The organism is Sphingobium aquiterrae, assembly GCF_037154135.1.
GTDB classification, from domain to species: domain Bacteria; phylum Pseudomonadota; class Alphaproteobacteria; order Sphingomonadales; family Sphingomonadaceae; genus Sphingobium; species Sphingobium aquiterrae.
This window is the reverse complement of record NZ_JBANFL010000029.1, coordinates 1-50,735: the sequence shown is the minus strand read 5'-3', so window position 1 is coordinate 50,735 and position 50,735 is coordinate 1. Positions and strand designations below refer to the sequence as shown.

Genomic DNA, 50,735 nt, shown 5'->3' with positions numbered 1-50,735 from the left:
AACCATCGAAATGAGGGGTCCCTTTTAGACGCCGATCACCCCGCTAACGGGGTCCTTTTTGCACGCCGATCCACACCGATGCATTGTCGTGTTCGACCCAAACGAGCGTCTTGGACATCAGGCGAATCCCATTTCCTTGAGCTTGGCAACCAGTGCGTCGACGTCCGGCACCTTGATGCCTGCCTGCCGCGCGGCCGGTTCGCTGACCTTGAGCGTCTTGAGGCGCGGCGCCGTGTCTATGCCGTAGTCGGCTGGGCTCTTGGTGGTGAGCGGCTTCGACTTGGCCTTCATGATGTTTGGCAGCGAGGCATAACGTGGCTCGTTGAGACGCAGGTCGGTCGTGACGATCGCCGGCAGGGCTAGTTTGACCGTCTCGAGGCCGCCATCGACCTCTCGGGTAACGTTGACGCTGTCGACCTCGACTTCAACCTTGCTGGCGAAGGTGCCCTGCGGCCAGCCCAGTAGGGCGGCAAGCATCTGCCCGACCTGGTTCGAATCGTCATCGATCGCCTGCTTGCCCAGGATCACCAGGCCCGGCTGTTCCTCGTAGGCGATGGCCTTCAGCAGCTTGGCAACCGCCAGCGGCTCCACCTCGTCGTCGGTCTGCACCAGAATTGCCCGGTCGGCACCCATCGCCAGCGCCGTGCGCAGCGTCTCCTGTGCCTTCTGCGGCCCGACCGACACAGCTACGATCTCGGTGGCAACGCCCTTTTCCTTGAGGCGGATGGCTTCCTCGACCGCGATCTCATCGAACGGGTTCATGCTCATCTTGACATTGGCCAGATCTACGCTCGTGCCATCCGCCTTCACCCGCGGCTTCACGTTGTAATCAATCACCCGCTTCACAGGGACCAAAATTAGCACGATCGGGTCTCCGTTTGTGCGTTGTCCATGACAGTCATCGTTAGCCATTCGGCGTTCAGTGCAGGTGAGTGTGAATTTTCAACCTCTACAGACACTAACGTCGTCGCAAGCCAGTTGCCGGGTTTGCGTTCACTCAAGTTTTTTAGCGTGAACAGCCCACGAATTCGGCTATCGACCCTCACCGGCGAAATGAAGCGCACAGCGTTGAAACCATAGTTCAGCGATATCCGCGCGCCGACAATATTTGGCATAACTTCATAGCACACCCATCACGCGGTCCGGTTCTGGACTGGCGATCGCATCGGGATGGCGTCGAGCAACGCCTGCCCCGGAGCCTTGGGGCTGCCATCGCCGTTGACGTAGACATAGAGTGTCGTGGTCGTAATCCCGAGCCGCCTGGCGACATCGGCCGCGACGGCACCCCGATCGGACATCGCCGCCATCGCCATCGTCAGCGTCGCCCGGTTCATCTTGCGCGGCCGACCGCCCATACGACCACGCGCACGCGCTGCGGCAAGGCCGGCATGGGTGCGCTCGGCAATCAGCTCGCGCTCGAACTCGGCGAATGCCGCGAAGATGCCGAAGGCGAGACGGCCATTGGCGGACGTCGTGTCGATCTGCGCGCCGGCATCGGCCAGCACCTTCAACCCGATCCCGCGCGACCGGAGATCCTCGGCGGTCGTGACCAGGTGGCGCAGATCGCGGCCGAGCCTGTCGAGCTTCCAGATGACGAGCGTGTTGCCCGGTTGCAGCGCCTTCAGGCAGGCGGTGAGACCTGGCCGCGCATCGTGCCGGCCCGATGCCAGATCCTCGTAAATGCGGGACGGATCGATGCCGACCGCGAGCAGCGCGTCGCGCTGCGGCTCCAGCGTCTGCGTGCCGTCCGACTTCGACACCCGGATATAGCCGATGAGCAATCCACACCTCGCCAGAAAAGATGATCGGCATGGTGCAAGATTGCGCTGGTTTTCACAACGGGTTTCCTTGCCATTGGCGCGAGGTCGAGGCCGGCATCGCGCGACCGCGAGAAAACCGTCCGTTTTTCTTGCGGGGCAGGCGCCGGCTTCCGGCGGTCGGGAGCCGCTACGGGGTTTCCATCCACGTCTGAATCCGTTCCGCCGTCGCCTTGAGCACCTGTTGCACCAAGGCCTGGGACGCGGGCGGTAAATCCGAGGACTGGAAGTCGGATACCAGTCGCGCGAGGTCGTCGGCCCAGAGGTGCATCATTTCCGTCAAGCGCCCGGCATGGTCGGCGTGGCCGCCATCGGCGGCTGCCTGAAGCTCGCGCTCCAGTTCGCCGGCGTCGCGCAGCACATGAACGAGTTTTGACTTCAGCCGCTCCGGCAATTCAGGCAGCTCGCCATGGGGATGGTTGCCGGAGGCCAACATGGCCTGGTTGCGTTCGGACATCTCCTCCATGATCCGGGCATAGCGCTCAAATCCCGGGAAACGCTCGCACAGGTCGCGTAGCGTCCTATCGCTGGTGCTGCCGTAGATGCCGTGCAGGTCCTGCATGTGGCCGATCATATGATTGGCCAGGGCGATCCCGGTGATACCCTGTGCCTCAAGCTGGCGGACACGCAGGTTGATGGCGGCGGCAATCCGGCTCGCATCGATCATCCCGCATCCGTCCCTTCCATTGCAACTCTCGTGAATACATCGCCTTCGATTGCAGGCAGCGCCGGATGATTGCAATCACCACGGTCCTCCAGGGCCGTGCGGACCGCACCGTGCCTGTGGCGACATTGTTGCTGCCGTCTTCGCGATCCTGCGCCGCTCGCTGAACATCTCGCGTCCGTCGCACGCAATGTGATTTGCGTCGCAACCAATGTGAGCCTCGCGACCCTGAACGTCTCATATAATCCGAGCCGGAAACCGCCCTCTATTGCAGTTCCCCATCATTGCGAGCCTATACAGCTATCAACAGATCGCCGGTGGGGAACAGGCGACAGGCAAGCGCAAACCCGGCTTCCCGATCAGCTTGCGAAACCCTTTCTGCGCTCATCTTTCCGGTCTTGTAGTCGCCATTGACAACCCTGATCCGGCAAATTCCGCACCCACCACCCCTGCAGCCAACACCGATGTCATCAGCTCCGCATCGCTCCATCGCGATCAGAACCGGTTCGTCTTGACCGCAGTCAAACTCCGCGCCACCGATAATACGGATCCGATGCAGCTGTCCCAAGGCGTTAATCCGACGTTCCGGCTTTGGCAGCCGCCTTCGCCGCGAAAGACTGACCTCCAACTGCAAAATGACCCGCGGGCATTTCGCGTAAAATGACTCGAACAGATTCACGCGGCGCTCCGATCGAACTGATCGCCGCGTCGGTCAGAGCCTGGATCAACCTCTCCTTGTCGTGGGCCGACCTCCCTTCAAGCATGTTGACCTCAATGATTGGCACTTACGCCTCCACCTGGAACATGACGGTGCCCAAGCCCTGGATCGTCGTGCGAACGGTCTGCCCCGGGGCAAGGTTCGGCGCGGCGGTAATACCGCCCGCCATGACGATATCGCCTGCGTTGATCTGCTCTCCCGCTTCGGCGACCAACCGAGCCGCCGCGACCAGCGAACGCAGCGGATGGCCGAGAATCGCCGCGGTCGAACCAACCTCCGTAACGAAACCGTTTATTTCGAGGATCACGCCCAGATTGGAGAAATCCTTGGCAGGATCATTCCATGGGCCAATCACAAGGCCGGAAGAGGAGGTATTGTCTGCAATCACATCGCAAAGAGAGAATTTGAAATTCTCATATCGGCTGTCGATAATTTCCATTGCCGGGGCGATCGCTTCCACTGCCGCCAAAGCTGCCGCAGCTGTTACTTTGCCCGACAGGGGTGCTTTCATGAGAAAAGCTACCTCCGGCTCGACCCGGGGATGGACGAAGCGCGCGCGCGACATCGTCGAACCCTCTTCGATCAGCATCGCATCAGTGAGGCGACCCCAGGCAACCTCATCAACCCCCACCTGCAGCATCTTGGCCCGACTGGTCAGGCCCATCTTGACGCCGATCCGCAGCTCTCCACGCGCCAGGCGGCGGTCAACAGACAACTTCTGGATCCTGTATGCGTCGGCCACACTCAACTCTGGATCGCTATGGGTCAGCTGTGGAGTCGCACGAGCGTTGAGCGCGGCACCGTCTAGAATTTCAGCGTATCTTTCAAGTCTGTCCATTACCATTTGCCTACGCTGCTCGCTCGGAGATGAGATCAAGAGCTACATCGACGATCATGTCTTCCTGCCCGCCGACCATGCGCCGTTTACCAAGTTCTAGCAGGATTTCGCGGGTATCGAGCCCATATTGCTCGGCTGCTTTTTCTGCGTGCCGAAGGAAGCTCGAGTAAACCCCGGCATAACCTAGACTGAGTGTCTCGCGATCAACCCGCACCGGACGATCCTGCAGCGGGCGAACCAAATCTTCCGCCGCATCCATCAGTGCCATGACATTGCAGCCGTGGTTCCAGCCCTTGCGATCGGCCGCCGCAACGAACACCTCTAGCGGGGCATTACCTGCTCCTGCACCCATGCCGGCAAGGCTGGCATCGATCCGGACTGCCCCTTCCTGGGCAGCGACGATAGAATTGGCGACACCGAGCGAGAGGTTGTGGTGGGCATGCATGCCGCGCTGGGTTTCCGGTTTGAGCACCCGTTCATAGGCGCGCAGGCGATCGCGCACCCCGTCCATGTCGAGCGCACCCCCGCTGTCGGTCACATAGACGCAGTGCGCGCCATAGCTTTCCATCAGCAGCGCCTGCTGCGCCAGCGCCTCCGCATCGATCATATGGCTCATCATCAGGAACCCTGAGACGTCCATGCCAAGATCGCGAGCGATGCCGATATGCTGCCTGGCGACATCGGCTTCAGTACAATGGGTGGCGACCCGCACCGAACGCACTCCCAGCGAGTAAGCCCGCCGCAGTTCCTCGACAGTACCGATCCCCGGTACCAGAAGCGTGGTCAGCACCGCGTTCTTGACGACATCGGCAGCGGCCTCGATCCATTCCCAGTCGGTATGGGCGCCGAACCCGTAGTTGAACGAGGTGCCGTTGAGGCCATCGCCATGCGAAACCTCAATCGCATCGACGCCGGCATCATCGAGCGCCTTCGCGATCGTGCGGACGCTGTCTGTGCCGTACATGTGCAGGATGGCATGCATCCCGTCACGCAGGGTGACATCCTGGATGTAGAGCTTGCTGGTTTCAGGATTGAAAGTCATGCTGCCGCCTTCTCGATTTGCTGTTGGGCGAGACGCTCGCCAGCCGCCTTGGCTGCGGCGGTCATGATGTCGAGGTTTCCGGAATATTTGGGCAGATAATCGCCCGCACCTTCAACCTCTAGAAAGACGCTGGTCTTGAGCCCCTCGAACTCGCCATAGCCCGGAATCTTCAAGGGGTGGTTCGAACCGAACCGCTCGAACTGCACTTCCTGCTTAAGCCGATAGCCAGGCACATAAGATTGGACGGTCTGCACCATGTCCTGGACCGAGGCTCGGATTTTGTCCTCATCGACTTGGTCGGTCAGCGTGAAGATCGTGTCGCGCATGATCATCGGCGGTTCGGCCGGGTTGAGGATAATGATCGCGCGTCCGCGGCCCGCGCCGCCGACCGCCTCGATCGCCTTCGCAGTGGTCCGCGTGAATTCATCGATATTGGCCCTCGTTCCGGGTCCGGCCGAGCGCGAGGACACCGAGGCCACGATTTCGGCATAATGGACCGGAGTAACGCGCGAGACCGCAGCCACGATCGGAATCGTAGCCTGTCCCCCGCAGGTGACCATGTTGACATTGCGGACACCGCTTTTGAGCGCGCCACCCACCGGCGGCACGAAGAACGGACCGATTGCTGCTGGGGTCAGGTCGACCACCAGCTTGCCGTCCTGCTGCAGAGCGGCGTCATGTTCCTTGTGAGCATAGGCCGAGGTAGCGTCAAAGACGACGCCGATCTCGGGATAGACCGGCAGCTTGCGCAGCCCTTCAATCCCTTCATGTGTGGTGGTCACGCCACGTTCACGGGCCATTGCCAGCCCTTCCGAAGCAGGGTCAATTCCGACCACTGCGGCAAGTTCTAGCATGTCAGAACCCTTGAGCAGCTTGATCATCAAGTCGGTGCCGATATTGCCCGAGCCTATGATTGCGCATTTCATCTTGGCCATCTTTTTGTCTTCCTGTTCCGTCGTCAGCCGGCGTTGGCAGCGAAGGCTGCACGCACCGTTCCGACACCATTGATTCTCGCTTCTACGACATCACCGCGATTGACCCCGGCCATCGGCCCCAAGGCGCCCGACAGGATTACGTCGCCTTCGAGCAGCGGCCGTCCTACCCGCGCCATGACCCTCGCCAACCACAGCGCTGCGGTTATCGGGCTGCCCAGACACGCTATCCCCGCACCGACGGAAATCGGCTCGCCCTTCACTTCCATCACCATTCCGCATGTGCGCAGGTCGAGCCCCTCAAGCTTGCGCGGGACCGCGCCAAGCACAAACAGCCCGCTCGAAGCATTATCGGCGACAGTATCCCAGATACGGATATCCCAGTTGGCCACTCGGCTGTCGACGACCTCAATCGCCGGCACAACATACTCGACCGCGCGGATCATCTCTGCCGTGGTGACGTCGGGATGCGGGAGGTCGCGGCCGACAACGATGGCGATCTCTGCCTCGACCTTAGGCTGGATGACCTGGTCGAGCGAGATCGGGATACCTTCGGATACGTCCATGTCAGCAAACAACATGCCGTAATCAGGCTGATCGACACCCAGTTGCCGCTGAACCGCGAGTGAGGTCAGGCCAATCTTGCGCCCGACCAAGCGCCGGCCATTTTCGAGGGAGTGGCGAGTATTGGCGTTTTGCACTTCATAGGCAGCGTCCAGGCCGCCCGCCGCAATGAGGTCGCGCACCGGCGCCACCGGTGTTCCGCTCGCCGCCGCGCCGCGCAGCATCTCAGCTGCCTGCTGGATAATTCTAGGATCAATCCTGGTTTCTATCGTCATGATCTTACAGCTTCACACAAATGTTTTCAGATTCGGTATAAAATTCGAGGCTGTGTCCGCCGCCCTCCCGGCCGATGCCTGAATGTCCAGATCCACCAAAAGCGGTCCGGAGATCACGGAGGAACCAGCAATTGACCCAGCACACGCCAACCTGCATCGCTGCAGCGACACGGTGCGCCCTCGAGAGATTCTCTGTCCAGACTGTCGCACACAAGCCGTAATCGGTGTCATTGGCCAGAGCGATCACCTCGCCTTCGTCATCGAAGGGGATGACCCCGCAGCATGGACCAAAAATCTCCTCGCGCATCACAGAACTCTCGTGTGGCAGACCCGTCCACAGGGTCGGTTCAACATAGAAGCCGCCTGCTTCAGCGCCCTCAATCCGGGGAATCCCGCCGCCGGTGACGACATTAGCACCTTCAGCGACCGCTCGCGCATAGAAGCCAAGGACCTTTTCCTGGTGTTCCGCGCTGATCAGCGGGCCAAGATAGTCTGGGTCGCCGATAGCCCCGGGCTTGAACGCCTTGGCAGCAATCGTCATACGCCTGACAAATTCGTCGAACAAGGGCCGCTCGACATAGACCCTTTCTGTGCCAAGACAGACCTGCCCGGTATTGAGGAACACAGAGCGAGAAATACCCTCGATCGCCTTGTCGAGATCGGCGTCTGCAAAAACGATGGCGGGATTCTTGCCGCCGAGTTCGAAAGAGATATCGCGGACGCCGACTGCTGCTTTTTGCATGATCGCTTGCCCCGTACCGGTCTCACCGGTGAAGGTGATGGCATCAACGTCCTTATTGGAGGTCAGGAATTCCCCGGCCGATCCTGCGCCAAACCCGTGAACGACATTGTAAACACCTTCAGGCATTCCCACAGCATTCATAACTTCGCCCAGCAGTGCTGCGGTCCGCGGTGTCTCCTCCGAGGGCTTGACGACGACCGTGTTGCCGCACGCAAGCGCCGGACCGACCTTCCAGGTCATCAGCAGCAGCGGGAAGTTCCACGGACAGATTACCGCGACAACGCCCTTTGGCTTACGCACCACGTAGTTGATTGCCTGGCTGCCGTCGGGGGTCGGGGTGATGAAGGACTCTGCGGACATGGTTGCAATCACGTCGGCGAACATTCGGAAATTTGCCGCACCCCGTGGAATGTCGATATGCGAGGCTATTTGACGGGGCTTGCCTGTATCGGCAACTTCGGCCTCGAGGAAATCTTCGGCACGCCGCTCTATCTCGAAAGCGACGGCGGTAATCAGCTTGACCCTTTCAACCGTGGTCATCCGGCCCCATGGGCCGCTGAGCGCCGCCTTGGCCGCCGACACCGCATCTGCCACGTCGCTCTCGCTCGCTTCGTGGACGAGGCCTGTCTGCTGCCCGGTGGCAGGGTTGACATTGACGAACGTCTTACCCGCGCTGCCCTTGCGAAAGGAGCCGCCAATAAAGTTCTGGATGGTATCGGTGACGGGAAGGGACATGATGTGATGATCTGCCTTTGTGTTGACTATGCTAATTGGCAGGACTCGGCAGCTAATTGCTGCGTTGCGCGGATGGCGGAGACGCCGGCATTGGCGCAGGCAATATCCTGTTCCTCGGTCGCCCCGGAGACCCCGATCGCTCCGACACATTCACCGCCGATCTCGATCGGCAGCCCCCCGCCGAACATCGCGATCCCCGGCTGTGCGGTAATCCCGCTGCACAGCGCCGGATTACCAGATACCATCCGATAGAGTTCGGGGCCTGGCATCCGGAAACTGGCGACGGTATAGGCCTTGTCCTGGGCGATCTGAGTGGATGGGAACGGGGCTCCGCTGGCACGCAGAAATGCAACCAGTTCGCCCCCAGCACCAATGACCGCGGCGGCGACCGGACAACCAAGTTCCGTGCCTTTTGCGACAGCGGCCGAGACTGCGTCGGCCGCCAAACCATGGCCAATCGTCTTGATCACTGCCAGGCCGTCCATGATCAGGTGTTCACCGTCATGAAGCGATCATGGAGCGCCTTTTCATAATAGAAGATCGCCTTCCCGGCATTCTCGGCCTGCCACATCCGTCGGGGGTTATCGGGATAGTAAATATAGCCGCCACAGAACGTTTCGTTGCGATTGCCAGAGGGATCAAAGAAGTAGATCGTCTGTCCTCGAGTTATCCCGTGGCGCGTCGGGCCGATATCGAGCGAAATATCGTAACGACTGATGATGTCAGCCGCGTGTCCAACGTCGTGCCAAGATTCGAGGTTGAAAGAGACGTGGTGAATCCGACCGTTTTCCGGATAGCCCAGGAACGCGACGTCGTGCGCCTTGTTGCTGCATGACAGGAATATCCCGAGGCGTGCACCCGAGCTTTCGTCAACGAGCTCCTCGGTCACCGAGAAGTCAAGCGCCTCAACAAAGATTTTGGCGCTCGCAGAAATATCTATGCCATTCAGCGCGCAATGGTCAAAACGGGTCGCCCGCATGCCACGTGGCTCAGCAATCCAGACGTCGGGATTACGCACCGCTGGTCCGGTGTCAGACAGTTGCATTTCTGCATATAGGTCGAACACATGACCGGTTGGCGTGTTGAAGCGGATTTTTCGCCCGACCCCGGGATCCTCACCGGCAGGTATGACATCGACATGGACGTCCAGATCGAGAAGACGCTCGGCAAAATGATCGAGATCGCCATCCTTGGCGACCTTGAACGCCATCCGGTCGAACCCGGCCGATTCCGCTTCACGCAGGATTATGCTATGACGGTCAAACTCGTCGAACGCCTGAAAGAAGGCCCGCCCGCCTTCAACGCCCACCAGGTTCAAACCAATCCGGTCACGATAATGCTGGATCGCCTCGTTGAGGTCCAGAACCCGCAGCTGCACATAGCCAGGGCGAATCACTCCGGTCAGAGCCACTTCAGTTCTCCTTGTTTGATCAATTTTGTAACAAAGTTTGGATAAACTCAGGGTCGTCGTGGAGCTTAACACCATTACCACCCTCTGCTCATCATGGGAACTCTCTCATAGCCAAAAGAATTAAAGAATTTGTGCCCGACGTCTAGAAGGTTAGCCTGTAGCCAATAGAAATATTGTTCTGAGAATGCGTGATGCTAATCGGCTGTGAGGTGTTGGGCAAGCCATCGTTCGATACTCTTTCTTTGAAGGCGTGCGAATATGCGAAGTCGATCGCATGGCGTTTGCCAAGTTTATAGGTCATACCAGCAGACGCATGATATTTTGGGATACCTGGAACAATCGCCAAGAGTGTGGCTCCCGGCGTTGCTTGAGAAGCAAATCGGCCACCCGCGCGGAACGTCATAGGTCCCATTTCGTAGGCCCCGCCAATTGCCACAATGTCTTGGTTTCTGTAGTTCTGTGGCAGGAGAACGTTGATATCCCCACCGGCGTCGGCTTCAAATCCGACATCGATATTCTTCATCGCATGTTTCCAGAACGCGCGTTGATACTCAGCCGTGATCAAGAACTGAGGGCCAAATCTCTGGGTGATCCCTATGGAAAGCCGCGCAGGCATCTGAAAGTCGCGGACCCGGATCTTACCGGCGAGCGGGATCTGCCCGGCGACGGTAGACACTGCCGTCAGTGTCGCACGACCTTTCAGATCTGCAACGTTGGTTTCGAAATTATATGCGCCCCCGATCGTAGTGGAAGGCGTGAGCTTGTAAGTAAAGCCGAAACGCCCTCCCAGACCCCAGCCGTCAACGCCGTTAAGCAAGAAACTATTCCGGGTTAAGCCAAAATGCACTGCATCGAGTCCGGGAATTCCACCAAGTACCGGACCGAGGCTACCGGAGACTCTCCCGCCGCCTATCAACGATCCAACCTGATCGGCTTGGAGTTGCTCGTTAAGGTTCAGACCGATCCAAACCGCATCGATCGAGCCGCCAATCGTCAATCGGTCGTTTACTTTGACGCTCACCGCCGCAGGAATATCAAAAGCGAACATGCGGCTCGAGATGTCCAAACCCGTCGGCGCACCCGAAAGTCCGTTGGAAAGAAAGCTGTTCTTGCCATATTCGACGCCAAGCCCACCCTGCGCAAAGGCACCGACCCCGAATGTGAATTTGCCCGAGCGCCTGATATACGCTAGCTGCGGCGCAAAATATGGCCCGCGATTACGTGAATGCGTGCGTGAGGCAGCTTTCGCTCCGGTAATATTATCATAGGCGTTGACATCTGGTGCTATCATGTCGAGGCCGATGAGCAGCTGAGAATTCGAATCGGGATCCTGACTGTCTGTAGAGAGTGATAGAGTTGCTGGATTGCTCATGATACCAGCAGGTCCCACGTCAAGCGAGACAGCAGCTCCGCCCAAACCGCGCGAGATCGCGCCATACCCCTCCAGTGTAAAAGTTTCGGTCGCCCATGCTGGCGATGCTGATCCAGCTGCTATAAGCCCCAGTGCAGTCATAATTTTAAGTTTCATATTCCCTCTCCCATTTTCTCTTTTCTCACCGTAAGACATAAGACTAGGGGCGACTGAGTATTGTCATGTCGACATCAAACTTGTCGTTGAACGTGGGCAACGCCGTCCCAATATCTGCGAACCTGACTCGTGACTGAAGTAAGCTTCAGGTTGCAGGCCGTCTTTCGCGCAACGGTGGCATCCTCCCCTTTGTCCCCGAGGCATATCTGGAAGCTGGCGTTGGGATTGCGGGCCTCCTCTTTGTTGGGGTTTGATGACGGACGCCGGGATCATCCCTGCGGCGGCGTTACCTCCTAAAACTCCGGCTACGCCGGCATTCTCAGAACTGGCTTCAACGTGGCCCCAGCTTCGGAGTCGGCCGCTGCCTGATTGATCTGATCAAACTCGTAAAACGTGATCAACTTATCGAAGGGAAATTTGCCCTGCTCATAGAGGGAAATCAGCCGAGGAATGAAAATCTCGGAGTTTGCTTGGCCTTCGATGATGCCTCTGAGCTTTCGGTTGAACAGCAGGAAGTTGATATCCACCGCAAGCGTGGTGCCCATGGGCGGCGCGCCGACGATGCCGATCTCGCCGCCTATACACGAACTGGCGATCGCCTGACCGAGGACGACGGGAATACCGCTGGTCTCCAGGGCGTAGGCGACTCCGCCTGGGCAGATTTTCGCAATTTCCGCCACCGGATCGCTGTTCCCGGCGTTGATCACGTGAGTAGCACCGAATTCGGTGGCGAGGTTCAGCCGATTCTCCTTCACATCGACCACGATGATCGTAGTGCAGCCGGCGATCACCGCAGCCATCACGGCCGAGAGGCCCACCGCGCCCGCGCCGAAGATCGCGATGGCAGATCCGGCGGTGGGATTGAGCGCGTTCAGCACCGATCCCGCGCCGGTCTGGATGCCGCAGCCCAGCGGCCCTAGAATTTCGAGTGGCACGTCCTTGCTTACTTTAATTGTGTTCCGCTCGTAGGACAGCGCATGGGTGGCGAACGATGACTGCCCGAAAAAGCTTGCGCCCAACTCGCCGTCGTCGTGGTCGTGAATGGTGCATTCGCCCCCCACACCGCGGCCCATGAAGTTCGGCAAGAATGAGTTCGCGCAGCTTGTCGGGTCACCGGATACGCATGCCTCGCATCGACCGCAGGTATAAAACGTCAGCACCACATGGTCGCCCGGCGCGACCTTGGTGACGGAGCTGCCAACTTTCTCGACCACGCCCGCGCCTTCGTGGCCGAACACCATCGGCAGCGGCACGGGATAGTGCTGGTCGCGGCAGATCAGGTCCGTATGGCAGAGTCCGGTGGCGACCAGCTTGACCAGGATCTGGTCGTCGGCCGGTTCGTTCAGCCTGGCGTCTTCGAGCAGGAAGGGTCCGCCCGATTGGCGCACGACAGCGGCTTGGATATCCATGAGAGACTTCCTTGTGTGGTTGTGAGTCTTAGAACGCAGCGGCTTGGCTCTTGTCGAAGAACCTGTCCGCGAAGATTCGCTCGGGCGTCAGCCCGGCTTTCAACAGAGCCGACTCGGCGGCGTCCACCATGGGCGGCGGGCCGCAGAGATAGGCCTGTGCGCGGTCGATGTCCGGGATGGTCTGTATATAGTCGGTTACCAATCCTCGCAGGCCGGTCCAGGAGGACTCAACAGGCTCTGCCGATAGGATCGGGGTGAAGGTCATCTCAGCCTCCCAAGAGTTCCTTAATGCCTCAAAGGCGTCCAGACCGTAAATGTCACGCTCAGTCCGCGCCCCGAAGAGCACGGTGACTGGACGTCGCCGCGCCTCCCCAGCCGCGCCCTCGAGCATGCATTTGATCGGCGCGAGGCCGCTTCCGCCAGCGATACAAACGATAGGCGATGCTCCGGGCTTGAGGCCGAACTGGCCGTAGGGTCCCCTCACTGTTACCGTCTGACCCACTCTCGACGCAGCGAACAGCCAGCCGGTGAATTGTCCCCCGGGCACCAGCCGCACGTGGAAATGCACGCTGGCGTTAGAGGCATGGGCCGGATTGGCGAAGGAATAACTCCGCGCCGTCGCCACGCCATCAACCAGCAGTTCGGCGTACTGGCCGGGCTGAAAGCGGATCGGCTCGTCCAGGTCGACCCTCAACTCGACGATGTCGTGCGTCAGATGGATCTGGCTCGCCACTCTTCCGCCGATCTGGACGATGGGATAGGTCCGCTCCAGCGCCGTGTCGAGCGTGATCGTCAAATTGGTTTTGGGCAGAGTCTGGCAGGCCAGTCGGTATCCGGCCTGAAACTGCTCCTGAGTTAATCCCATCGCCGAAGAGGTCAGCTCCGATATCTTGCCGCCATCGAGACGATAGAGGCATGTTCCGCAAGTCCCGACCTTGCAGTCGTGCGGAAAGCCGAACCCCTGCACCAGTGCCGCCTCGAGTAAGGTTTTTCCCCGCGCGACTTCAATGACCACACCTTGGTCGGTCACAGTTACGGTCATCGGAGGCTTGGATTTGAGAATTCTGAACACGGCGATCCTGACTATCAATCGTTGATGCTACGAGGCTGGCAGCGGCGATCGTTCATGAGTCCACTGTGGCCATCCAGCCTTGGCATTGGCCTGCTGCGCCAGTTCCCTTTCACTCGGGCTTGCGAACCTAGTATCCCAGTCTTTCAGCTTCGGCTTGGCAATCAGGTTGAACCAGAGCGGCGGAATGAGGCCGAGCGCGAAACACAGAAAGAGCGACGGCATCTGGGGCGCCTGGGGCTCGGGGCGGAGCTGGTAGAAGGGGGTATGCCCGTCGAGGTGATGGTTGATGTGGTTGGTAATTTCGCAGCCGAGCGGACGGACCACAGCCCCCAGATGGTTCCAGGCGTGATGGATTTTGATCGGCGCGCCTTCGACCCGGATGAGCCCATAGTGCTGGAAATAGTTGAACCCCTCGACCAGGCCCTTGGCCATGATCATGGCCAGGAGGGTGGCGGCCAGGGCCAGGGGACCCGCTGTCAGGCCGACAACGAGCGGGAGCAGCAGTAGCAAGGCTATCTGTTGATAGGTGCGGTTGCGCAGATCCCATGCCGACCGCCCCTGACGGCGTTGGGTTTCTGCCTCCTGATGCACGGCGTCGGAATATGAGCCGACCGTCGCCTGGATGATGAAGGCATAGATACTCTGGCCGCGCCGAGGCGTGTCACTGTCGCGATGAGTATCAAGCTCCAGATGGTGGGTCGTCACGTGGGCGATGTCGCGATTGGGGTCGCCGAAAAAGGTCGACAGACCTTGGGCGAAGCGCCGCGGGAGCCAGTGTCGGCGGTGCATCAATTCATGCGCAACCGGCAGGGTGGGAACTCCGCTGAGCCAGCCGATGCTCAGAACTGCGCCGATGAACTGGGCGGGCGAACTCAAGTCGATATGGCCTTGATTGACCCCGCTGATGAAGGCCGCATAGAGCCCGAGCATCAGCGGCAACTGTAGATAAAGCGGAAAATCGGCGGCAAAACCGAAGCGAATCCGCCGCATAGCCGTGTCCGACGGCAGGATGATGTCCAGCGTCATAAGGGCCAGAAACGTAGAGGCCCCGAGCCAGACCCACGGCCCTCCCATAACAAACCCAGCGATTCCGACTGTCGTGACCAATGGAGTCACATAGTATCTCAGTGCATCCATTTTAAATCTCCTCTCGAGTGCCTTCTTGAACTTCGTTTACACGGGCCATGCTCGATTGTTCTTAAAAGGGATAGATAACCGGCTTTTCGACGAGGCTGATCCACTGCGCCTGTGTAAACTCATCGATGCTCGCGGGTCCGCCGAAACGCCCGCCGCTTCCCGACGCGCCCATGCCGCCGAAGGGCACCTGGGGCTCGCAGTTGATCGGTTGGTCATTGATGTGGACCATGCCCGTCTTCAACCGCTTGGCCAGCGCCAACCCACGGGCCGCCGACGCTGTGTGGATCGACGCGGCTAAGCCGTATTCGCTCCCGTTGGACAGGGCGATGGCCTCGTCCTCAGTATCGAAGACAGTGATAGGCGCCACCGGACCGAAAATCTCCGACTGGAAGGCTGACATCTCCGGCGTGACGCCCTTGAGCACCGTGGGCTGATAGAATCGACCTTCGTGGACGCCGCCGGTGAGGAGCTCAGCCCCGGCCTGAATCGAGCCAGTCACTACCTCATGCACCCTGGCGACTTGGCGGTCGTTGATCAGCGGACCGAGATGGGAAGGTCCAGCGTTGGGATCGCCGACATGGAGAGCACCCGCACGCGCGGCCAGTTTGGCGGCGTACTCATCGACAACGCTGCGATGCACCAGGTGACGACCGGCCGCCATGCAGACCTGACCCTGATGCAGGAAGCTGCCCCAGGCCGCACAACTGGCTGCGCCGTCCAGGTCTGCGTCGGGCAGTACGATGTGGACGTTGTTCCCGCCCAGCTCCAAGGCGACCTTCTTCAACATCCCGCCACAGATCTCCGCGATCGAGCGGCCAACGGGGGTGGATCCGGTGAATGAGATCATCGCCACATCGGGATGCCGGACCAGCGCGTCTCCCGTCTTGGCCCCGCCCGGCAACACGTGGAGGACACCATCCGGCAGTCCGGCTTCCTCGAAGATTTCCGCGATCAGGACGCCGCCTGTGACCGCGCTCTGCAGGTCAGGCTTCAGCACCACGGCATTGCCGAGCGACAGGGCAGGGGCGACCGACCGCATCGCCAGGAAGAGCGGAAAGTTCCATGGAGCGATGACACCGACCACGCCTAGCGGCACGCGATGCCAAAGGTTCGTTCGGCCCGGCACGGAGGATGGAAACAGGCTGCCGTTGGGCAACGCCGCAAGGGCAGCTGCCTGTTGCATTTGTTCGTAGGCGATCCCGACCTCATACTCGCCTTTCGCCGGGATCGAGCCGCATTCACGCGTATTCCACTGCACGAATTCCGCTGCGCGCCGCTTAAGCACCTCAGCCGCGGTCCGGATAATGGCGGCCCGTTGATCGAACGGCGTGGCAGCCCAGGCCTCTTGGGCTGAGCGCGCGGACACTACAGCGGCGTGAATGTCCTTGGCGTCGGCGATGCCGATTTGGCCGAGGACTTCACCGGTCGCCGGCTCGACGACCTCTGCAACGCCGCCAGAACCCGCCGACCAGCCATGGCTAAAGAATTTACCGGTCCAGGCGTTGGATTTGATAGGCGTGTTCATGGACGTACTCCCGTTCTAGATTTTGGCAGGCGGTGTGTCTGCGGGCCCGTTGGGTTCGAAGATGACCTTGAGCGCGTCGCCACGCAGGGCCGCGTCGAAACCCTTAAGGGCATCGGAAATTGGCAAGCGATGGCTTACGAGCGGCAGAAGGTCGACGTGACCGTCGATGAGTAGCCGGGTGGCTGTTTCCCAGGAGCTGAACAGCCGCCGGCCGTGGAGGCTCCGGACGACTAGGCCCTTGAAGAGCCACCGATCGAGATTGACGGGAACCGGTTCGGAAGGCACCCCCAGAAGGCGTAATTCGCCCCCGTGAGTGATCAGGGGCTCGAGCGCGTCGATCGAGCCGGCCTGGGCCGAATAGTCGATCGCGACGTCCATCCCGCGACCACGCGTCAGTTGGGTCACTGCATGCGCAGCCGAGCCTTTGGACACATCGATAGTTACATCAGCGCCCATTGTCTCGGCAGCCCGCAAACGTAACGGATTGATATCCAGCGCAACGATGCGATTAGCGCCGAGAGCCTTGGCGACAGCGACATTCATCAGGCCGATTGGTCCGCAGCCGCTAATGAGGACATTCAGCCCCGATACGCCGCTGCCCTCCTGGCTGGCGTGAACGGCGATGCCGAATGGCTCCATCATCGCAGCCTGGAGCGGACCAACATCGCCCGGCACCGGAAACAGAACCTGCTCCGGCAACATCACATGGGACGCGAAACCACCGTGGAAATCCACCCCCGGATAACGGGTGTTGGGGCAGACGTGACTCCAACCTCGATTGCAGGTGTAACAACGGCCGCAGGGCAGATGGCTCTCGACACTCACGCGATCGCCGACCGCCACGCGGGTCACACCGGGGCCGATTGCCTCTACCACGCCACTGATCTCGTGTCCGAGGACCGTGGGCAGCATCATCCGGTGCGCGAAGCCGCCCCATTTATAGATCAGCAGATCCGTGCCGCAGATGCCGGCTGCCTCGACCCGAAGGCGGACGTTCGAGCCGGTCGGCTCACCGAGCGACAGGACTTCCTGGACGGTGATACCGCCCGGCACCGGTTCAGTCTTGCAGATGGCTAGCATGGCTTAACCTTTCGACACGGCGTGAGAATGATCATATCGAGTAAATGTCCATCACCGTCGGGATGATATCGTTCATCACGACGGTCTTTTTGCTTTTGATCTTAAGCTCGTCTTCAACCTTGATGAGTATATATTCAGACCGGCCGAAGAAGTGGTTCAAAACACCGCTACGATTAATGTGCACGATCCAAGCAGTCTTCACCGCGATTCCCGTCGCACCTTGGTCAATCAGGACGTTCGACGTCATGTGACACGTGCGCGGCAGTGGCACCGACGCGGCCGACCGTTCCGTTCTCAGACGAAAGACGCGATCCTCGAGGCCGCTCCGGTTCGAATAGTAAATCAGTGACATTTCCCCTTGGGGATCGCTCGTCAGGACGTGCTCGGAATCCCACGCAGGGACCCAGTACTCCACGTCCTCGGTGAACAGGCCGAGCCAGGCGTCCCAGTTCTTGTCGTCCAGAGCCTGGGCCTCGCGTGCAATAAGGTCCTGAACGGCGTGGCGAAGCGTCTCATCGACCATCACGCTTGCTCCCCTTCATCGGCCATCAACTGCGCCCAGCGGGCGTGTTGCGCGACGAATATGCCCTCATCCTCGATTTTCACACCGCTCCTCCCCGGCGTAATACCAAGGCTTGTTGCCAGGGCATCCGGCCCATCGATCTCGTGGGCAGCACCGCGGGACATCTCGCTCCAGCGCACCGCAGTGTGGGCGTTGCAGCCCTTCTGAGATTCGCCGAACTCGGTGAGATCGTCGGGCGTCGCCATGCCGCTGGCGTTGAAAAAATCTTCATACTGACGAATCCGGTGCGCGCGAGCAGTCGCCTCCTCCCCGACCGGGGCGAAGCAGTAAATGGTCACCTCGGTCTTGCAGACCGACAGGGGCCGGAATATCCGGATCTGACTGCTCGTCTGATCCATCAAGAACATATTGGGATAAATGAGCAGGTTGCGCAGTCGCCCGACGGCCCATTCCGCCTTCTCCTCGCCCATCCGCACCTTGAGTTCTTCTCGGACCGGATAAAGAGGCCGATCCTGAGGGTTGGTCCAATCGGACCAGATGATCGTATGTCCGTTGTTGAGATCGTAGAAGCCGCCGCGAGCGTTCGGCAGGTCGCCGACATTCATTGCCTTAGTCTTCTGGCCGACGCTCTTGGAGGCGGCGCGATTCAGCTGGGTCTCGACATAGTTGGCATGCACGGACGCCACATGATAGCCATCCACGCCATTCTCGGCCTGCAACTTCCAATTGCCCTCATAGGTATAGGTCGAAGAGCCCTTGAGGACTTCGATGCCTTGCGGCGACTGGTCGACGACGATGTCGATGAAGGCTTTGCTGTCTGCGAGATAGTCCTCAAGCGGTTCAACCGCATCGTTCAGGGACGCGAAAAGAAAGCCTCGGTAGTTCTCCAGGCGAAGCCGGCGCATCCCCAGCTTGTCCTTGTCGAACCCTTCGGGATAGCCCCCAGCAACCTCATTCATTGGAGCCAAAAGACGGCCGTCGTCATTGAAAGCCCAGCCATGAAACGGGCAGACGAAATTGGCCGTCGAGCCCTTGGAGGTGCGGCACAATGTGGCGCCGCGATGCGGGCAGATGTTGGCGAGGGCGTTCAGCTGGCCGGACTTGTTGCGATTAATGATGACCGGCACCCGTCCGACCCAGGTCGTCAAGAAATCCTTGGGGTTCGGGATCTGACTCTCGTGGGCGACAAAAACCCAGACCTTCTCCCAAATTTGCTTGAATTCGCGCTCAAAAAGTTCGGGATCCGAAAATATTCTCCGATCGACGCGACGCGTCCCCGATGCGTCGTGGTCGATGAAGTTGTCTTTCATTCCGGCGCCATACATTCAACTTCTCCTATTATCTCGCGAGATTCTTGTTCTGATCTCGCTCAGTCCAGCGCCGCGAAAACCCATCCGTCGCGAATCTCAACCTCATAGGTCGCGATCGCTATGCTGCAGGGATATTTGCAGGGACGTCCCGACCGGACATCGAAAGATCCGCCGTGAAAAGGACATTCTATGGTGCCGTCGGAAAGAAGCTCGCCATCGGACAATGATGCCTCTCCGTGCGTGCAAGTATCTGCGGTTACGAAATATTCGCCGTCCAAATTATACACGGCGAGCGGTTCACGTCCCGGCACATTGACTTGAACCACACAGTCGGGGTCGACGGCACTGACGACAATGAGCGGCGAGAAAGCGTCGGCTTCACTTCTCTCACTTTTTGGCAAAGTATTCATATTCATCCTCTCTAGAGCTACACTGTGCCTAGAATTAAGTTGTATGGCGGTCCCGAAAGACCCGATCATCTCGCCAATGCCCCTCGAGCCGAACTTCATGCCCGGCAGCACCGGCCATAGGCCATCGTCGTAAGCGCCGGAGCTTGATTGATGGCCTATGGCCGTCATCGGAGATCACTCATCCAGGAACTCCTCGACCAGTCTCGAGAACCGCGCGGCGTGCTCGATCTGCGTCCAGTGGCCACAGCGACCGAACACGTGCAGCTGTGAATCCTCGATCAGGCTGTGAAGCCGAAGAGATGTTGCCAAAGGGATGACCCTATCATCCCGACCGTGCACGATCAGGGTCGGATGAGGCAGCCTGGCGATATCATCCTCCGCGCTGGCGAGACTGCTCACCCACCTCTGCCGTGGCGCCGGGAACATGGATGAGAACGCTTCCTGGACTCCGGGCTGAATACTCGCCCGATAGCGAAGGGCCGCGAGTTCGTCGTTCACCAGTCCGCGGTCGTAGGCGAAAAAGTCCATGACCCTGCGCATGTTGGAGATCGACGGCTCATAGCCCCAGATCGCATCGAGACCTTCGGTGATTTCGAACTGCACGCCCACTGATCCCATCAGAACCAGACGCCGGACCCGATCCGGATGACGAATCGCCAAAGCCAAGGACAGGGCGCCGCCGAATGAATTTCCGACAATGTCAGCCTGCTCGATGCCCAATTCGTCTATAAACGAGAGTATTTGGCGTAGCCATGTCTCGAGATTGTAAACAATGCCCTCTGGCCTTTCGGTGAATCCGAAGCCGACCATGTCAGGGGCGATGACTCGTCGCGAGCGGGACAGCACAGGCAATATCGGCCGCCAGTTCGCCCAGGCACTGACGCCAGGCCCGGATCCGTGGATCAACAGCACTGGTTTGCCTACGCCTTCGTCGTGAAAATTCGTCCTAATCCCATCGGCGACCACATCCCGACCGATCTCGCTGTTCGAAATCACCGACATGCGAAGCCTCTCCCCATGGTGGGCGACCATGGCGATAGGGTGCTCGGCCCTTTCCGGCTGAGAAAAATCCTCGTCAGGCTGTCCACGACGCCTCTCCCATTTTTGTCTGCACCGTTTTCCCGTGCAGCCTTTGGACGCTAATATCGATTTTTTGACATGTCAACGAATTTTTGCCAGATCATCGAAACTGCATCGAAACCGGTATAAATGTTCAAACACGCCGTTTTTGGTTATATGCATTCGGTTTGATTTTGAGACGAGCGAGATGACGATGACATCGGTCGAATATGACATTTTTGCCCTCGAAGCTTCCTGTCTGCATGGGAACAGCGCGCAGGGGGGAGCAAAGACGGCTGTCGAAGCGGCCTACAGCATGCTTCGCCGGCACCTCATCAATGGGCGTTACCCACAAGGTTCCCGGCTGAAGCTTGATTATCTCAAGTCGGCCTACGGTGTCAGCGGGAGCACCGTGCGCGAAGCGTTGACGAGGCTGATCGGCGACCATCTCGTCATCTTCGAGGGGCAAAAAGGTTTCAGCGTCGCGCCAATGTCGCTAGCGGATCTTGATGATCTTACGATCGCCAGGACAACTCTTGATTGCGCCGCGATCCGGGAAAGCATCGCCCTTGGCGACGACGAATGGGAAGCGCGACTGATCGCAGCCTTTCATCGACTGACAAGGGCCGAAGAACGCCTGGTGGTTGATCCTTCGGGCGCGTTCGACGATTGGGAACAACGTAACAAGGCCTTCCACGAGGCCCTGCTCGCGGCCTCCACGTCAAAATGGCTCGAGCGCCTCAGGGATATCCTCTTTCACAACACCGAGCGCTACCGACGACTTTCCGCGACCCAGGGGCCTCCGCCGACCAGTGTCCACGCCGAGCATTCCGAAATCTTCGAGGCAGCCTTGGCGCGCGATGCGGACCGAGCCGTTAAGGCGCTTGAGGAACACCTTCAGCGGGCGCGCAAGGTTATTGGCGACAACAGACTGCTGCTGGGATGAAACTGGGATGAAAAATGAATTTCACGCTGTCCGGGGGGCGGGTATGACCCGAACCGATTTTTCGGTCGCCATCGTGGGGGGCGGCGTCGCTGGCCTCTCCCTCGCGTCAGAACTGGCGAAGCGCGCGCCCGATCAGTCGGTCGTCGTCCTTCAGGACGAACCCCATGCCGCCTATGACCGACCGCCGCTGTCCAAGGCTTTCCTGCTCGACGGCGATACCGACGCGATCGCCCTGATGCTGCCTGATATGGAGCGCGTGGACGTCCGGTCGGGAGTCCGCGCCGAAGCTGTCGACGTTGAAGCGCGATCCGTCGCGCTTTCGACGGGCGGCTCGCTGACCTTTGGCCAATTGATCTTTGCGACCGGCGCCCGTGCGCGATCCCTCCCGTCCCTCGCCTCCGGCGCTCTCCCTGTCTGCAAGCTACGCGGCCTCGATGACGCCCGCGCCCTAAGAGGCCATCTTTTCTCCGGGAGCCGACTCGTGATCGTTGGCGGCGGGATCATCGGCCTAGAAGTCGCCGCGACGGCCAGGACGATCGGTGCCGAGGTCACCGTTGTGGAGGTCTCGTCGGCGCTGCTCAGCCGCAGCGGGTGCCCGCAGTTGTCGATTTTTCTGCGAGATACCCATGAACAGCAGGGAGTGAAATTTCACCTCGGTCGAAGCGTTGCCTCCGTCACGGCGGACAGCATAGTCCTTGATGATGGCGTGCGCATTCCGGCCGACGTCATCCTCGTCGCCGCTGGCGTCATCCCCAATACGGAACTCGCTGCCGCGGCGGGCGCGGCGTGCGACAACGGCATCCTCGTGGACGATCTGGGCCGCACGTCCTTGCCGAATATCTGGGCGATCGGTGACTGTAGTCGAGCCTGGTGCGAAGAGCAGCGGACCCATGTCCGCTCAGAAACTTGGACGCGCGCGCGGGAACAGGCGGTCGTCGTGGCGATGGCCTTATGTGGACAGCCAACGGCGTCGGCATCGGAAGCGCCCGCCTACTACTGGTCCGATCAGTACCACCTGAAGATCCAGGTAGCGGGGTCGCCCAAGGGAGAACTCAACGTAGTGAGGGGCGATATGTCAGCCGACAGCTTCAGCATCCTGCACTTGGCTGGCGGGCGGCTGGTCGGCGCTACGGCGATCAACGCCCCGCGTGATTTGGGATACCTGAAGAAAATCATTCGTTCCCGCCAAGCCATCGACGTCGAGGTTCTCGCAGACCTCTCGACGGACCTGAAGGTCCTCACTTCCCGGAAGGCCGTCAACGCCGCCTCCTGACGGTGCGAGATGCCTTCCTTCTGATCGGATTTCTGCATGTATATCCTTGCCTTCATTCTGCTTTCCGCGGTCGCAGCGTTTGGCACGGGGATGGGCGTTGCACTCGCGCGTCATCGTTCCTTTCCCTCGTTCTTCGGAGCGGCTCATGGCGGCTTCGCGGCGGCATCGGTCCTGTTTCTGCTGGTGACCATCCTGCGCGACGTCACACCCCCGACCCAGGCCTGGTGGGCCTTGGGGGTGTTTGGAGCCGCTCTGGCGGGAGGGCTGACCCTGTTTCGACTTATCTTTCGCGGGCGCGCGCCGACGTTCTATGTCATCGCCCACGGGGCATTAGGCTCGATCGGCCTAGTGCTCCTCGCCAACGTGGCCTTTTTCCAACAAGCCTGACGAAGTCGGTGCCGGGGTACTAAACGGGACGACAATTGTCGCCCGGCGAACCGGCCATCATAATTGTCGCCGTCCAATTCGGCATCGATCCGACAGAGAACGCGGCGCCTTGTGGCGGCGGACCTGACCTTCGAGAAAGGACCGATCCTCGACGCCCAGTACAACCAAATCCGCTTGTCTGCCTGCCATCGTCAATGCCCCTGCCTGTCCGACAAAGGCTTATACAATGAAGCTTATTTCAGTTCCAGATGACTAGACTCGATTTCTGATCTCGACTTTGTACGATTAGGTAGCGAAGCATAGTGCTTGAGCCATACGTACGAGGCGGGTTGTCGGAATATAGTGCGGTTCTCGGTGCGGCGGGGAGTGTTGATTAATGTCGCCGATCCAGAGTTGGAGGCGGACGGCTCCGATGGCGTCACTGAATGTTAGGCTGGTTTTTCGATACCAGGCGGCGGAATAAGGGGTGCTTTTAGTGGCCAACAGATCGCAGGCCCATAGCGATATAAGGCTGTAGAGACCCAGCAGCGCCGGCGTGGTTCGCGCTATGGCTTTGTCGGTCCACTGGCGCTGTGTTTCGACACCCAGGTGAGCACGGGTTTCTGCAAAGGTGACCTCGATCTGCCATCGGCGGACGTAGAGGGCGATTATCTCGGCGGGCTCGAGGGTGATGTCGGTACTGAAGAAGGCCTGCGGGCCGCGCTTTCCGTCAGGATCGCGAACCAGGACCCAGCGGACCGGCAAGACCGGTGTGCCGGGCCTGTACCATAAGGCGATGTCAGATGTGATCTCGAGCGTCTTGCCGTTGAGATGGCCATACCAGGCAGAGACGAGAATGCTGGTCCAGCGTGTCGCCGGGTTGGCGAGCAGGGTCTTGAGTTTTGGTAATGCTCGCCCTTTCTGCGCCGGTCGCCCCATCGTGCGTGCCGTTCGCCCCGCAGGCTGTGTAAACAAGTTGGCGTCGAGCCGCAGCCGGCTGATGAGCGTTGCCCGAGGCGTAATGGCATGTGCCAGTTCGTGGACAGCAAAGCTGCTGTCGCCAATGAAGACGATCCGACGACCTGGCAGCCAGCGAGACAGCTGCAGCGCGCCCTGCCGGGCCCAGTCGGTCAGCAATTTATGACGACAGCCGCGTTGACGGTTCGATCGTTCCGAAGGAGCGAGCAACGTCAAGACTGGCAGTGCCTTGATCAGGCGGGTCCATGACACCGGGGTGAGCACCATGAAACTGAGCCACCGCAGCCCACTGGCCTTTACGAAATGGCCGTGACTGGATCGGACAGGGTCCCGGTATATGCCGCGCGCGGCGATCCGACGACCCCATCGCCGCTCAATGGTGTCGTCCATGCCAATGACAACGGGACCATCTGGCACGAGCCGTTCGACCACAATGCCGAGCAGTCTCCTGGCAACCGCACGGGAGCTCCAACGGGCGCGGTTGAGGACCTGGTGATAGGTGGCAAAGTTGGCAGCATGGGATCGGCCGGTCACACGCAGGCAGGACGTAACGGTCCGTTTGCCCGTGGCCAGCAGGCCGCCCATCACAAGAACAAGTACATGCTCCCAACTGGGGGCAGTGAAGCAGGGGCGCCATACCTGCATCCATTGGCGCAGGATCTGGGGGACGGCATCGCCGATAACGGCCTTGTTCTGGTCCAACATCCCATGCTTCGAATCCTAACTGAAGCACGTTGCAACGCTTGGGCTGTTGCCATGCGGCAAGTTGAATCGGATACGCTGTGACCTGAAGGCAGCTATGGATGCTCCATGAAAGACGACGAAATCATTCTACGCATCGAAACGTTTGATGCAGCCAACGGCGGTGGCGTGGGATGGTACGAGGACAAAGGCGCTTACCATCTCTATCTGCTGGAAACCGACGCGCCGATCGCCCGCCTCAAGCCTGTCGGCACGCGCGACGAAGTCAGGCTCGGCTACTGGTCACACCGGCGAAAATGGGAAGATATTGACGATATGGGCGGATGCGTCTTGCCACTCGATCAGGCCCTCGACCACATCGCTGAAAACAGCATCTTCTGGACTTGGACCTGACCAAAAACGTACAAAGTCGAGCTGATTGATTGAATCGAAATGGGATACCCAAGCGGGGTGAGTTCTGATTCAACCTGCTGGCTGGGGATGGAGGCCAGCGGGGATGGCGAGACCCTATTCGAATGATCTTCGGGAGCGAGTGGCGGCGGCGGTAGCGTCTGGTCGGAGCTGCCGGGAGGTAGCGTCGCTGTTCGGGGTGAGCGTTGCGAGCGTGGTGAAGTGGTCTCAGCGCCAGCGGGCGACGGGAACGGCGGCATCGCGTCCGATGGGAGGTCACCGCAAGCGTCTGCTTGAGCCGCACCGGGCATTGGTGATCGGCCGGGTGAAGGCCGTGCCCGACATCACGCTCAAGGCGCTGGTGGCGGAACTGGCCGAACAGGGGATCGCGACCAGCACGGTATCGGTATGGCGGTTGGTGCGCTCGGAAGGGCTGCGCTTCAAAAAAAACGCTGTTCGCCGTCGAGCAGTTGCGGCCGAAGATCGCCAGGCGGCGCGAGCAGTGGAAGAAGTATCAGGGCCGGCTTGATCCCCGGCGCCTGGTCTTTATCGACGAGACTTGGGCCAAGACCAACATGACGCCGATCCGGGGTTGGGCGCCGCGCGGGCAAAAACTCATCGCCCGCGCACCGTTCGGGCATTGGCGCACGCTGACCTTCCTTGCAGCGTTGCGCCATGACCGGATCGATGCGCCGTGCGTCCTCGACGGACCGATCAACGGCCTCAGTTTCACGGCCTGGGTCGAGCAGTTCCTCGTGCCCACGCTCAAGCCGGGCGACGTTGTCATCATGGACAACCTGGGCAGCCACAAGGGGCAGCCTGTCCGCAAGGCAATCCGCTCGGCCGGAGCAAGGCTGCTGTTCCTGCCACCCTACTCGCCGGATCTGAACCCGATCGAGCAGGTCTTCGCCAAGCTCAAGCTGTTGCTCCGAAAGGCAGCCGAACGATCCGCCGAGGCAACTTGGCGCCGCATCGGCACCCTACTCGACGCCTTCCCCCCACACGAATGCGCCAACTATCTCAGAAACTCCGGATACGCTTCAACCTAAGTGGAAACGAGTCTAGGGTGAGGACGCGCAGGCCGATGCCGCGATCCGACAGACTTTGCACCGTGCTGACCAAGTGGGTGAGCGTTCGCCCCAGACGATCGAGCTTCCATACAACCAGGATATCACCGTCGCGCAGAGATTTGAGGCAGGCGGCGAGGCCTGGCCGATCGTCGCGGCTGCCGGATGCGCGATCATCATAGACATTGTCCGTCACCACCCCGGCGGCGTGCAGGGCATCGTGTTGCAGGTCGAGGGACTGAGAACCATCGGATTTGGACACACGGGCGTAGCCAATCAGCATGGATCACAAACGAAGGTTTGAGATGTGGCGCTAAAATGGCACGCGAAAGCCGATTTTGTTGTTCCATAACCCGTATCACAATCAACGTGTCGCATAGGTTTGCACTCAATGCTCAGATTCGGGCCTTACCGTAGGATTCCGCCCCCTTCCGCAAACGACCCCTCTTAGCTTTTATGCGAGTAACTCGCAATAGCGTAACACGAAATGACGACAAAGACAAACAGGTGTTGCCGTCAGGCGGCGATGGTCGCCGCACATTCCCAGCGATCACCAAGCAGTGGAACCCTACCCGTTCCGCGTTGGCAACGACCGGGGGCGTACCGTCACGCCAAAATGCCCTCATTTGCGCTTGGTCGTCCAGATCGGGGCCGGTGACGATCGCGCGGGCGGCCTGGATGAACTGCCCATGCCCGAACACATAGACCCGCGAGGCGGGCGGGAGCGCGGCCAGGCGCGCCAAGGCTGCCTCGACGCGCCGGAGGAAGCCGGCAAAGCTCTCCGCCCCTTCCCCGTCGCACCAGGCCGGGTCAGCGGCCGTCCAATAGCGTTCGACATGGGGCCGCCGATCGGCGGCGGCCGTGCCGTTCCAGCGCGCGGGTTGTAGATAGGTGAATTCTTCTATCGGCCACACTTCCACCGGTGCGTCGGGAAAGCGCGCGATCGTCGGCGCGGCCGTCTGCCGGGTGCGCTGAAACGGCGATGTGACGATCAGCGACGGCGTTTCCGGCCATTCGCGCGCGATCCGGCCCGCCTGCCCTTCCCCGCGCTCCGTCAGCGCGATCGATGCGACATCGGTGCTGACAAGCCCGGTGTTGGCGGTACTTTCGCCGTGCCGGATGAATATGGCTTTCATCGTGCCTTTCCAGGAGCGATCAGGCGAGAATCTGGATGCCGTGCTTCTCGACGATCGACAGCAGCTTGAGCGCCGCGCCGCTGGGCTTCTTGGCCCCGGTTTCCCACTTCTCCACCGTGCTTTCGCTGGTGTTGAGGTAGCGGGCGAATACCGGCTGACTGACCTTGTTGCGTTCGCGCAGCCGCTTGATTTCAGCCGGGGCGATTGCGGGGGGTGTGGTCAGGCAGCTTTCATCGAAATGGCGCATGGTGGCCTTGTCGATCACCCCGACGCTATGGAACGCCTCGGCCGTCGAGTGGATCGCCTCGAAGGCGTCGCTTTTATACTTACGCTTGGTCGCCATTGCATATCTCCGTCAGTCTGCCATCCGCCAGCAGGGGAGCAATATCCTTGTCCGTGGCTTTCTGGAGGTTCTTCGCCAGCAGGCGAAACTCCCTCAGTTCGTCATCGTCGATATTGGCCCTGTCCTTCTTGGCGAACAAATATTGATACAGCCAGTAGCTGCCGAACTGCGCGAGGATGATGCTCCTGTGCATGTTCTTGTTCAGCCGCTTCTTGAACACCCCGCCGCCAAGATCGTCCGCCTGGCCTTTCATCACTTCCTGAATGGCCTCGCATAGCTCGTCGTCTGAAATACGGGCCTTGCGCGCCGCCTTGGCGAACCAGGCCGTCTTGAAGGTTCGCGCTGTCGCCGTGGCATTGCTCATAGAGAATATCTAGCACTTAGTGCTATTGAAAGCAAGATGGCGATGACGCCTGCCGCTGGCGCGGCACCGTGGCTCTAGTCGCTCGCGCTCCCCAAGCCCGCAAGCGGTCTTGGCCGAAGGGGACGATCCACATGGCGGGCACAAGAACCGCTCGCGCGGATCTCGCGGGTAGTGTGCCGGCGTGCACCGGCGTCGATGTTTGCTCCGTGGGGAGAGGGCATTCCGCCCCCATAGGCGCTAACTTAAGAATATTGCCGATTGTGAACCTGCATGAATTGTGACGGTCTTCGCCGTGGCGGTGCGCAAATATTTCTATAGGCTTTGGCTATGAGGGGTCACTACACGAAAGTGCGTTTTGCGTACGCCAAGGGAGAACGGGCCGGGAACATCACGTCTCGACGGTAGTGACGGTCTGCTCGAGGGCCTTGTAGAGGGCGGTTTTGCCGATTTTCAAGCGAGCCGCGGCCTCACGGACGGTGAGGCCCCCCGCAATATGTGCCCGAGCTTTACGTAGCTTGTCGGGTGTGACGACGGGCCGGCGACCGCCCTTGCTGCCGCGCTCGCGTGCGGCACGTAGACCGGCTTGGGTGCGCTCGCGGATCAGGTCGCGTTCGAACTGCGCGAGGGAGCCGAAGATGTTGAACACCAGCATTCCCCCCGGCGTGGTGGTGTCGATATTCTCGGTGAGCGAGCGGAATCCGATGTCGCGCGCCGCCAGTTCGCCGATCTTGTCTATAAGGTGGCTCATCGAGCGGCCGAGCCGATCAAGCTTCCACACCACCAGCGTGTCGCCGGAGCGCAGATAAGCCAGCGCTGCAGCAAGACCGGGCCTGTCGGTCCTGGCGCCCGACGCCTGATCGTCGAAGAACCGTTCGCATCCCGCTCGCTCCAGTGCATCGTGCTGGAGCGAAAGCTTCTGGTCGGGGGTAGAGACCCGCGCATAGCCGATCAGCGCCATGGGCTGCTCAATAGTGTCCGTTTTCCCATCATCATGTGATCTTGTCCGAATCGCCATCAAAGGTCAAGAGTTGACGGACACATTCCCAGTGACCGTCCAACGGACGTCTGACGGACAGCGACATGGAGGGGTTCGACCTTGGCCAGAAGACACCTGCTAACCCGCGAGATGCTTGCGGGCCATTATGATCCGTCGCTCGATGAACGCGAGATCGCGCGTCACTTCACCTTGACCCGTGACGACCTCGAACTGATCGCATCCCGGCGTGGCGACGCCACCCGCCTCGGCTATGCGATGCTGATGCTGTATCTGCGCTGCCCGGGGCGCGTGCTGGAAGCCGGCGAAGCGCCGCCCATGACGATCCTCGCGTTCGTGGCCAGTCAGTTGGATGTGTCGCCCGCGTCATGGCGCTGCTATGCCCGCCGCGACGAAACGCGTCGGACGCACCTCGCTGACCTATCGCGGCGCTTCGGTCATCTCGTTTTCAGTCGCGCGGATTTCCACGCGCTGGTCGCATTCGCCATGCCGATCGCGCAGACTGTCACTCATGCGCGCTCCTTCTTCCGTCCGATCAGCAGGCCCTTGGTCCCGCCGTATTCATAGGTAAAACTGAAATCGGGCCAGTCGCGACGCCAGCGTCGGGCCACGTAGCGCTCGCCAGGACGGGCCGCATCATCGAGCATGACGATCCCGCCCGGAGTGATGCGGTCGAACAAGCGTTCGGCCATGCCGCGCACAAACGGGTGAACCGCCCATGGGGGGCCATCGATCAGCAGCAGGTCGATGGACAAGGGAACTCGCGGGAGCGCGTACCAAACGCCTGGCCAGCGCGGGTCTCGCTGCGCTAGGGGCGCATGCTCAAAATGTGCGTCGAGTTCGTGTTCGGCGATCCACTTCTTCATCTCGGCGATGAAGGGTAGATGCTGGTCATAGCTGTGCAACGTCCCCCGACCGTTCCTTGCCAGCGCCTTGGAGATCACCAGCGAGGTCGCGCCCGATCCCAACTCCACGACATTCGCAGGACGCCTTTCTGCGATCAAGTCTACCGTCCGGTGCAGCAGGTAAGTGTCGGCCTTCCAGCTGCCCAGATGCGGCAAGGAATCAGGAGCGAGATCGATGCGCTTGAGAAGAGACCGCTTTTCTTCCTGCGTTCCGCCATAGAGGCTCTTTAGCAGCCAGGGCCACTGGATCGCACCGAACGCAATCTGGAACAGGCCTTCGCCAAGGGTGCGGCGCACGAGACTGTCGGCTTCTCTCGGCTTGGCCAGTAGGCCGGTCAGAAATTTTGTCGTCATGTTATGACTAAATCCATTCGGGATCTGGCGTGTGGTTACTTTTCGGCACGTGCCTGGCTGCTCTATGGCGATGGCGGTAACGAGCAGGTTGAGGCCGGATGCACGATAGTCTGGGTCTCGATGATGATGCCTAGGCGGCGTGGACAAATTCAGGGCTATCAATCGTCGAGCGTCACAAGCAGGCACGCCCGAAAGGTGCCTTCCGCAGTGTCCTGCCGGTGCCAGATTTTGACGATGTTGTAATACTCGAAATAGCCTTCCGTATCTCGGGCAAGGTGTTCGCCAACGCGCGGCAGGAAGTCGAAATCGGCCACGAACAGTAGCTTTTCCAGATCCTCACCCTCAAACACTTCCACCAAAGCCATAAAGTCCTCCGTGCAGGCATAATTGCAATATTGGCCAGCCCCGGCAACGCCTTGCGCTGAGAACGATTGACGAGGCGCGTGCCGATTGATTCAAGGCTGCTTTTTGGAGGCAGGTTTGAGCCGGTGCGATCTCACTGAAGCAGAATGGCGCGTTCTGAAGGGTTTGTTGCCCATCGAGCCTGAGAACCGTGGTCGAGGCAGGCCGCCCGAACGGAACCGCTCGATCATCAACGGCATACTGTGGCGGCTCCGCTGCGGCGCTCCGTGGCGCGACGTGCCGCCCAAATATGGCAGCTGGAACACCATCTATCGCCGGTTCCGGCGATGGAGTGAAGCCGGGGTATGGGAGACCGTTGCCGTGACGCTGGCCGAGATCATGGCGGACAGCGGCCATTACAGCATCGACAGCACCACCGTTCGCGCCCACGTCTCGGCAGCGGGCGGAAAAGGGGGACTCATCGACGCGCTCTTGGCCGCTCGCGGGGCGGGTTCACCAGTAAGCTTCACTGCCTGGCTGATGCCCTCGGACGACCGCTCGCCTTCGTTCTAACCGGCGGTGAGGCGGCGGACTGCAAGGCATATGATGCCCTGATCGATCTGCCCGAACGCGCACCCGACGCCTTGCTTGCGGACAAGGGCTATGATGCCGACGCTATCCGTGCCGACCTTGCCGAACGGAAGATCGAGGCCGTCATTCCGGGCCGATCAAACCGCCGCGTAAAAATTGAGCATGATCGGGCCCTCTACAAGCAGCGCAACCGCATCGAGCGCATGTTCGGCCATCTCAAGATCAACCGGGCCATTGCCACCCGATACGATCAACTGGCCAACAGCTTCCTCGGAATGGTCCATCTCGCCACCGCCAGATACTGGCTCAAATTTGTCCACGCCGCCTAGCTCTATCCCGCGCATTAATATCTGGCCTATCTATCCTCGTCGCCCTTGTTCTTTCCCCTCTCGACCGCTGGCGGCGGTGGAGCCGGCTTGGCGACCTTGCACCCCTTCGCCTCCGCGAGCCCGCGCAGATAACCGCGCCGTGCAATGCCGACGGTGACGGCAGCCTGAAGACTGCGCTCCGCAGGCGCCGCACCACTGATCTCGCGTACCAGTCCGCGGAAGGGAATCAGCGAATTGACCACTGTGCGACCGACCGCCTCGGCGATCTTCCCCGTGCGGTTCTCGTTGATCGCGACGCCGACGGCGAAATCCTCGCCCAGCACGGCATTCAATTCACCCATCGCCTCATTAAGGTCGCGACACCGACGCGTGGGTGGCGGCGCATAGGGGTTTTCGACCGCTTTCAGCAGTACAGCGGGTATCTCGCCCTTGTCTATACCCACGTCCCGTGCCGGCTGAGTGGCTATTTTCCCGGCCTTGTCCAACGTGTTGGGCCTGTCCTGGGCGATGGCTGCGCTCGACAGCAGCGAAGGCAGCAAAATGCCAGTGGCGATGAATCTCATAGAAGTTCCTCCAAATTGAATAGTCGAGCGTCCGTCCGTTCTGAGAACGATTTTGACGATCCGGTGGAGGCGTTTCCCCCCACAGGGGGGGGCGGAGGTCAGCAGGGCGTGCCAGCCTTCACAGTTCACCTTTAAGACCTTCATTTGTCCATTCGCTTCGTCGCGCCTCGCGTGGATCTCCATTGCCTGTCCTTCAAATCAGCCCGACGACAAGTAGCAAGGCACGGTCCACGGCCTTCATCCGCTCATCGTCAAGCCGCCCGAAAGGCTCGCTGATTTTCGAGCGCGGCAGGGTGGAGAGCTTGTCCACCATCACCTGCGAAAGCACGCGCAACCCGTTGGCGTTGTCCGGCTCGACAGTGATGCGAAAGGCGGCGTCCCGCACGGCGCTGGTGATCGGGCAGATCACGATGCTCTCCAGAGCGGCCAGAATATTCGATTGCACAATGAGGGCCGGGCGCGGTTTGCCGTAGTCGCCTTGCAATGAAACCGCGACAATATCGCCTCGCTTCACTGCCACTCCTCGATCTGCCCTGCCGCTTCTTCGGTAAACCGCAGCACGTCCAGTTCCGCCGGGTCGTCCTTCAACTTCAAGCATTGCTGACGCACACGCTCCGCGAAATCAGCGGCGCGTGTGTCAGGAACCCAAAATTGGACGGGCCGAAACCCCGCCGCGCGCATCCGCTGGCGGTGTCGATCTACCTTGTCAGCCCTTTGCTTGATCGCGGCCATGTGAGTCTCCGATGGGTATCATGCAGGGTTACATGATACCCATCCTGCCTATCTTCCGCAAGCGCTATCCGAAAATTGCCCTCTGGTGCCCGTCAGGGGCATCGCCAAGTCCTTAGATTGCACAACCTGCCCCCAATCGCTCCCCTGCGCTCTACGGGCCGGAAATCGCCTCCTGCACTCCCTGATAGCCAATTCGAACCTTCCATCATTGTGCAACGTGGAATCGTTGCCCCGACGTGGGCCGACCTGGCTGCCCTGCAAAGGTTGCAAATGTACGATCAAGTGCTATAGTGCATAGTGTTATAGGGTGGCGCAGTGCGAATATTCAAAACCAAATGGATTGCGCGCTTCGTCCGGCGTGAGCGAATTGACGACGCTGGTTTGAAAGAGGCTATCGCGCGAGCCGAGCGCGGTATCATCGACGCCGATCTGGGTGGTGGACTCATCAAGCAGCGCGTTGCCCGGCCTGGGCAGGGGCGATCAGGCGGGTTTCGCATGATCGTCGCCTATCGAACGGACGATCGGGCGTTCTTTCTGTACGGCTTTGCCAAGAACGAGCGCGAAAACATAGAGGACAGCGAGTTGCAGACCTTGAGGGACATTGCCGCCGAATTGTTGGCGCATGACGAGACCGCCCTGGATGCAGCCGTGGGCATGGGCAAGCTACAGGAGATCGAAAATGGCGAAGAAGCTTAGCAATCTGACCGAAGCCCTCCTCGAAACGGCCGAGGACATGCACAGCGCCGGGCTGATGGGCGATGAAGTCTATGAGAAGATCACCGTCCGCCACCTGGGGCCGGACGCGCCGCTCACGGCCGCGCCAATCACACCGGAAGAGATCCGAAGCGTGCGTGAGCGGGCACATTTGAGCCAGGCCGCGCTTGCCAAATATACGAACCTGACGCCGGGCTATATCTCGCAACTCGAACGCGGCACCAAACAAGCCAAGGGGCCTGCGCTCGCCATCCTGAACGTCATTCGCCGTAAGGGCATCGAAGCACTGTTGTGACCGTCCGCTCCAGGGGTCTGACGGCGGTTATGGCCTGATTTTCGTCGCACCGCCCATATCTTAAGAAAACGCCGTCATAATGCCGGGTTGGGAAGAACGGAAAAAGGGCGGACATGGCTGACATAGAATTACCACGACCGTTCGCGTTCGACGAATTTTACGCGATGCTGAAAAAGTATGTGAACGATCCCAAGGCACGGGAAGCACTCGCGAACTACGATGCCGAAGCGATCGAAGGCAGAGGACAACTCGATGACTCATCAACGTCATCGGAATTGGCTTATGACGCTGACGGCATATTCCAGCAGATTGGTTGGTCAATCTTGGTTAGTCATGGTTGGCCTATCTACTATGACATGATTCAGTCAACAGGCCAAAATCACGAGTTGCAGATGGAGTTCCTTTCAGCAGCCGGAAACTTCAGGAGTATAGCAAAGCTGCTAATTCGCGGGCGCAAGGAAGATGATCTTCCGCGATGGTTGAGAGAGGGAGATACGTTTCCTGACAAGAACTTCGACATCTACGATCCCGCAAGCGTACTTCGCCTTCTGCGAATGTGGTCCGAAAAGCATCCGAGACATCAGCCCTATACTCTGACGGCATCTGAAAGCGCACAATCACCAGACTGACGTCAATCACATGAAATCCGACGGGCTAACCATCGGTATTATATGGTATTTTCTTCTCTTTAGCGCGCGAGCAACTCACGCCGTAGGATGGCGTCGCACCTCTATCTGATTGCTTGCCGCGATGTTGCTAGATTTGCCCTGACGCTACGAGCTTACCCAGCAGGGCATTGACGCGCGTTTGCCAGCCTGGGCCGCTCCCACGCAAATGCTCGACCGTCTTCGCATCCAGGCGGATTTTCACTTCTACCTTGGGGGCTTCGAGCTTCGGGCGACCTCGCCGGGACGGCTTCATTCCGGCCATGAACGCCGCATCCATCGGCGGATTATCGTCGTGAATCTCAGGATCAAACTTGGCCATAATAGAACCTCGCTTCATGCTTCTCTGCCGGACGCAAGCTGATGGCGCGAACCGCATCGTCGTGGGAGCCGTCGGTGAAAGCCAGCACATGCAGGCGATCACCGATCAACCCTATGGCAACGAAACGGACCTCTCCATAATCGAAACGGTCATCCTCGCGTTCAAAGGCCGTGTCCCAATCGAACCCTTCCGCAGCCTGCAAGGATATGCCGTGTTTGGCGATATTCCTCTCGTCTTTGGCCGGGTCGAACTCGATCTCCATACAAATTTCGTACACCCATTAAATCGCCCACACAACCGTTTTTGTGCACCCTATAAAGATCAGCTTGGGCGAGTGACATCACACATCGGCCTTTGACGCTACCCATTTGCGCACGGGGGTGGCCTGCGTGGACAAGATCGGGCTGATGAACGTTCTGCTGGCAGAAGGCGTCAATCTCGGCCTGCGTAAAATGGCGGCGGCTACCAATACGCACAGCTTCTGGGAATTGCTGCGGATCGCGCGCTGGCATGTCGAAGGCAGCGCCTATGATCGGGCGCTTGCCATGATAGTCGAGGCGCATGCGAACCTGCCCATGGCTGCGTTCTGGGGACACGGGCACTCCGCATCCAGCGATGGACAATTCTTCCTAGCCACCGAGCAGGGCGAGGCGATGAACATGGTCAACGCCAAATATGGCAATGTCCCCGGCCTGAAAGGATACAGCCACGTCTCCGATCAATATGCCCCATTCGCCACCCAGGTCATTCCCGCGACCGTCAGTGAGGCTCCATATATCCTCGACGGGCTGCTCATGAACGATGCAGGCCGCCATGTCCGTCAGCACTTCGCCGACACAGGCGGCTTTACCGATCATGTGTTCGCTGCCTGTGCGCTTCTCGGTTACAGGTTCGCGCCGCGCATCCGCGACCTTCCTCAAAAGCGGCTCTATGCCTTCAATCCCGGCGCAACGCCTGCAAATGTGCGGGGGTTGGTCGGCGGGAAAATCAACGAACCACTCATTGAGCGGAACTGGCCTGACATCCTTCGCGTCATGGCCACGATCGCCGCCGGCATTGTCGCGCCCAGCCAAATTCTCCGCAAGCTGGCCTCCTATCCTCGCCAGAATGAATTGGCCCTCGCCCTTCGGGAAGTCGGTCGTGTCGAGCGGACATTGTTCATGATCGACTGGATTCTCGACGCCGGCTTGCAGCGCCAGGCCCAGATCGGCCTCAACAAAGGTGAAGCCCACCACGCCCTCAAGCGTGCCATCAGCTTTCATCGGCGTGGCGAAATCCGGGACCGATCGGGCGAAGGCCAGCATTATCGAATTGCTGGCATGAACCTGCTGGCTGCCATTATTATCTTTTGGAACACGATGAAGCTCGGGGAGGTCGTCAGCAACCAAGCCGCTGATGGCGTTGTCATTCCCCCCGATCTCCTCGCCCATGTCTCGCCGCTGGGCTGGGAGCACATCAACCTCACTGGCGAATACCGCTGGCCAAAATCTTAGCGTAGGATTTCGCCCCCTCCTGCAAACGCCCCCATGCTGGGCGAATACGATTTCTCCGACAAGAAGCTTGCAGACAGCTTCGGTATCCTCCCCCTGAAACAGGGCCTCTGAAACCAGGCCGTAAATGGGGGAATGAAAATGAGGGAATTTATCAGCAACTCAATACCTTGCCAGAATTCCTATGTCGCATTCCGCCCCTTTGCGGGGACGGACCCAACACTCGCTCGACCGCGTGGCGCTGTTCTTCGCTCAAGCGGCCTCTTCGAGCTGGATATGCAGCCTGAAGCCCGCCGCCGTGGCGACGTTGACCAAGGCGTCCAGCGAGAATTTGTCGAGCTTTCCGCGCAGAAGATCGTTCAGCCGGGGGCGGGTCAGGCCGAGCCGCTTGGCAGCCTGCTCCTGCGGCACGCCCCAGGACTTCACCCGCTCGCGGATGCTCAGCAACAGGTCCGCGCGCGCCGTCAGATTCGCCGCTTCCGCCGGCGTGTCGGCCAGCGCGTCAAAGACGCTATCGAAGACTTCGACATTCATAGGTTCGGCGCTCATTGCTCTGCCTTCCAAGTTTTCAGCCGTTTCGCGGCTAGATCAATGTCCTTTTGCGGCGTCTGTTGCGTCTTTTTCTGGAACGCATGAAGCACAAGAACCCGATCCTGTAGCGTCGCCAAATACATCACCCGAAACGCGCCTGATGCTTCTCTGATCCGTATTTCCCTCACGCCTGCCCCGACTGTCTTCATCGGCTTCCAGTCGGAAGGTTCGAGACCCGTTTGCACCGCCCGAAGTTCCACGCCTGCGCCATAGCGAGCGTCATCCGGGAAATCGCGTAGGGCCTCGCGACTGTCGCCCAGGAAATGAATCGGCTTTGCGGTCTTGGGCTCCATTGCGCGGACTGTATCAAAATCGAGACAGGAAAGCAACAGCGACCAAGCGCCTGCCGCTGCGCGGCACCGTGGCTCTAGTCGCTCAAGCTCCCCAAGCCCGCAAGCGGTCTTGGCCGAAGGTGACGATCCAAATGGCGGGCGAGATCGCGTGCGCGGATCTCGCTGGCGTGGTGCCGGCGACACGCCGGCGTGTCGTTCCTTTGCGTGGGAAGAGAGCGTTCCACCCCCCTCTCCCCAGCAACGACAATCAGCGGGACCGTGGCTCACTCGGCAAGCCTCGCTGCGCCGCGCGCCACTCCCGCAGATTGTCGCTGCCCCCCTCTCCTGCCGGCGTTCTTGGGCGTCCGTGTCCGGCCGATGGCCTGGCCATCGCCGGTCAGGCGATTTGAAGGGAGTAGAGTAGAAGGCATGGAACAGGACAACCGGGAAAGCTGGCTCAATCGGGTGGCGGCGGGCATGGCTCCGTTGTTCGAGGCGCTGGACGCCCCCCTGCTCGCGCGTATCCGCGTGGCGATCGGCTTCACCAGCGCGGGCCGCACACCAGCGCGGGCCGCAAGGGTAAGGCGATCGGCGAATGCTGGGATAATCGCTTGAGCGCGGACGGGCATTTCGAAATCTTCATCCGTCCCGACCTCGCCCATGCGCCCGACGCCATGCCGGCGTAGATCGCCGCCATCCTCGCGCATGAGCTGGTCCATGCCGCTGTCGGCATCCCGGCAGGGCATGGGAAGGCGTTTAAACGGGTCGCGCTTGGCCTTGGCCTGGTTGGGCCGATGCGCGCCACCACCCCCGGCGAGGCGTTCCTGTCGGCCATCGCGCCGATCCTCGATGCCGTTGGCCCCCTCCCCCATGCCCGTCTCGATACGGACGGCGAATCCACCGCGCCCAAGAAGCAGAAAACCCGGATGCTCAAATGCGAGTGCGCGACATGCGGCTACACCGTGAGGACCGCGCGCAAATGGCTGGAACTGGCCGGAGCGCCGCTCTGCCCGATCGAGGATCATGGCCGGATGGAGCATGAGCCGCTGGACGACGAGGACGACGATCCAGAGCCGGAGGATTGAACGGCTTAGAAATGTATATCACTCTGATGGACAGGTCATGCCGTTTCGATTAACGATAGCACGCAGAGTGAGGGCGCTATGATATTGGTAGTCGGGAACACAAAGGGCGGCGTTGGCAAGACCACGCTCGCCGTCAACCTCGCGGTGGCCCGCGCACTCGCGGGCCGCGACCTGTTGCTGGTGGACGGCGACGAGCAGGGAACCGCCCTCACCTTCACCCAGCTTCGCACCGAAGGTCTTGGCGAAGCCGGCTATACCGCCGTCGCCCTTACCGGCGCGGCGCTTCGCAGCCAGGTTCGCCAGCTCGCGCCCAAATATGACGATATCATCATCGACGTAGGCGGGCGCGACACCGGCTCGCTGCGCGCCGCGCTCACTGTCGCCGACACGCTGCTGATCCCCGTTCAGCCGCGCAGCTTCGACGTGTGGGCGCTCGATCAGGTGGCGGTGCTGGTGGCCGAGGCGCGCGAGATCAACGAGGGGCTGCGCGCCGTCGCGATCCTCAACGGCGCGGACCCGCAGGGCGGCGACAATGAGGCAGCCTTGCAGATTATCGGCGATATCGAGGGGATCGAGGTGCTGTCCACCTCGATCGTGCGCCGCAAGGCGTTCCCGAACGCGGCGGCCGAGGGCAGGGCGGTGCTGGAGCAATCCCCGCGCGACGCTAAGGCGATCGATGAGCTGACCGCGCTGATCGGTGCGGTATTTGTATAGCATGATGATAGCGGAGTGAAATGCAATGGCTATCGCTCGTAAACCGAACAGCAAGCCCAAGCCGCCGGTTGATGAGGACGCGGCAGACGCTTTCATTGCCGGTGCCGCGAAACCGGCGACGCCGACGATCACGGCGGCGGCCGACGATGGGCCGCGCAAGGCGCCGGTCATGCTGCGCTTTGACCGCGCGTTGCTGGCGAAGGTCGATAGCGCTGCGAAGCGGCGCGGCATCAGTCGCAGCGCGTGGATTCAGTTCACCGTCAGCAGGGCGCTCGACGCCGGCGAAGGGTAAGCGTCCCGGATCGCAGCCTGATGCGCGAACGGTGAGTTTTGGGGTATCGACTCACCGTTGAGTGGCGGGCAGGCTGAAATCGACCAGCACCGGCATTTCCGGGATACCGCCGCGCATCTTCGCGCGGCGGACGATGCTGTGCTGATCGATCAGGTTTTGCGCGTCGCGGCGACCGCTCGATGTCTTGGCCATCCACAGCATCGCGACCTTTTCGACCTTGCGCCCTTTTTTGATCGGCGTGAAATCGACATAGAAGGGGCAGAGCTTGTTGATTTCCTCCTGCGCGACCTTGAGGCAATATTTGTTGAGATCGGCGAAGCGTTCGAGCTTGCCCGCCGGCACGTTGAGCAGCCCGCGCAGTTCCGCGATCGTGAATTCTTCGCTTTGCTTGTACTCTAGGCCGATCCGCCGTTCGATCATCTCATAGAGGCACAGCGCATATTTCGACTCGAAACAATACATGACTTGCGTCTTGAGGCGCGCATAGACTTCGCTGTTGCGCAGTATCTCGATCAGCTCCTCGGGAATGCGGTAGTGGAGGAAGCCGTCCTTTTCGAGGCTTTCGTCGCTCGGGCCGAGGAGCTGGACGCGGCGCTTGTAGCTCTTGCCGGCTTTGCGGATGGTGACGATCGCGATGGTGCCCATCAGGCGCAGCAGCGAGCTTTCGATACGCTCATTGCCCTGGTGCGTGCCTTTGAGCGCGGTCTTGGCGATCCGATGGATGATCGGCTCGCCGATCCGCTCCCAGGCGTTGGCGATCAGCAGATTGTAGATTCGGCGATCGGCGAGGGTGAGGGGGGTCAGCTCGACGATATCGACCAGTTCGCCGGGCTTGACGATCTCGCCGTAATTGGCGGGATCGAAAGGATTTCCGCGCCCCTTTTGCGCGAGCGTAAGGGCAGGGGTATCAACCAGGGCAACTTGCGTCATCGCGTCGTCCAAAGGTGAGCAGGAGGAAGGCCGAGACTCACCTTAACCGGCAAAGGTGAGCCGGGCAAATCCTAAAGCTCGCCGTTGGCGCACGGTGAGGAGATACCCCAAAGCTCACCGTCGATCGGATGCCTACCCCAAAGCTCACCAGACTCGACCCCAACACTCACCTTTACCGACCCCAAAACTCACCGAAGGCTACCCCAAAACTCACGCGACTCGACCCCAACACTCACTTTTCGCGGCTATTTTCCCAGGTTTTCTGCGGGCTTGAGCACCCCTGAATCTTGAATCTAAGAAGAATCTTTGAATCTGAACGCGAACGGTGAGCTTTGGGGTAGTCTTACCTGTGGATAACTTGCCGCGCGCCACACCGTCACAGCCACAAAGAAGAAGAAAGCACCGCCTCTTGGGGCTTCGCCCCGCCGGCTCGCGCCCTACGGGCGCCCCGGATGGCTAAAGCCATCCTCCCACCCGGCGTCCCCATGATGAGCCGGCTACGCCGGCACGCTTTTTGTTCAGATCAGCCCCATTTCCACCGCTCCGCACAACAATTCAGCTCACCACTAGGTCCAACCGTCCAATTGGCTTTCCAAAAAGCCATGTGGAGAGCCCAGCACTTCATTTGAGAAGGAGGGAAGGACGGAAACGTCCCAACAGGCGCGGTTTTTGGCCCGCACAGCCTCTTTCAGGCACTCAGGAGTGTTTGAGAGGGTCGGACGATCAAGACGCTCTACGGGCTTCCCAGGCGGCCAATTCCCCGAACCTAGATCTTCGTGGTTTCACCCGCCCCACGCGACGGGCCGAGGTTGGCGTCGATCGCCAAGGTGAGGACCTACCCCAAAACTCACCTTACGCACGCCAGAGACCGATTTTTCCGCGCTTCGCTACGCATATTCACGCGGCAAGATATGGCGGAACGCTATCACCTAGATATACAAACGATATTACACAGATTGCTACTATGCCAGCGCGACCGTTTAAACGCTTTCACGCCTGATCGAACCGGCCGGCGAACTCGCGATCGGCATAGTAGGCGAGCTTGGCGGCGACGATCGGGCGCTGACCGGCGAGGAACAGCAATTCCAGATCGGCCGGCAGCATGCGAACTTCATCGGGGGTGAGCAGGGGACGGCCGACATGTTGCGCGCCGAACGATATGCCGGTTTCCTCCGCGTCGATCGCGCGGCTCATCGTCTCGAACACGACCGTCTCCTAGCCGAGCAGGTCGGAGACCAGTTTCGCGCTGTCGTGATCGTTGACCCCGAACACCTGCAGGACGCCGGCATTGGACAGGAAGGTGCCGGCGCGGCGCTCGTAGAGCGCGCGGAGCTGGTGGACGTCCTGCAGGATCGGCCAGAGCTGGATACCGTAGCCCGCCATCAGGCCCATGGCGCGCTCAACGGGTTCGAGGCGGCCGAGCGCGGCGAACTCATCGAGCAGGAACAGCACGGGCTTTTCGGCTGACGCCGGCGCACGGACCAGCTCGGTCAGTCTCTGCGCCAGCATCAGGCGCAGCCAGCGGGCATAGGTGGCGAGCCGATCGGGCGGCAGCACCGCCATATTGCAGGATCAGGGGCTGGAAGAGGGCGCGCAGGCCGACGAGGATGACGACGAGAACCGTCAGCATCATCATCGTCTGATAGAGATTGGAATCGTGCGCCAGGCCGAGCAGCGAGCCGAGCAGATATTGCATTCCCAGGCCCAGCACGATGCCGGTGGCGAGGAAGAGGATCAGGACGCCGAACAGGTGGCGGATCAGCCTGGCGGGAATGACGATGAAGGCGGTGAGCGCCCACACTGGATTCTGGCGCGCTATGCGGGCGAGATTGCGGATCGCGCGGCCGAGCTAGCGCAGCCATTCCATGTCAGGCCCTCCGATCGGTGAGATTGCCAGCGCCGGGTCCGCGTCGGGATGATCGAGCAGCTTGAGGACGATCGCGGTGGCGAGGGGAGGGGCACGCCCTCGTCGCGCAGCATGTCGAACAGGGCGTCCTCGTCAGGCGTCAGCGCCATGTCCTCGATCGCGAGATTAGTGCGCGCGTCGGCATCGTCCTCGTGCCACATGGCGACTTCGGCCGGGGTGCCGCGCACATAATCGAGCGCGCGGACCTGGGCGCGGATCGCTGCCACGTTGAATCTGGTCATGGTGTTTCACTACCTTCCGCTTCGGCATCGAACGCGCGTTTGCCGCGCCGCTTCCAGAGCGCCAGTGTATCGCCATTCTCACGCGCCTTCGCCGCGAGTTCGAGCATCGCGCCGTAGAGGATGGCGCGATCGTCGTCGGCGAGATCGACGAGGCCGGCCTTCTGGACGAGGCCACCCAGCTCGATCAGGTGGCGGGTGCGTTCCCTGCGTTGCACGACCCATCCTTTCGTATCGGTGCGGCGCTGCCCGGCCTCAGCTCTGCGAACCGCCTGCTGGAGTTTCGCCTGCATCCTGGCCGTTGTCTGAAAGGCCCTTGCCAGATTTGCGCCCGCGCCGCTGAAAGAAGGCCGCGCCATCAGAGCGCCACGCCTCCCGATTTTCCGCGACCTGCACCTCGCCGATGACATGCAGCAGCGCGCCGGCCAGCACTTCGGCGTCGAGCGTATCGGCCCCGGTCGCCATCACCAGTTCACCGAGCTGCTGGACCTTCTTCGCCTTCAATGCCCTGGCCTTGTCGCCGAGCGCTTTCAGCTCCGCGTCGTAATCGCGCACCTTACGCATAGAAAATCGCTCCGACAGTGAGGATGAGGGCGACGGGAAAGAGGGCAGCGAATAGGACGGTGCCGATCATCCACCATCCCGCGCGGGTGTGCGCCATGTTGAGCGTCCAGCCCAATGCGGGATTGCGCTTGGGCACCCACAGGCGGGGATCGGCCTTGGCGAAGTAACAGCCAAGCAGGCCGTCAGACCAATGGGCGGGATCGCGCCAGAGCGCATCGAGTTGCGGGCGGTCGTTCGCAGCCATCACGTTCCCTTCTTCGCACGTCGATGAAGCAGGATCGTAGCACAGCCGCGCATGGAAAAAACCGGCGACACCATAAAACGCGGCGAAGTCAATCACAGGAACGGCAGAGAGTGTGAGGGCGCGCTTATACGTCGTTGCCGACATGCGCTCAGAAAGGCAGTATAGTGGCCGTCATGGCGATCTACCATTTCTCGGCCAAGGTCATCAGCCGTGCGAACGGGTCGAGCGCCGTTGCGAGCGCGGCCTATCGTGCAGCCGAACGGCTGCACGATGACCGGCTCGGGCGTACCCAAGATTTCTCGAACAAGGCGGGCGTCGTCCATTCGGAAATCTTGGCTCCCGAAGGTGCGCCGGAGCGTTTAAAAGATCGCGCGACCTTGTGGAACGAGGTCGAGGCCGGTGAGAAGCGCAAGGACGCGCAGCTGGCGCGTGAGGTCGAGTTCTCGATCCCGCGCGAGATGACGCAGGAGCAGGGCGTCGCGCTGGCGCGCGATTTCGTCGAAAAGCAGTTTGTGGAACGCGGGATGGTCGCGGACCTCAATGTGCATTGGGACATCGGCAAGGACGGCCAGCCCAAACCCCATGCTCATGTCATGCTGTCGATGCGCGAAGTCGGCAGGCAAGGGTTCGGCCAGAAGGTGCGCGACTGGAATAGCAATGCGCTGCTGAAGGAGTGGCGCGAGGCGTGGGCGGATCATGTCAACGAGCGCCTGGCTGCGCTCGATATCGACGCGCGCATCGATCACCGCACGTTGGAGGCGCAGGGGATCGAGCTTGAGCCGCAGCACAAGATCGGGCCGGCAGGATCGCGCCGGCTCGATCGTGGCGAGGATGCCGAGCGCGCCGACGATCATGTCCGGATCGCGCGGGAGAATGGCGATAAGATCATCGCCAGGCCAGAGATCGCATTGGACGCGATCACGCGCCAACAGGCGACGTTTACGCGGCGCGATCTGGCGATGTTCGTCCACCGCCATAGCGACGGCAAGGAGCAGTTCGATTCCGCAATGAATGCGGTGCGCAGTTCGCCCGAGCTGGTGGCGCTGGGCAAGGATGGTCGTGGCGAGGACCGCTTTACCTCCCGCGACATGATCGACACCGAGCAGCGTCTGGAGCGTGTCGGGGCCGCCCTGGCGGATCGGGTGGGGCATGGTCTCCCGGCAGCGTCGCTGCAAAGGGGGCTGGACGCTGCCGGGAGTGAGGGCCTGGTGCTCGGGGGAGAGCAGCAAGCTGCGCTGGCGCATATAACGGGCGAGAAGGATATTGCCATCGTGGTCGGCTATGCCGGCACCGGCAAATCGGCCATGCTGGGGGTCGCGCGCGGTGAATGGGAGCGCGCCGGCTACAGCGTGCGCGGGGCAGCGCTGTCGGGGATCGCGGCGGAGAGCCTGGAGGGCGGATCGGGCATCACCTCGCGCACCATCGCCAGTCTCGAATATCAGTGGGACCAGGGCCGCGAGCTGCTGGGGCCGCGCGACGTGCTGGTGATCGACGAGGCCGGCATGATCGGCACGCGCCAGATGGAGCGCGTGTTGTCGGAGGCCGAGAGGGCAGGGGCGAAGGTTGTTCTGGTCGGCGACGCCGAGCAGTTGCAGGCGATCGAGGCCGGCGCGGCGTTCCGCAGCCTTGCCGAGCGCCACGGCGCGGCCGAGATCAGCGAGGTTCGCCGGCAGCATGAGGACTGGCAGAAGGAGGCGACGCGGGCGCTGGCGACGGGCAGGACCGGCGAGGCGATCCATGCCTATGAGGCGCACAGTATGGTCCATGCGGCCGACACGCGCGAGCAGGCGCGCGCCGAGCTGGTGGACCGCTGGGACGCGCAGCGCATTGCCGATCCCGAACAGACCCGGATCATCCTCACCCATACCAATGCCGAGGTGCGCGATTTGAACCTGGCCGCGCGCGATCGGTTGCGTGACGCCGGCGAGCTGGGCCAGGACGTGCGCATGTCGGCCGAGCGGGGCGCGCGGGAGTTCGCGACCGGCGACCGCATCATGTTCCTCAAGAACGAGCGCGAGCTAGGGGTGAAGAACGGCACGCTGGGGCAGGTCGAGCGCGTATTGCCCGATAGCATGGCGGTGAAGCTGGACGATGGCCGATCGGTGGCGTTCGACCTGAAGGATTACGCCCATGTCGATCATGGCTATGCCGCCACCATCCACAAATCGCAGGGCGTGACGGTCGATCGGGCGCATGTGCTGGCGACCCCCGGCATGGACCGCCATTCCGCCTATGTGGCGCTGTCGCGGCACCGTGAGGGGGTGCAACTCCATTATGGCCGCGACGACTTCGCCGATCAGCGCCAGCTCACCCGCACGCTGTCGCGCGAGCGGGCGAAGGATATGGCGTCGGATTATCCGCGCGATCGGGAGACGGAGATTCGGAATTTCGCCGATCGGCGTGGATTGTCGGGCGAGATACGATTGCCGGAACGGGCCGAGCGGTCGCCGGTGGAGATCCTTGGCCCTCGCGCGGGAACCATGCGCCAGATGGGCGAAGATACACGCACGGTTCGCGCTGCTGGCGACCGCGGCGCTGGCGAGGCGAAGGCTGCGGCGGAACGGCAACCGCGGCGCGGTATGTTCGACGGCTTCCGGCCCGCGCCCGAGCGCCTAGCGCCGGCAGCTGAGCGCGGCCAGGGCGAGAAGCCCAAGCGCGGCATGTTCGACGGGTTGAAGCTGTCGGCCGAGCCGGCGAAGGGCGCGGAGCGTCCGCTCGCGCGTGCCGATCGCGGCGAGGACCGCGCCTTTACGCGCGTGGTCGAGCGCGCCTCGCGTTCGGCCGAGGCGGTGTTGCAGGCGCGGGCGGCGGGCGGGCCGGTGCTGGAACATCAGAAAGTCGCGCTCGAGCGCGCGACGGAGGCGCTGGATCAGATCAGGCCGGGAGCTTCGCGCGATATGGCATCGGCGATGCAGCGGGATCCCGCCCTGCTGCGCGAGGCGGCAGCAGGGCGCAGCGGCCCGATGGTCGAGGCGATGCGCGATGAGGCGCGCGTGCGCGCCGATCCTGCCCTGCGTGCCGATCGGTTCGTAGAACGCTGGCAGGCGCTTCGGCAGGACCGCGACCGCCTCTATCGCGTCGGCGACATGACGGGGTGCGAGAAGGCGGGCAAGGAAATGGCGGGCATGGCGAAAAGCCTTGAGCGCGATCCACAGGTGGAATCGATCCTGCGTAATCGCACCCGCGAGCTGGGGCTTGAAATGGGCATGAACCGCAGCCGCGACATGGGCGGCGGCGACCTTGGCTGCCAGTTGACGCAGGATTTGGGGATTGGCCGTGATCGTGGCCTTAGTCGCTGATGGTTTGCGGATAAGCGCCTATCATGATAAAACGGTATGTGTTTAATCAGAGAGTCGAACCATGAACGATATGACCCGCTGGACCGTTTCGGTATCGAAAAACACCGACATTGCGGTGCGTAGCTTCCTCGCACAGCGCGGCATGAAAAAAGGCGATCTTTCCCGCTTCATCGAGGAAGCAGTCAAATGGCGTGTTCTTGATCAGACCATCACCGAGGCGCGGAGCAAGTTCGAGGATATCGCCCCCGACGAGCTGGACGCGCTGATAGGGGAGGCGGTGGCCGCCGCACGTCAGCCCGCAGGCTGACCCGTGCGCGTCGTTGTCGATACCAATGTACTCATAAGCGCGCTGCTTTCGGGCAGATCGCCGCCCGCGCAGATCGTCACGCTCTGGCGGGAGGGGCGGTTCGAGCTGCTGACCTCTCAAGAGCAACTGGACGAGCTGGCGCGGGTGACGCGCTATCCCAAAATCCGCGAGCGGCTTTCGCCCGCGCTGGCGGGGCGGCTTGTCAACGAGCTGCGCGACGTGGCTGTGATGGTGGCGGACCTTCCACACGTGACGGCCTGCGCCGATCCTTACGATAATTTTCTGTTGGCAATGATCGTCGCAGGCACGGCCGATCATCTTGTGACCGGCGACAAGCGGGATTTGCTGTCGATGGTCCGTTACGAGGGCGCACGCATCATCGCCGTGCGGGACTTTCTGGTGATGTTCGGGCAGTTGCCCAAGGATAAGCGGACATGAACGACCAGGAAGAGTATCGCGAGGAGTCGGCAAACGGCGACGACCCGGCGCTGGCGTTCGAGCGGTTGCGCGGCGAGGTGTCGTTGCTGCGCCATGCGGTCGAGGCGCTGACCACGGCGCGCGAGTCCATCGACATTCCCGATTATGAGCCGACGCTTGAGCGCACCGAAAAGGTGCTGGAAATATTGGTGCAGCAGATAGACGGGGTGCGGAAAAGCCCCGCCATGACACTCACCCCGGAGAATATGGCGGGCCGTTTAAACGCTTCCGTCGCCGAGGCGACCCGTGAGCTGCGCGCCCAGGTGCAGGCGACCGAAACGGTGCTGCGAAGCGCGGCGCACGACCTGCAAAACATCGTCGCGTCCGCGCGCCGGAGCGATGAGCAGAATAGAGGGCTGTGTATTGCCGGGGGCGTCGGTCTGGTGCTGGGGTTGTTGCTCTATGCGGCGCTTGTCGGCCCGATCGCGCGGATGATGCCGGCGAGTTGGCATTGGCCCGAGAGCTTGGCGACACGGGCGCTTGGCGAAACGTCGACATGGGATGCGGGGCAACGCCTGATGCAGACGGCCGCGCCAGAGAGCTGGGGATTGATCGTCGCGGCCTCACCGCTCGCAGACGGCAACCGCGAGGCGATCGAGGCGTGCCGCGAGCAGGCCGGGAAGGCGAAAAAGCCGGTGCGATGCACGATCGAGGTGAAGTCGGCAGGCTAGACTCGATTTCTGATTGATTGAATCGAAATGGGATACCCAAGCGGGGTGAGTTCTGATTCAACCTGCTGGCTGGGGATGGAGGCCAGCGGGGATGGCGAGACCCTATTCGAATGATCTTCGGGAGCGAGTGGCGGCGGCGGTAGCGTCTGGTCGGAGCTGCCGGGAGGTAGCGTCGCTGTTCGGGGTGAGCGTTGCGAGCGTGGTGAAGTGGTCTCAGCGCCAGCGGGCGACGGGAACGGCGGCATCGCGTCCGATGGGAGGTCACCGCAAGCGTCTGCTTGAGCCGCACCGGGCATTGGTGATCGGCCGGGTGAAGGCCGTGCCCGACATCACGCTCAAGGCGCTGGTGGCGGAACTGGCCGAACAGGGGATCGCGACCAGCACGGTATCGGTATGGCGGTTGGTGCGCTCGGAAGGGCTGCGCTTCAAAAAAAACGCTGTTCGCCGTCGAGCAGTTGCGGCCGAAGATCGCCAGGCGGCGCGAGCAGTGGAAGAAGTATCAGGGCCGGCTTGATCCCCGGCGCCTGGTCTTTATCGACGAGACTTGGGCCAAGACCAACATGACGCCGATCCGGGGTTGGGCGCCGCGCGGGCAAAAACTCATCGCCCGCGCACCGTTCGGGCATTGGCGCACGCTGACCTTCCTTGCAGCGTTGCGCCATGACCGGATCGATGCGCCGTGCGTCCTCGACGGACCGATCAACGGCCTCAGTTTCACGGCCTGGGTCGAGCAGTTCCTCGTGCCCACGCTCAAGCCGGGCGACGTTGTCATCATGGACAACCTGGGCAGCCACAAGGGGCAGCCTGTCCGCAAGGCAATCCGCTCGGCCGGAGCAAGGCTGCTGTTCCTGCCACCCTACTCGCCGGATCTGAACCCGATCGAGCAGGTCTTCGCCAAGCTCAAGCTGTTGCTCCGAAAGGCAGCCGAACGATCCGCCGAGGCAACTTGGCGCCGCATCGGCACCCTACTCGACGCCTTCCCCCCACACGAATGCGCCAACTATCTCAGAAACTCCGGATACGCTTCAACCTAAGTGGAAACGAGTCTAGGGTTGGTGGCCCAACGTCTCCGCCGACGCGCTGCACGATTTGAGGTGGAGCCCGCGCCGAAATCATCGGATAGATGAATCAATCCGGCCCGATTGATTCAAAGAAGTCGTCGGACTTCAAGCCCACGATTTTGTAGGTTTTGCGCCATGAATGGTGCAAGTCTTCCTGATCCCGTCGAGTTGGTGGCGCTCGATCCGGCGCGCAACATTCGACGGCGCTACAGCATAGTCGCCAGTTTCGACCTGTTCGGCATGATCGTCATCGAAACCCGCTGGGGCCGGATCGGCGCAGCCGGCCAAGCCCAGCGTCACGCCTTTGCCGATCGTGCTGCGGCCGATCGTCATATCGCCGCGATCCTTCGGAGGCGTGGCACGGCTAAAACGCGCATCGGCATCGCCTATCGACCCGCCTGATCCTCTGGCGGATGTGGAGGCAGCGCCTCGGCAGCCGTCAGCCCTTCCATCATCTGAAAAGCTTTCCGGTGAGTTCGGGAACGGCTGAAAAGAGGTCGGCGACCAAGCCGATGTCGGCGACCTGGAAGATCGGGGCGTCCTCGTCCTTGTTGATGGCAATGATGGTCTTGGAGTCCTTCATCCCGGCCAGATGCTGGATGGCGCCGGAGATGCCGATGGCGATGTAGACTTCCGGTGCGACGATCTTGCCGGTCTGGCCGACCTGGTAGTCGTTGGGGGCATAGCCCGCGTCCACCGCCGCGCGGCTGGCGCCCACGCCCGCGCCGAGCTTATCAGCGAGCGGGAAGATGACCTGCTGGAAGGTCTCCGCATCCTTCAGCGCGCGCCCGCCGGAAACGATGATCTTCGCGCTGCCCAGTTCGGGGCGCTCGCTCTTGGCGATCTCGGCACCCACGAAGCTCGACAGGCCGGCATCGCCGGTCGCGACAATGGCTTCCACCGCAGCCGAGCCGCCCGTTGCGGCAGCCTTGGCGAAGGCCGTGCCGCGCACGGTCAGGACCAGCTTGGCATCGCCGGACTCAACGGTCGCGATGGCATTGCCGGCGTAGGTCGGGCGCCTGAAGGTCCTGGGGCCGTCGACCGACAGCACTTCGGAAACCTGCATCACGTCGAGCAAGGCTGCAACACGTGGGGCGATGTTCTTGCCGTTGCTGGTGGCAGGAGCAATGAAGGCATCGAAGTCGGCCATCAGCGACACCACCAACGGCGCCACGTTCTCGGCCAGCGCGTTGGCGTAGGCCGCGTCATCGGCCTTGAGAACCTTGGCTACGCCGGCAATCTGCGCCGCAGCAGCCGCGGCGGCGTTGCACCCGGACCCGGCAACCAGCGCAGTCACTTCACCCAGCTGCCCGGCAACAGTGACGGCCGCCAGCGTTGCGTCCTTGACCGATGCATTGTCAATCGGCGTGCAAACGGGACCCCTTATCGGCGCGCAAAAGGGACCCCCTGTCAGGATGGCGGAACGTTGAT

The 50,735-nt window shown here is 61.1% G+C and carries 58 protein-coding genes and 7 pseudogenes; 20 read left to right on the top strand and 45 right to left on the bottom strand.

Features of this window, described 5'->3' with window-relative positions; genetic code table 11:
• Nucleotides 1-117 precede the first annotated feature (117 nt).
• The 22 genes from WFP78_RS21690 to WFP78_RS21585 form a co-directional block, all read right to left on the bottom strand.
• Nucleotides 118-864, bottom strand: coding sequence for an electron transfer flavoprotein subunit beta/FixA family protein (locus WFP78_RS21690; RefSeq protein ID WP_336966490.1), 747 nt, complete (start codon nucleotides 862-864; stop codon nucleotides 118-120).
• A 269-nt stretch (nucleotides 865-1,133) separates the two neighbouring features.
• A complete protein-coding gene (locus WFP78_RS21685; protein WP_336966488.1) occupies nucleotides 1,134-1,781 on the bottom strand; it encodes a recombinase family protein in 648 nt (215 codons plus the stop codon).
• Nucleotides 1,782-1,947: 166 nt separating this feature from the next.
• Nucleotides 1,948-2,484, bottom strand: coding sequence for a hypothetical protein (locus tag WFP78_RS21680; RefSeq protein WP_336966487.1), 537 nt, complete (start codon nucleotides 2,482-2,484; stop codon nucleotides 1,948-1,950).
• A gap of 289 nt (nucleotides 2,485-2,773) precedes the next feature.
• The gene (locus WFP78_RS21675) at nucleotides 2,774-3,049 is read right to left on the bottom strand and encodes a 2Fe-2S iron-sulfur cluster-binding protein (RefSeq protein WP_336966486.1); all 276 of its coding nucleotides are present in this window, start codon (nucleotides 3,047-3,049) and stop codon (nucleotides 2,774-2,776) included.
• A gap of 4 nt (nucleotides 3,050-3,053) precedes the next feature.
• Entirely contained in the window at nucleotides 3,054-3,245 is a 192-nt protein-coding gene (locus tag WFP78_RS21670) for a tautomerase family protein (RefSeq protein ID WP_336966494.1), read from the bottom strand.
• A gap of 21 nt (nucleotides 3,246-3,266) precedes the next feature.
• On the bottom strand, nucleotides 3,267-4,037 hold the full coding sequence (locus tag WFP78_RS21665; RefSeq protein ID WP_336966485.1) for a 2-keto-4-pentenoate hydratase: 771 nt from the start codon (nucleotides 4,035-4,037) through the stop codon (nucleotides 3,267-3,269).
• Nucleotides 4,038-4,047: 10 nt separating this feature from the next.
• Nucleotides 4,048-5,079 carry a 4-hydroxy-2-oxovalerate aldolase gene (gene dmpG, locus WFP78_RS21660; RefSeq protein WP_336966484.1) on the bottom strand — a complete coding sequence of 344 codons (1,032 nt, stop codon included), beginning with the start codon at nucleotides 5,077-5,079 and terminating at the stop codon, nucleotides 4,048-4,050.
• Nucleotides 5,076-6,014: an acetaldehyde dehydrogenase (acetylating) gene (locus WFP78_RS21655; protein WP_126849548.1), complete on the bottom strand. Its 939-nt coding sequence runs from the start codon at nucleotides 6,012-6,014 to the stop codon at nucleotides 5,076-5,078. Before WFP78_RS21655 ends, dmpG begins: the two co-directional genes overlap by 4 nt.
• A gap of 23 nt (nucleotides 6,015-6,037) precedes the next feature.
• On the bottom strand, nucleotides 6,038-6,850 hold the full coding sequence (locus WFP78_RS21650) for a fumarylacetoacetate hydrolase family protein (RefSeq protein ID WP_336966483.1): 813 nt from the start codon (nucleotides 6,848-6,850) through the stop codon (nucleotides 6,038-6,040).
• A gap of 4 nt (nucleotides 6,851-6,854) precedes the next feature.
• Nucleotides 6,855-8,327: a 2-hydroxymuconic semialdehyde dehydrogenase gene (locus WFP78_RS21645; protein ID WP_336966482.1), complete on the bottom strand. Its 1,473-nt coding sequence runs from the start codon at nucleotides 8,325-8,327 to the stop codon at nucleotides 6,855-6,857.
• 26 nt (nucleotides 8,328-8,353) lie between these two features.
• Nucleotides 8,354-8,812, bottom strand: coding sequence for a GlcG/HbpS family heme-binding protein (locus tag WFP78_RS21640; RefSeq protein ID WP_336966481.1), 459 nt, complete (start codon nucleotides 8,810-8,812; stop codon nucleotides 8,354-8,356).
• A 2-nt stretch (nucleotides 8,813-8,814) separates the two neighbouring features.
• Nucleotides 8,815-9,738: a catechol 2,3-dioxygenase gene (locus WFP78_RS21635; RefSeq protein WP_336966480.1), complete on the bottom strand. Its 924-nt coding sequence runs from the start codon at nucleotides 9,736-9,738 to the stop codon at nucleotides 8,815-8,817.
• Between the two features lie 142 nt (nucleotides 9,739-9,880).
• Nucleotides 9,881-11,266 carry an OmpP1/FadL family transporter gene (locus tag WFP78_RS21630; RefSeq protein WP_336966479.1) on the bottom strand — a complete coding sequence of 462 codons (1,386 nt, stop codon included), beginning with the start codon at nucleotides 11,264-11,266 and terminating at the stop codon, nucleotides 9,881-9,883.
• Nucleotides 11,267-11,571: 305 nt separating this feature from the next.
• The gene (locus WFP78_RS21625) at nucleotides 11,572-12,675 is read right to left on the bottom strand and encodes an NAD(P)-dependent alcohol dehydrogenase (RefSeq protein ID WP_336966478.1); all 1,104 of its coding nucleotides are present in this window, start codon (nucleotides 12,673-12,675) and stop codon (nucleotides 11,572-11,574) included.
• 28 nt (nucleotides 12,676-12,703) lie between these two features.
• The gene (locus WFP78_RS21620) at nucleotides 12,704-13,717 is read right to left on the bottom strand and encodes a 2Fe-2S iron-sulfur cluster binding domain-containing protein (RefSeq protein ID WP_336966477.1); all 1,014 of its coding nucleotides are present in this window, start codon (nucleotides 13,715-13,717) and stop codon (nucleotides 12,704-12,706) included.
• Between the two features lie 57 nt (nucleotides 13,718-13,774).
• Nucleotides 13,775-14,773, bottom strand: coding sequence for an alkane 1-monooxygenase (locus WFP78_RS21615; protein WP_336966476.1), 999 nt, complete (start codon nucleotides 14,771-14,773; stop codon nucleotides 13,775-13,777).
• Between the two features lie 172 nt (nucleotides 14,774-14,945).
• Nucleotides 14,946-16,409, bottom strand: a complete 1,464-nt coding sequence (locus tag WFP78_RS21610; protein ID WP_336966475.1) for a benzaldehyde dehydrogenase — start codon at nucleotides 16,407-16,409, stop codon at nucleotides 14,946-14,948.
• 15 nt (nucleotides 16,410-16,424) lie between these two features.
• Complete coding sequence (locus WFP78_RS21605) at nucleotides 16,425-17,489, bottom strand: alcohol dehydrogenase catalytic domain-containing protein (protein ID WP_336966474.1); 1,065 nt, start codon at nucleotides 17,487-17,489, stop codon at nucleotides 16,425-16,427.
• 31 nt (nucleotides 17,490-17,520) lie between these two features.
• Nucleotides 17,521-18,012 carry an aromatic-ring-hydroxylating dioxygenase subunit beta gene (locus WFP78_RS21600; RefSeq protein WP_336966473.1) on the bottom strand — a complete coding sequence of 164 codons (492 nt, stop codon included), beginning with the start codon at nucleotides 18,010-18,012 and terminating at the stop codon, nucleotides 17,521-17,523.
• Nucleotides 18,012-19,322 (bottom strand): Rieske 2Fe-2S domain-containing protein, encoded by a 1,311-nt coding sequence (locus WFP78_RS21595; protein WP_336966472.1) that lies wholly within the window; start codon nucleotides 19,320-19,322, stop codon nucleotides 18,012-18,014. Before WFP78_RS21595 ends, WFP78_RS21600 begins: the two co-directional genes overlap by 1 nt.
• 59 nt (nucleotides 19,323-19,381) lie before the next feature.
• Nucleotides 19,382-19,732 (bottom strand): non-heme iron oxygenase ferredoxin subunit, encoded by a 351-nt coding sequence (locus WFP78_RS21590; RefSeq protein WP_336966471.1) that lies wholly within the window; start codon nucleotides 19,730-19,732, stop codon nucleotides 19,382-19,384.
• A gap of 174 nt (nucleotides 19,733-19,906) precedes the next feature.
• Nucleotides 19,907-20,734: an alpha/beta fold hydrolase gene (locus WFP78_RS21585; RefSeq protein ID WP_336966470.1), complete on the bottom strand. Its 828-nt coding sequence runs from the start codon at nucleotides 20,732-20,734 to the stop codon at nucleotides 19,907-19,909.
• 265 nt (nucleotides 20,735-20,999) lie between these two features.
• Between WFP78_RS21585 and WFP78_RS21580 the strand changes: the two genes are divergently transcribed.
• The 3 genes from WFP78_RS21580 to WFP78_RS21570 are packed head-to-tail and all read left to right on the top strand — an operon-like array spanning nucleotide 21,000 to nucleotide 23,397.
• Nucleotides 21,000-21,737, top strand: a complete 738-nt coding sequence (locus tag WFP78_RS21580) for a GntR family transcriptional regulator (RefSeq protein ID WP_336966469.1) — start codon at nucleotides 21,000-21,002, stop codon at nucleotides 21,735-21,737.
• A 7-nt stretch (nucleotides 21,738-21,744) separates the two neighbouring features.
• Nucleotides 21,745-23,010, top strand: a complete 1,266-nt coding sequence (locus tag WFP78_RS21575) for an NAD(P)/FAD-dependent oxidoreductase (protein WP_336966468.1) — start codon at nucleotides 21,745-21,747, stop codon at nucleotides 23,008-23,010.
• A 36-nt stretch (nucleotides 23,011-23,046) separates the two neighbouring features.
• On the top strand, nucleotides 23,047-23,397 hold the full coding sequence (locus WFP78_RS21570; protein WP_336966467.1) for a hypothetical protein: 351 nt from the start codon (nucleotides 23,047-23,049) through the stop codon (nucleotides 23,395-23,397).
• Nucleotides 23,398-23,682: 285 nt separating this feature from the next.
• On the opposite strand, the gene WFP78_RS21565 is transcribed toward WFP78_RS21570, so the two are convergent.
• On the bottom strand, nucleotides 23,683-25,059 hold the full coding sequence (locus WFP78_RS21565; RefSeq protein WP_336966466.1) for an IS701 family transposase: 1,377 nt from the start codon (nucleotides 25,057-25,059) through the stop codon (nucleotides 23,683-23,685).
• A 105-nt stretch (nucleotides 25,060-25,164) separates the two neighbouring features.
• On the opposite strand from WFP78_RS21565, the gene WFP78_RS21560 reads away from it, so the two are divergent.
• Both WFP78_RS21560 and WFP78_RS21555 read left to right on the top strand, forming a co-directional pair.
• Nucleotides 25,165-25,449: a hypothetical protein gene (locus WFP78_RS21560; protein ID WP_119750773.1), complete on the top strand. Its 285-nt coding sequence runs from the start codon at nucleotides 25,165-25,167 to the stop codon at nucleotides 25,447-25,449.
• Nucleotides 25,450-25,552: 103 nt separating this feature from the next.
• Nucleotides 25,553-26,495, top strand: a protein-coding gene (locus tag WFP78_RS21555; RefSeq protein WP_310305604.1) for an IS630 family transposase whose coding sequence is annotated in 2 segments (ribosomal slippage) — nucleotides 25,553-25,888 and nucleotides 25,890-26,495 — 942 coding nt in all. Because the reading frame shifts where the segments join, the coding sequence is not laid out codon by codon here.
• Between the two features lie 16 nt (nucleotides 26,496-26,511).
• Here the strand turns inward: WFP78_RS21555 and WFP78_RS21550 are convergent.
• The 5 genes and pseudogenes from WFP78_RS21550 to WFP78_RS21530 all read right to left on the bottom strand — a co-directional run.
• Nucleotides 26,512-26,796: pseudogene (locus tag WFP78_RS21550) on the bottom strand (recombinase family protein); the annotation flags it as partial.
• Nucleotides 26,797-27,029: 233 nt separating this feature from the next.
• A pseudogene (locus WFP78_RS21545) lies at nucleotides 27,030-27,649 on the bottom strand (histidine phosphatase family protein).
• 19 nt (nucleotides 27,650-27,668) lie between these two features.
• The gene (locus WFP78_RS21540; protein WP_008994780.1) at nucleotides 27,669-27,992 is read right to left on the bottom strand and encodes a helix-turn-helix domain-containing protein; all 324 of its coding nucleotides are present in this window, start codon (nucleotides 27,990-27,992) and stop codon (nucleotides 27,669-27,671) included.
• Nucleotides 27,976-28,356 (bottom strand): type II toxin-antitoxin system RelE/ParE family toxin, encoded by a 381-nt coding sequence (locus WFP78_RS21535; RefSeq protein ID WP_310305612.1) that lies wholly within the window; start codon nucleotides 28,354-28,356, stop codon nucleotides 27,976-27,978. Before WFP78_RS21535 ends, WFP78_RS21540 begins: the two co-directional genes overlap by 17 nt.
• 388 nt (nucleotides 28,357-28,744) lie before the next feature.
• On the bottom strand, nucleotides 28,745-29,314 hold the full coding sequence (locus tag WFP78_RS21530) for a recombinase family protein (protein ID WP_104955497.1): 570 nt from the start codon (nucleotides 29,312-29,314) through the stop codon (nucleotides 28,745-28,747).
• A 138-nt stretch (nucleotides 29,315-29,452) separates the two neighbouring features.
• On the opposite strand from WFP78_RS21530, the pseudogene WFP78_RS21525 reads away from it, so the two are divergent.
• Nucleotides 29,453-29,857 (top strand): annotated as a pseudogene (locus WFP78_RS21525) (DUF4158 domain-containing protein); the annotation flags it as partial.
• Between the two features lie 2 nt (nucleotides 29,858-29,859).
• On the opposite strand, the gene WFP78_RS21520 reads toward WFP78_RS21525, so the two are convergent.
• Complete coding sequence (locus WFP78_RS21520) at nucleotides 29,860-30,609, bottom strand: class I SAM-dependent methyltransferase (protein WP_310305623.1); 750 nt, start codon at nucleotides 30,607-30,609, stop codon at nucleotides 29,860-29,862.
• Between the two features lie 158 nt (nucleotides 30,610-30,767).
• Nucleotides 30,768-30,974: a hypothetical protein gene (locus tag WFP78_RS21515; RefSeq protein WP_310305626.1), complete on the bottom strand. Its 207-nt coding sequence runs from the start codon at nucleotides 30,972-30,974 to the stop codon at nucleotides 30,768-30,770.
• Between the two features lie 115 nt (nucleotides 30,975-31,089).
• On the opposite strand from WFP78_RS21515, the gene WFP78_RS21510 reads away from it, so the two are divergent.
• Nucleotides 31,090-31,871, top strand: a protein-coding gene (locus WFP78_RS21510; protein ID WP_336966493.1) for an IS5 family transposase whose coding sequence is annotated in 2 segments (ribosomal slippage) — nucleotides 31,090-31,414 and nucleotides 31,414-31,871 — 783 coding nt in all. Because the reading frame shifts where the segments join, the coding sequence is not laid out codon by codon here.
• Nucleotides 31,872-31,897: 26 nt separating this feature from the next.
• Here the strand turns inward: WFP78_RS21510 and WFP78_RS21505 are convergent.
• From WFP78_RS21505 to WFP78_RS21495, 3 genes are all read right to left on the bottom strand, one after another.
• Nucleotides 31,898-32,434, bottom strand: coding sequence for a hypothetical protein (locus tag WFP78_RS21505; protein ID WP_310305631.1), 537 nt, complete (start codon nucleotides 32,432-32,434; stop codon nucleotides 31,898-31,900).
• 193 nt (nucleotides 32,435-32,627) lie between these two features.
• Complete coding sequence (locus WFP78_RS21500; protein ID WP_310305555.1) at nucleotides 32,628-32,948, bottom strand: type II toxin-antitoxin system PemK/MazF family toxin; 321 nt, start codon at nucleotides 32,946-32,948, stop codon at nucleotides 32,628-32,630.
• A complete protein-coding gene (locus WFP78_RS21495) occupies nucleotides 32,945-33,166 on the bottom strand; it encodes an antitoxin MazE family protein (RefSeq protein WP_310305558.1) in 222 nt (73 codons plus the stop codon). The genes WFP78_RS21500 and WFP78_RS21495 overlap by 4 nt, the downstream gene beginning before the upstream one ends.
• Before the next feature lie 315 nt (nucleotides 33,167-33,481).
• Here WFP78_RS21495 and WFP78_RS21490 point away from each other — a divergent pair, with 315 nt between their 5' ends.
• From WFP78_RS21490 to WFP78_RS21480, 3 genes are all read left to right on the top strand, one after another.
• Nucleotides 33,482-33,862 carry a type II toxin-antitoxin system RelE/ParE family toxin gene (locus WFP78_RS21490; protein ID WP_310305561.1) on the top strand — a complete coding sequence of 127 codons (381 nt, stop codon included), beginning with the start codon at nucleotides 33,482-33,484 and terminating at the stop codon, nucleotides 33,860-33,862.
• Nucleotides 33,846-34,175 carry a helix-turn-helix domain-containing protein gene (locus tag WFP78_RS21485; RefSeq protein ID WP_310305564.1) on the top strand — a complete coding sequence of 110 codons (330 nt, stop codon included), beginning with the start codon at nucleotides 33,846-33,848 and terminating at the stop codon, nucleotides 34,173-34,175. The genes WFP78_RS21490 and WFP78_RS21485 overlap by 17 nt, the downstream gene beginning before the upstream one ends.
• Nucleotides 34,176-34,288: 113 nt before the next feature.
• On the top strand, nucleotides 34,289-34,804 hold the full coding sequence (locus WFP78_RS21480) for a hypothetical protein (RefSeq protein ID WP_310305567.1): 516 nt from the start codon (nucleotides 34,289-34,291) through the stop codon (nucleotides 34,802-34,804).
• Between the two features lie 127 nt (nucleotides 34,805-34,931).
• On the opposite strand, the gene WFP78_RS21475 is transcribed toward WFP78_RS21480, so the two are convergent.
• The gene (locus tag WFP78_RS21475; RefSeq protein WP_310305570.1) at nucleotides 34,932-35,162 is read right to left on the bottom strand and encodes a BrnA antitoxin family protein; all 231 of its coding nucleotides are present in this window, start codon (nucleotides 35,160-35,162) and stop codon (nucleotides 34,932-34,934) included.
• Complete coding sequence (locus WFP78_RS21470; RefSeq protein ID WP_093016308.1) at nucleotides 35,149-35,424, bottom strand: BrnT family toxin; 276 nt, start codon at nucleotides 35,422-35,424, stop codon at nucleotides 35,149-35,151. The genes WFP78_RS21475 and WFP78_RS21470 overlap by 14 nt, the downstream gene beginning before the upstream one ends.
• A gap of 82 nt (nucleotides 35,425-35,506) precedes the next feature.
• Between WFP78_RS21470 and WFP78_RS21465 the strand changes: the two are divergent.
• Nucleotides 35,507-36,655 (top strand): annotated as a pseudogene (locus WFP78_RS21465) (Tn3 family transposase); the annotation flags it as partial.
• 249 nt (nucleotides 36,656-36,904) lie between these two features.
• Here the strand turns inward: WFP78_RS21465 and WFP78_RS21460 are convergent.
• Nucleotides 36,905-37,201 (bottom strand): helix-turn-helix domain-containing protein, encoded by a 297-nt coding sequence (locus WFP78_RS21460; RefSeq protein WP_286868690.1) that lies wholly within the window; start codon nucleotides 37,199-37,201, stop codon nucleotides 36,905-36,907.
• Complete coding sequence (locus tag WFP78_RS21455) at nucleotides 37,198-37,536, bottom strand: type II toxin-antitoxin system RelE/ParE family toxin (protein WP_286868689.1); 339 nt, start codon at nucleotides 37,534-37,536, stop codon at nucleotides 37,198-37,200. Before WFP78_RS21455 ends, WFP78_RS21460 begins: the two co-directional genes overlap by 4 nt.
• Before the next feature lie 408 nt (nucleotides 37,537-37,944).
• Here WFP78_RS21455 and WFP78_RS21450 point away from each other — a divergent pair.
• The 3 genes and pseudogenes from WFP78_RS21450 to WFP78_RS21440 all read left to right on the top strand — a co-directional run bounded on the left by WFP78_RS21450 (nucleotide 37,945) and on the right by WFP78_RS21440 (nucleotide 39,606).
• Nucleotides 37,945-38,600, top strand: a pseudogene (locus tag WFP78_RS21450) (transcription elongation protein SprT).
• A 78-nt stretch (nucleotides 38,601-38,678) separates the two neighbouring features.
• The gene (locus tag WFP78_RS21445) at nucleotides 38,679-39,314 is read left to right on the top strand and encodes an AAA family ATPase (protein ID WP_310305577.1); all 636 of its coding nucleotides are present in this window, start codon (nucleotides 38,679-38,681) and stop codon (nucleotides 39,312-39,314) included.
• Between the two features lie 25 nt (nucleotides 39,315-39,339).
• Complete coding sequence (locus WFP78_RS21440; RefSeq protein WP_310305579.1) at nucleotides 39,340-39,606, top strand: hypothetical protein; 267 nt, start codon at nucleotides 39,340-39,342, stop codon at nucleotides 39,604-39,606.
• 51 nt (nucleotides 39,607-39,657) lie between these two features.
• Here WFP78_RS21440 and WFP78_RS21435 read toward each other — a convergent pair whose 3' ends face one another.
• From WFP78_RS21435 to WFP78_RS21410, 7 genes and pseudogenes are all read right to left on the bottom strand, one after another.
• Entirely contained in the window at nucleotides 39,658-40,536 is an 879-nt protein-coding gene (locus WFP78_RS21435) for a replication initiation protein (protein ID WP_310305582.1), read from the bottom strand.
• Between the two features lie 990 nt (nucleotides 40,537-41,526).
• A pseudogene (locus tag WFP78_RS23505) lies at nucleotides 41,527-42,045 on the bottom strand (type IV secretory system conjugative DNA transfer family protein).
• Nucleotides 41,969-42,337 (bottom strand): hypothetical protein, encoded by a 369-nt coding sequence (locus WFP78_RS23500; protein ID WP_405053034.1) that lies wholly within the window; start codon nucleotides 42,335-42,337, stop codon nucleotides 41,969-41,971. The pseudogene WFP78_RS23505 and the gene WFP78_RS23500 overlap by 77 nt, the downstream one beginning before the upstream one ends.
• Nucleotides 42,338-42,385: 48 nt before the next feature.
• Nucleotides 42,386-42,684 (bottom strand): annotated as a pseudogene (locus tag WFP78_RS21425) (hypothetical protein).
• Nucleotides 42,681-42,899, bottom strand: coding sequence for a conjugal transfer protein TraD (locus tag WFP78_RS21420; RefSeq protein ID WP_310305585.1), 219 nt, complete (start codon nucleotides 42,897-42,899; stop codon nucleotides 42,681-42,683). The pseudogene WFP78_RS21425 and the gene WFP78_RS21420 overlap by 4 nt, the downstream one beginning before the upstream one ends.
• Nucleotides 42,900-42,936: 37 nt before the next feature.
• Nucleotides 42,937-43,245 (bottom strand): conjugal transfer protein TraD, encoded by a 309-nt coding sequence (locus tag WFP78_RS21415; protein WP_310305588.1) that lies wholly within the window; start codon nucleotides 43,243-43,245, stop codon nucleotides 42,937-42,939.
• Nucleotides 43,238-43,489 (bottom strand): DUF5808 domain-containing protein, encoded by a 252-nt coding sequence (locus WFP78_RS21410; RefSeq protein ID WP_310305591.1) that lies wholly within the window; start codon nucleotides 43,487-43,489, stop codon nucleotides 43,238-43,240. Before WFP78_RS21410 ends, WFP78_RS21415 begins: the two co-directional genes overlap by 8 nt.
• 173 nt (nucleotides 43,490-43,662) lie before the next feature.
• Between WFP78_RS21410 and traA the strand changes: the two genes are divergently transcribed.
• The 6 genes from traA to WFP78_RS21380 all read left to right on the top strand — a co-directional run bounded on the left by traA (nucleotide 43,663) and on the right by WFP78_RS21380 (nucleotide 49,706).
• Nucleotides 43,663-46,788, top strand: a complete 3,126-nt coding sequence (gene traA, locus WFP78_RS21405) for a Ti-type conjugative transfer relaxase TraA (protein ID WP_310305594.1) — start codon at nucleotides 43,663-43,665, stop codon at nucleotides 46,786-46,788.
• Between the two features lie 61 nt (nucleotides 46,789-46,849).
• Nucleotides 46,850-47,095: a ribbon-helix-helix domain-containing protein gene (locus WFP78_RS21400; RefSeq protein ID WP_310305597.1), complete on the top strand. Its 246-nt coding sequence runs from the start codon at nucleotides 46,850-46,852 to the stop codon at nucleotides 47,093-47,095.
• A gap of 3 nt (nucleotides 47,096-47,098) precedes the next feature.
• The gene (locus WFP78_RS21395) at nucleotides 47,099-47,533 is read left to right on the top strand and encodes a putative toxin-antitoxin system toxin component, PIN family (RefSeq protein ID WP_237367213.1); all 435 of its coding nucleotides are present in this window, start codon (nucleotides 47,099-47,101) and stop codon (nucleotides 47,531-47,533) included.
• Nucleotides 47,530-48,243 carry a DUF6118 family protein gene (locus WFP78_RS21390; RefSeq protein WP_310305601.1) on the top strand — a complete coding sequence of 238 codons (714 nt, stop codon included), beginning with the start codon at nucleotides 47,530-47,532 and terminating at the stop codon, nucleotides 48,241-48,243. The genes WFP78_RS21395 and WFP78_RS21390 overlap by 4 nt, the downstream gene beginning before the upstream one ends.
• A gap of 91 nt (nucleotides 48,244-48,334) precedes the next feature.
• Nucleotides 48,335-49,277 (top strand): IS630 family transposase gene (locus WFP78_RS21385; RefSeq protein WP_310305604.1). Its coding sequence is split into 2 segments (ribosomal slippage): nucleotides 48,335-48,670 and nucleotides 48,672-49,277, totalling 942 coding nucleotides; the frame shifts between segments, so codons are not numbered across the junction.
• A 162-nt stretch (nucleotides 49,278-49,439) separates the two neighbouring features.
• The gene (locus WFP78_RS21380; RefSeq protein WP_336966465.1) at nucleotides 49,440-49,706 is read left to right on the top strand and encodes a WGR domain-containing protein; all 267 of its coding nucleotides are present in this window, start codon (nucleotides 49,440-49,442) and stop codon (nucleotides 49,704-49,706) included.
• A gap of 49 nt (nucleotides 49,707-49,755) precedes the next feature.
• On the opposite strand, the gene WFP78_RS21375 is transcribed toward WFP78_RS21380, so the two are convergent.
• Nucleotides 49,756-50,691, bottom strand: coding sequence for an electron transfer flavoprotein subunit alpha/FixB family protein (locus tag WFP78_RS21375; protein ID WP_336966491.1), 936 nt, complete (start codon nucleotides 50,689-50,691; stop codon nucleotides 49,756-49,758).
• Nucleotides 50,692-50,735: the final 44 nt, after the last annotated feature.

Bases quoted from the DNA above. Each gene is read 5' to 3' on its own strand.
- WFP78_RS21680 (WP_336966487.1), bottom strand. From the start codon at position 2,484: ATGATCGATGCGAGCCGGATTGCCGCCGCCATCAACCTGCGTGTCCGC.
- WFP78_RS21670 (WP_336966494.1), bottom strand. From the start codon at position 3,245: ATGCTTGAAGGGAGGTCGGCCCACGACAAGGAGAGGTTGATCCAGGCT.
- WFP78_RS21665 (WP_336966485.1), bottom strand. From the start codon at position 4,037: ATGGACAGACTTGAAAGATACGCTGAAATTCTAGACGGTGCCGCGCTC.
- dmpG (WP_336966484.1), bottom strand. From the start codon at position 5,079: ATGACTTTCAATCCTGAAACCAGCAAGCTCTACATCCAGGATGTCACC.
- WFP78_RS21655 (WP_126849548.1), bottom strand. From the start codon at position 6,014: ATGGCCAAGATGAAATGCGCAATCATAGGCTCGGGCAATATCGGCACC.
- WFP78_RS21650 (WP_336966483.1), bottom strand. From the start codon at position 6,850: ATGACGATAGAAACCAGGATTGATCCTAGAATTATCCAGCAGGCAGCT.
- WFP78_RS21645 (WP_336966482.1), bottom strand. From the start codon at position 8,327: ATGTCCCTTCCCGTCACCGATACCATCCAGAACTTTATTGGCGGCTCC.
- WFP78_RS21640 (WP_336966481.1), bottom strand. From the start codon at position 8,812: ATGGACGGCCTGGCAGTGATCAAGACGATTGGCCATGGTTTGGCGGCC.
- WFP78_RS21630 (WP_336966479.1), bottom strand. From the start codon at position 11,266: ATGAAACTTAAAATTATGACTGCACTGGGGCTTATAGCAGCTGGATCA.
- WFP78_RS21625 (WP_336966478.1), bottom strand. From the start codon at position 12,675: ATGGATATCCAAGCCGCTGTCGTGCGCCAATCGGGCGGACCCTTCCTG.
- WFP78_RS21620 (WP_336966477.1), bottom strand. From the start codon at position 13,717: ATGACCGTAACTGTGACCGACCAAGGTGTGGTCATTGAAGTCGCGCGG.
- WFP78_RS21615 (WP_336966476.1), bottom strand. From the start codon at position 14,773: ATGACGCTGGACATCATCCTGCCGTCGGACACGGCTATGCGGCGGATT.
- WFP78_RS21610 (WP_336966475.1), bottom strand. From the start codon at position 16,409: ATGAACACGCCTATCAAATCCAACGCCTGGACCGGTAAATTCTTTAGC.
- WFP78_RS21605 (WP_336966474.1), bottom strand. From the start codon at position 17,489: ATGCTAGCCATCTGCAAGACTGAACCGGTGCCGGGCGGTATCACCGTC.
- WFP78_RS21600 (WP_336966473.1), bottom strand. From the start codon at position 18,012: ATGGTCGATGAGACGCTTCGCCACGCCGTTCAGGACCTTATTGCACGC.
- WFP78_RS21595 (WP_336966472.1), bottom strand. From the start codon at position 19,322: ATGAAAGACAACTTCATCGACCACGACGCATCGGGGACGCGTCGCGTC.
- WFP78_RS21590 (WP_336966471.1), bottom strand. From the start codon at position 19,732: ATGAATACTTTGCCAAAAAGTGAGAGAAGTGAAGCCGACGCTTTCTCG.
- WFP78_RS21585 (WP_336966470.1), bottom strand. From the start codon at position 20,734: ATGTCGGTGATTTCGAACAGCGAGATCGGTCGGGATGTGGTCGCCGAT.
- WFP78_RS21580 (WP_336966469.1), top strand. From the start codon at position 21,000: ATGACGATGACATCGGTCGAATATGACATTTTTGCCCTCGAAGCTTCC.
- WFP78_RS21575 (WP_336966468.1), top strand. From the start codon at position 21,745: ATGAAAAATGAATTTCACGCTGTCCGGGGGGCGGGTATGACCCGAACC.
- WFP78_RS21570 (WP_336966467.1), top strand. From the start codon at position 23,047: ATGTATATCCTTGCCTTCATTCTGCTTTCCGCGGTCGCAGCGTTTGGC.
- WFP78_RS21565 (WP_336966466.1), bottom strand. From the start codon at position 25,059: ATGTTGGACCAGAACAAGGCCGTTATCGGCGATGCCGTCCCCCAGATC.
- WFP78_RS21560 (WP_119750773.1), top strand. From the start codon at position 25,165: ATGAAAGACGACGAAATCATTCTACGCATCGAAACGTTTGATGCAGCC.
- WFP78_RS21540 (WP_008994780.1), bottom strand. From the start codon at position 27,992: ATGGCGACCAAGCGTAAGTATAAAAGCGACGCCTTCGAGGCGATCCAC.
- WFP78_RS21535 (WP_310305612.1), bottom strand. From the start codon at position 28,356: ATGAGCAATGCCACGGCGACAGCGCGAACCTTCAAGACGGCCTGGTTC.
- WFP78_RS21530 (WP_104955497.1), bottom strand. From the start codon at position 29,314: ATGGCGCTGATCGGCTATGCGCGGGTCTCTACCCCCGACCAGAAGCTT.
- WFP78_RS21520 (WP_310305623.1), bottom strand. From the start codon at position 30,609: ATGACGACAAAATTTCTGACCGGCCTACTGGCCAAGCCGAGAGAAGCC.
- WFP78_RS21515 (WP_310305626.1), bottom strand. From the start codon at position 30,974: ATGGCTTTGGTGGAAGTGTTTGAGGGTGAGGATCTGGAAAAGCTACTG.
- WFP78_RS21505 (WP_310305631.1), bottom strand. From the start codon at position 32,434: ATGAGATTCATCGCCACTGGCATTTTGCTGCCTTCGCTGCTGTCGAGC.
- WFP78_RS21495 (WP_310305558.1), bottom strand. From the start codon at position 33,166: ATGGCCGCGATCAAGCAAAGGGCTGACAAGGTAGATCGACACCGCCAG.
- WFP78_RS21485 (WP_310305564.1), top strand. From the start codon at position 33,846: ATGGCGAAGAAGCTTAGCAATCTGACCGAAGCCCTCCTCGAAACGGCC.
- WFP78_RS21480 (WP_310305567.1), top strand. From the start codon at position 34,289: ATGGCTGACATAGAATTACCACGACCGTTCGCGTTCGACGAATTTTAC.
- WFP78_RS21475 (WP_310305570.1), bottom strand. From the start codon at position 35,162: ATGGCCAAGTTTGATCCTGAGATTCACGACGATAATCCGCCGATGGAT.
- WFP78_RS21470 (WP_093016308.1), bottom strand. From the start codon at position 35,424: ATGGAGATCGAGTTCGACCCGGCCAAAGACGAGAGGAATATCGCCAAA.
- WFP78_RS21460 (WP_286868690.1), bottom strand. From the start codon at position 37,201: ATGAGCGCCGAACCTATGAATGTCGAAGTCTTCGATAGCGTCTTTGAC.
- WFP78_RS21455 (WP_286868689.1), bottom strand. From the start codon at position 37,536: ATGGAGCCCAAGACCGCAAAGCCGATTCATTTCCTGGGCGACAGTCGC.
- WFP78_RS21445 (WP_310305577.1), top strand. From the start codon at position 38,679: ATGATATTGGTAGTCGGGAACACAAAGGGCGGCGTTGGCAAGACCACG.
- WFP78_RS21440 (WP_310305579.1), top strand. From the start codon at position 39,340: ATGGCTATCGCTCGTAAACCGAACAGCAAGCCCAAGCCGCCGGTTGAT.
- WFP78_RS21435 (WP_310305582.1), bottom strand. From the start codon at position 40,536: ATGACGCAAGTTGCCCTGGTTGATACCCCTGCCCTTACGCTCGCGCAA.
- WFP78_RS21415 (WP_310305588.1), bottom strand. From the start codon at position 43,245: ATGCGTAAGGTGCGCGATTACGACGCGGAGCTGAAAGCGCTCGGCGAC.
- WFP78_RS21410 (WP_310305591.1), bottom strand. From the start codon at position 43,489: ATGGCTGCGAACGACCGCCCGCAACTCGATGCGCTCTGGCGCGATCCC.
- traA (WP_310305594.1), top strand. From the start codon at position 43,663: ATGGCGATCTACCATTTCTCGGCCAAGGTCATCAGCCGTGCGAACGGG.
- WFP78_RS21400 (WP_310305597.1), top strand. From the start codon at position 46,850: ATGAACGATATGACCCGCTGGACCGTTTCGGTATCGAAAAACACCGAC.
- WFP78_RS21390 (WP_310305601.1), top strand. From the start codon at position 47,530: ATGAACGACCAGGAAGAGTATCGCGAGGAGTCGGCAAACGGCGACGAC.
- WFP78_RS21380 (WP_336966465.1), top strand. From the start codon at position 49,440: ATGAATGGTGCAAGTCTTCCTGATCCCGTCGAGTTGGTGGCGCTCGAT.